49 protein-coding genes and 2 pseudogenes (1 of these 51 running past the window's edge) are annotated in these 57,671 nt (G+C 66.6%); 25 read left to right on the forward strand and 26 right to left on the reverse strand.

The window, feature by feature from the left end:
- From NB3_RS20435 to NB3_RS20445, 3 genes are all read left to right on the forward strand, one after another.
- On the forward strand, nucleotides 1–3,852 hold a 3,852-nt coding region (locus NB3_RS20435), incomplete at its 5' end, for a HAMP domain-containing hybrid sensor histidine kinase/response regulator (RefSeq protein WP_067805792.1).
- A complete protein-coding gene (locus tag NB3_RS20440) occupies nucleotides 3,852–6,188 on the forward strand; it encodes a SpoIIE family protein phosphatase (protein WP_244891998.1) in 2,337 nt (778 codons plus the stop codon). The genes NB3_RS20435 and NB3_RS20440, both read left to right, overlap by 1 nt.
- 571 nt (nucleotides 6,189–6,759) lie before the next feature.
- Entirely contained in the window at nucleotides 6,760–8,037 is a 1,278-nt protein-coding gene (locus tag NB3_RS20445) for a serine hydrolase domain-containing protein (RefSeq protein ID WP_244891999.1), read from the forward strand.
- 244 nt (nucleotides 8,038–8,281) lie between these two features.
- Here NB3_RS20445 and NB3_RS20450 read toward each other — a convergent pair whose 3' ends face one another.
- Entirely contained in the window at nucleotides 8,282–8,716 is a 435-nt protein-coding gene (locus NB3_RS20450) for a DoxX family protein (protein ID WP_067805802.1), read from the reverse strand.
- A gap of 190 nt (nucleotides 8,717–8,906) precedes the next feature.
- Between NB3_RS20450 and NB3_RS20455 the strand changes: the two genes are divergently transcribed.
- Both NB3_RS20455 and NB3_RS20460 read left to right on the forward strand, forming a co-directional pair.
- Nucleotides 8,907–9,341 carry a VOC family protein gene (locus NB3_RS20455; protein WP_067805805.1) on the forward strand — a complete coding sequence of 145 codons (435 nt, stop codon included), beginning with the start codon at nucleotides 8,907–8,909 and terminating at the stop codon, nucleotides 9,339–9,341.
- Nucleotides 9,342–9,599: 258 nt separating this feature from the next.
- Nucleotides 9,600–10,343 carry a DUF2797 domain-containing protein gene (locus NB3_RS20460; protein WP_169810721.1) on the forward strand — a complete coding sequence of 248 codons (744 nt, stop codon included), beginning with the start codon at nucleotides 9,600–9,602 and terminating at the stop codon, nucleotides 10,341–10,343.
- Between the two features lie 42 nt (nucleotides 10,344–10,385).
- Here NB3_RS20460 and NB3_RS20465 read toward each other — a convergent pair whose 3' ends face one another.
- A complete protein-coding gene (locus tag NB3_RS20465) occupies nucleotides 10,386–11,582 on the reverse strand; it encodes a L,D-transpeptidase (protein ID WP_067805811.1) in 1,197 nt (398 codons plus the stop codon).
- A 254-nt stretch (nucleotides 11,583–11,836) separates the two neighbouring features.
- A complete protein-coding gene (locus NB3_RS20470) occupies nucleotides 11,837–12,817 on the reverse strand; it encodes a zinc-dependent alcohol dehydrogenase family protein (RefSeq protein ID WP_067805814.1) in 981 nt (326 codons plus the stop codon).
- A gap of 103 nt (nucleotides 12,818–12,920) precedes the next feature.
- Here NB3_RS20470 and NB3_RS20475 point away from each other — a divergent pair, with 103 nt between their 5' ends.
- Complete coding sequence (locus NB3_RS20475; RefSeq protein ID WP_067805918.1) at nucleotides 12,921–13,499, forward strand: TetR/AcrR family transcriptional regulator; 579 nt, start codon at nucleotides 12,921–12,923, stop codon at nucleotides 13,497–13,499.
- A gap of 280 nt (nucleotides 13,500–13,779) precedes the next feature.
- On the opposite strand, the gene NB3_RS20480 is transcribed toward NB3_RS20475, so the two are convergent.
- Nucleotides 13,780–14,235: a MarR family winged helix-turn-helix transcriptional regulator gene (locus tag NB3_RS20480; protein WP_067805817.1), complete on the reverse strand. Its 456-nt coding sequence runs from the start codon at nucleotides 14,233–14,235 to the stop codon at nucleotides 13,780–13,782.
- A 109-nt stretch (nucleotides 14,236–14,344) separates the two neighbouring features.
- Between NB3_RS20480 and NB3_RS20485 the strand changes: the two genes are divergently transcribed.
- Complete coding sequence (locus tag NB3_RS20485) at nucleotides 14,345–15,472, forward strand: NADH:flavin oxidoreductase (protein WP_067805820.1); 1,128 nt, start codon at nucleotides 14,345–14,347, stop codon at nucleotides 15,470–15,472.
- Nucleotides 15,473–15,598: 126 nt separating this feature from the next.
- On the forward strand, nucleotides 15,599–16,777 hold the full coding sequence (locus NB3_RS20490; RefSeq protein WP_067805823.1) for an MFS transporter: 1,179 nt from the start codon (nucleotides 15,599–15,601) through the stop codon (nucleotides 16,775–16,777).
- 140 nt (nucleotides 16,778–16,917) lie between these two features.
- Here the strand turns inward: NB3_RS20490 and NB3_RS20495 are convergent, their stop codons facing one another.
- The 4 genes from NB3_RS20495 to NB3_RS20510 form a co-directional block, all read right to left on the reverse strand.
- Nucleotides 16,918–17,355, reverse strand: a complete 438-nt coding sequence (locus NB3_RS20495) for a VOC family protein (RefSeq protein WP_067805827.1) — start codon at nucleotides 17,353–17,355, stop codon at nucleotides 16,918–16,920.
- Nucleotides 17,356–17,691: 336 nt separating this feature from the next.
- Nucleotides 17,692–18,090 carry a PPOX class F420-dependent oxidoreductase gene (locus NB3_RS20500; protein WP_067805830.1) on the reverse strand — a complete coding sequence of 133 codons (399 nt, stop codon included), beginning with the start codon at nucleotides 18,088–18,090 and terminating at the stop codon, nucleotides 17,692–17,694.
- 99 nt (nucleotides 18,091–18,189) lie between these two features.
- A complete protein-coding gene (locus tag NB3_RS20505) occupies nucleotides 18,190–18,666 on the reverse strand; it encodes a DUF1772 domain-containing protein (RefSeq protein WP_067805833.1) in 477 nt (158 codons plus the stop codon).
- 640 nt (nucleotides 18,667–19,306) lie between these two features.
- Nucleotides 19,307–19,879, reverse strand: coding sequence for a TetR/AcrR family transcriptional regulator (locus NB3_RS20510; RefSeq protein WP_067805836.1), 573 nt, complete (start codon nucleotides 19,877–19,879; stop codon nucleotides 19,307–19,309).
- Between the two features lie 649 nt (nucleotides 19,880–20,528).
- On the opposite strand from NB3_RS20510, the gene NB3_RS20515 reads away from it, so the two are divergent.
- The 5 genes from NB3_RS20515 (at nucleotide 20,529) to NB3_RS20535 (ending at nucleotide 26,594) form a co-directional block, all read left to right on the forward strand.
- Nucleotides 20,529–21,497: an AraC family transcriptional regulator gene (locus NB3_RS20515; protein WP_067805839.1), complete on the forward strand. Its 969-nt coding sequence runs from the start codon at nucleotides 20,529–20,531 to the stop codon at nucleotides 21,495–21,497.
- A 145-nt stretch (nucleotides 21,498–21,642) separates the two neighbouring features.
- Nucleotides 21,643–22,023, forward strand: a complete 381-nt coding sequence (locus NB3_RS20520; RefSeq protein WP_067805842.1) for a peptidase inhibitor family I36 protein — start codon at nucleotides 21,643–21,645, stop codon at nucleotides 22,021–22,023.
- A gap of 248 nt (nucleotides 22,024–22,271) precedes the next feature.
- A complete protein-coding gene (locus NB3_RS20525; RefSeq protein ID WP_084823520.1) occupies nucleotides 22,272–23,510 on the forward strand; it encodes a lipase family protein in 1,239 nt (412 codons plus the stop codon).
- Between the two features lie 280 nt (nucleotides 23,511–23,790).
- The gene (locus NB3_RS20530) at nucleotides 23,791–26,085 is read left to right on the forward strand and encodes a molybdopterin-dependent oxidoreductase (RefSeq protein WP_067805848.1); all 2,295 of its coding nucleotides are present in this window, start codon (nucleotides 23,791–23,793) and stop codon (nucleotides 26,083–26,085) included.
- Nucleotides 26,082–26,594, forward strand: a complete 513-nt coding sequence (locus NB3_RS20535; RefSeq protein ID WP_067805849.1) for a winged helix-turn-helix transcriptional regulator — start codon at nucleotides 26,082–26,084, stop codon at nucleotides 26,592–26,594. The genes NB3_RS20530 and NB3_RS20535 overlap by 4 nt, the downstream gene beginning before the upstream one ends.
- Nucleotides 26,595–26,786: 192 nt before the next feature.
- Here the strand turns inward: NB3_RS20535 and NB3_RS20540 are convergent, their stop codons facing one another.
- Nucleotides 26,787–27,815: an AraC family transcriptional regulator gene (locus NB3_RS20540; protein ID WP_244892000.1), complete on the reverse strand. Its 1,029-nt coding sequence runs from the start codon at nucleotides 27,813–27,815 to the stop codon at nucleotides 26,787–26,789.
- Between the two features lie 35 nt (nucleotides 27,816–27,850).
- On the opposite strand from NB3_RS20540, the gene NB3_RS20545 reads away from it, so the two are divergent.
- Complete coding sequence (locus NB3_RS20545) at nucleotides 27,851–28,543, forward strand: NAD(P)H oxidoreductase (protein WP_157111912.1); 693 nt, start codon at nucleotides 27,851–27,853, stop codon at nucleotides 28,541–28,543.
- Between the two features lie 238 nt (nucleotides 28,544–28,781).
- Here the strand turns inward: NB3_RS20545 and NB3_RS20550 are convergent, their stop codons facing one another.
- The 5 genes from NB3_RS20550 to NB3_RS20570 all read right to left on the reverse strand — a co-directional run bounded on the left by NB3_RS20550 (nucleotide 28,782) and on the right by NB3_RS20570 (nucleotide 34,455).
- A complete protein-coding gene (locus NB3_RS20550) occupies nucleotides 28,782–30,287 on the reverse strand; it encodes an LCP family protein (protein ID WP_371855924.1) in 1,506 nt (501 codons plus the stop codon).
- Nucleotides 30,288–30,875: 588 nt separating this feature from the next.
- Nucleotides 30,876–31,505 carry a hypothetical protein gene (locus NB3_RS20555; RefSeq protein WP_157111913.1) on the reverse strand — a complete coding sequence of 210 codons (630 nt, stop codon included), beginning with the start codon at nucleotides 31,503–31,505 and terminating at the stop codon, nucleotides 30,876–30,878.
- 469 nt (nucleotides 31,506–31,974) lie between these two features.
- Nucleotides 31,975–32,835 carry a fumarylacetoacetate hydrolase family protein gene (locus NB3_RS20560; RefSeq protein ID WP_067805861.1) on the reverse strand — a complete coding sequence of 287 codons (861 nt, stop codon included), beginning with the start codon at nucleotides 32,833–32,835 and terminating at the stop codon, nucleotides 31,975–31,977.
- Nucleotides 32,836–32,920: 85 nt separating this feature from the next.
- A complete protein-coding gene (locus NB3_RS20565; RefSeq protein WP_067805864.1) occupies nucleotides 32,921–33,607 on the reverse strand; it encodes a VOC family protein in 687 nt (228 codons plus the stop codon).
- 5 nt (nucleotides 33,608–33,612) lie between these two features.
- Nucleotides 33,613–34,455, reverse strand: a complete 843-nt coding sequence (locus NB3_RS20570; protein WP_067805865.1) for an alpha/beta hydrolase — start codon at nucleotides 34,453–34,455, stop codon at nucleotides 33,613–33,615.
- Between the two features lie 93 nt (nucleotides 34,456–34,548).
- Here NB3_RS20570 and NB3_RS20575 point away from each other — a divergent pair, with 93 nt between their 5' ends.
- The 3 genes from NB3_RS20575 (at nucleotide 34,549) to NB3_RS20585 (ending at nucleotide 36,358) form a co-directional block, all read left to right on the forward strand.
- A complete protein-coding gene (locus NB3_RS20575; RefSeq protein ID WP_084823523.1) occupies nucleotides 34,549–35,196 on the forward strand; it encodes a TetR/AcrR family transcriptional regulator in 648 nt (215 codons plus the stop codon).
- A gap of 15 nt (nucleotides 35,197–35,211) precedes the next feature.
- A complete protein-coding gene (locus tag NB3_RS20580) occupies nucleotides 35,212–35,865 on the forward strand; it encodes a polysaccharide deacetylase family protein (protein WP_067805870.1) in 654 nt (217 codons plus the stop codon).
- A 139-nt stretch (nucleotides 35,866–36,004) separates the two neighbouring features.
- Nucleotides 36,005–36,358 (forward strand): DoxX family protein, encoded by a 354-nt coding sequence (locus NB3_RS20585; RefSeq protein ID WP_067805873.1) that lies wholly within the window; start codon nucleotides 36,005–36,007, stop codon nucleotides 36,356–36,358.
- 185 nt (nucleotides 36,359–36,543) lie between these two features.
- On the opposite strand, the gene NB3_RS20590 is transcribed toward NB3_RS20585, so the two are convergent.
- The 3 genes from NB3_RS20590 to NB3_RS20600 are packed head-to-tail and all read right to left on the reverse strand — an operon-like array spanning nucleotide 36,544 to nucleotide 39,247.
- A complete protein-coding gene (locus NB3_RS20590) occupies nucleotides 36,544–37,449 on the reverse strand; it encodes a LysR family transcriptional regulator (protein ID WP_067805875.1) in 906 nt (301 codons plus the stop codon).
- A 50-nt stretch (nucleotides 37,450–37,499) separates the two neighbouring features.
- Nucleotides 37,500–38,435, reverse strand: coding sequence for a dihydrodipicolinate synthase family protein (locus NB3_RS20595; RefSeq protein WP_067805879.1), 936 nt, complete (start codon nucleotides 38,433–38,435; stop codon nucleotides 37,500–37,502).
- 26 nt (nucleotides 38,436–38,461) lie between these two features.
- Nucleotides 38,462–39,247, reverse strand: coding sequence for an SDR family oxidoreductase (locus NB3_RS20600; RefSeq protein ID WP_039798599.1), 786 nt, complete (start codon nucleotides 39,245–39,247; stop codon nucleotides 38,462–38,464).
- 313 nt (nucleotides 39,248–39,560) lie between these two features.
- Between NB3_RS20600 and NB3_RS20605 the strand changes: the two genes are divergently transcribed.
- Nucleotides 39,561–40,574, forward strand: a complete 1,014-nt coding sequence (locus NB3_RS20605) for a zinc-dependent alcohol dehydrogenase (RefSeq protein WP_169810722.1) — start codon at nucleotides 39,561–39,563, stop codon at nucleotides 40,572–40,574.
- A complete protein-coding gene (locus NB3_RS20610) occupies nucleotides 40,561–41,721 on the forward strand; it encodes a DUF3500 domain-containing protein (RefSeq protein ID WP_067805882.1) in 1,161 nt (386 codons plus the stop codon). The genes NB3_RS20605 and NB3_RS20610 overlap by 14 nt, the downstream gene beginning before the upstream one ends.
- Before the next feature lie 94 nt (nucleotides 41,722–41,815).
- On the opposite strand, the gene NB3_RS20615 is transcribed toward NB3_RS20610, so the two are convergent.
- The gene (locus NB3_RS20615) at nucleotides 41,816–42,313 is read right to left on the reverse strand and encodes a TetR/AcrR family transcriptional regulator (protein WP_067805884.1); all 498 of its coding nucleotides are present in this window, start codon (nucleotides 42,311–42,313) and stop codon (nucleotides 41,816–41,818) included.
- 608 nt (nucleotides 42,314–42,921) lie between these two features.
- Here NB3_RS20615 and NB3_RS20620 point away from each other — a divergent pair.
- Nucleotides 42,922–43,959: an MCE family protein gene (locus NB3_RS20620; protein WP_084823528.1), complete on the forward strand. Its 1,038-nt coding sequence runs from the start codon at nucleotides 42,922–42,924 to the stop codon at nucleotides 43,957–43,959.
- Between the two features lie 162 nt (nucleotides 43,960–44,121).
- On the opposite strand, the gene NB3_RS20625 is transcribed toward NB3_RS20620, so the two are convergent.
- The 5 genes from NB3_RS20625 to NB3_RS20645 form a co-directional block, all read right to left on the reverse strand.
- Nucleotides 44,122–44,319, reverse strand: coding sequence for a ferredoxin (locus tag NB3_RS20625; protein ID WP_067805886.1), 198 nt, complete (start codon nucleotides 44,317–44,319; stop codon nucleotides 44,122–44,124).
- A 12-nt stretch (nucleotides 44,320–44,331) separates the two neighbouring features.
- Entirely contained in the window at nucleotides 44,332–45,516 is a 1,185-nt protein-coding gene (locus NB3_RS20630; protein ID WP_067805888.1) for a cytochrome P450, read from the reverse strand.
- Between the two features lie 629 nt (nucleotides 45,517–46,145).
- On the reverse strand, nucleotides 46,146–47,735 hold the full coding sequence (locus NB3_RS20635; RefSeq protein WP_067805891.1) for an FAD-dependent monooxygenase: 1,590 nt from the start codon (nucleotides 47,733–47,735) through the stop codon (nucleotides 46,146–46,148).
- On the reverse strand, nucleotides 47,732–48,628 hold the full coding sequence (locus tag NB3_RS20640) for an alpha/beta fold hydrolase (RefSeq protein WP_067805894.1): 897 nt from the start codon (nucleotides 48,626–48,628) through the stop codon (nucleotides 47,732–47,734). Before NB3_RS20640 ends, NB3_RS20635 begins: the two co-directional genes overlap by 4 nt.
- Nucleotides 48,625–49,545, reverse strand: coding sequence for an alpha/beta fold hydrolase (locus tag NB3_RS20645; RefSeq protein ID WP_244892002.1), 921 nt, complete (start codon nucleotides 49,543–49,545; stop codon nucleotides 48,625–48,627). Before NB3_RS20645 ends, NB3_RS20640 begins: the two co-directional genes overlap by 4 nt.
- Nucleotides 49,546–49,588: 43 nt before the next feature.
- Between NB3_RS20645 and NB3_RS20650 the strand changes: the two genes are divergently transcribed.
- Nucleotides 49,589–50,299 (forward strand): TetR/AcrR family transcriptional regulator, encoded by a 711-nt coding sequence (locus NB3_RS20650; protein WP_067805900.1) that lies wholly within the window; start codon nucleotides 49,589–49,591, stop codon nucleotides 50,297–50,299.
- Between the two features lie 298 nt (nucleotides 50,300–50,597).
- Here NB3_RS20650 and NB3_RS20655 read toward each other — a convergent pair whose 3' ends face one another.
- Both NB3_RS20655 and NB3_RS20660 read right to left on the reverse strand, forming a co-directional pair.
- Nucleotides 50,598–51,893 carry an amidohydrolase family protein gene (locus NB3_RS20655; protein WP_067805903.1) on the reverse strand — a complete coding sequence of 432 codons (1,296 nt, stop codon included), beginning with the start codon at nucleotides 51,891–51,893 and terminating at the stop codon, nucleotides 50,598–50,600.
- A gap of 398 nt (nucleotides 51,894–52,291) precedes the next feature.
- Entirely contained in the window at nucleotides 52,292–52,723 is a 432-nt protein-coding gene (locus NB3_RS20660; protein WP_157111914.1) for a type II toxin-antitoxin system Rv0910 family toxin, read from the reverse strand.
- Nucleotides 52,724–52,970: 247 nt separating this feature from the next.
- Here NB3_RS20660 and NB3_RS20665 point away from each other — a divergent pair, with 247 nt between their 5' ends.
- Nucleotides 52,971–54,806 carry an acyl-CoA dehydrogenase gene (locus tag NB3_RS20665; RefSeq protein ID WP_067805907.1) on the forward strand — a complete coding sequence of 612 codons (1,836 nt, stop codon included), beginning with the start codon at nucleotides 52,971–52,973 and terminating at the stop codon, nucleotides 54,804–54,806.
- A gap of 67 nt (nucleotides 54,807–54,873) precedes the next feature.
- Here the strand turns inward: NB3_RS20665 and NB3_RS20670 are convergent.
- Nucleotides 54,874–55,449 (reverse strand): annotated as a pseudogene (locus NB3_RS20670) (PadR family transcriptional regulator).
- 120 nt (nucleotides 55,450–55,569) lie between these two features.
- Between NB3_RS20670 and NB3_RS20675 the strand changes: the two are divergent.
- The 3 genes and pseudogenes from NB3_RS20675 to NB3_RS20685 all read left to right on the forward strand — a co-directional run.
- Nucleotides 55,570–55,740, forward strand: a pseudogene (locus tag NB3_RS20675) (nuclear transport factor 2 family protein); the annotation flags it as partial.
- Nucleotides 55,741–55,763: 23 nt separating this feature from the next.
- A complete protein-coding gene (locus NB3_RS20680) occupies nucleotides 55,764–57,251 on the forward strand; it encodes a phytoene desaturase family protein (protein ID WP_067805913.1) in 1,488 nt (495 codons plus the stop codon).
- Nucleotides 57,252–57,265: 14 nt separating this feature from the next.
- A protein-coding gene (locus tag NB3_RS20685; protein WP_067805916.1) for a 2Fe-2S iron-sulfur cluster-binding protein crosses the window boundary here: on the forward strand, nucleotides 57,266–57,671 show its 5' end (the start). 731 nt of this gene lie beyond the right edge of the window; the window shows 406 of its 1,137 coding nt (coding positions 1–406); the start codon lies at nucleotides 57,266–57,268; the stop codon falls past the right edge of the window.

Below are 57,671 nucleotides of genomic sequence, written 5' to 3' on the forward strand. Positions count from 1 at the left end.
ACGGTGAGCGCCCGCGGCGAGATCCTGGAGCTGAAGAACACCATCAACACGATGGTCGACCAGCTCTCGTCGTTCGCCGACGAAGTCACCCGGGTCTCCCGCGAGGTCGGCACCGAAGGCATCCTCGGCGGTCAAGCGGACGTCAAGGGCGTCTCCGGCACGTGGCGCGACCTCACCGACTCGGTGAACTTCATGGCGGGCAACCTCACCGCGCAGGTGCGATCGATCGCCCAGGTGGCCACCGCGGTGGCGCAGGGCGATCTGTCGCAGAAGATCAGGGTGGACGCGCGTGGCGAGATCCTGGAGCTGAAGAACACCATCAACACGATGGTCGACCAGCTCTCGTCCTTCGCCGACGAGGTCACCCGGGTGTCCCGCGAGGTCGGCACCGAAGGCAGGCTGGGCGGCCAGGCGGACGTCAAGGGCGTCTCCGGCACCTGGAAGGACCTCACCGAGTCGGTCAACGTCATGGCCGACAACCTCACCGCGCAGGTGCGATCGATCGCCCAGGTGACCACCGCGGTAGCCCGTGGCGATCTGAGCCAGAAGATCAGAGTGGACGCCCGCGGTGAGATCTTGGAGCTCAAGGAGACCATCAACACGATGGTCGATCAGCTCTCGGCGTTCGCCGACGAGGTCACCCGCGTCGCCCGCGAAGTCGGCACCGAAGGCAACCTCGGTGGCCAGGCGACCGTGCGGGGTGTGTCGGGCACCTGGAAGGACCTGACCGACAACGTCAATGTCATGGCCTCCAACCTCACCGGTCAGGTGCGTTCGATCGCTCAGGTCGCCACCGCGGTGGCCCGCGGCGATCTGAGCCAGAAGATCACGGTGGAGGCGAAGGGCGAAGTCGCGGCACTCGCCGGAGTGATCAACACGATGGTCGACACGCTGTCCGCGTTCGCCGACGAGGTCACCCGCGTCGCCCGCGAAGTCGGCACCGAGGGCATGCTCGGCGGTCAGGCCCGCGTCCCGAACGTGGCGGGCACGTGGAAGGACCTGACCGACAACGTCAACTCCATGGCGAACAACCTGACCAACCAGGTCCGCAACATCGCCCAGGTCACCACCGCCGTCGCGCAGGGCGATCTGACCCGCAAGATCGACGTGGACGCCCGCGGCGAGATCCTGGAGCTGAAGACCACCATCAACACGATGGTCGATCAGCTGTCCGCGTTCGCCGCCGAGGTGACCCGCGTCGCCCGCGAGGTGGGGTCGGAGGGCAGGCTCGGCGGCCAGGCCGAGGTCGAGGGCGTCTCCGGCACGTGGAAGCGGCTGACCGAGAACGTCAACGAGCTGGCGGGCAACCTGACCCGCCAGGTCCGCGCGATCGCCGCGGTCACCAGCGCCGTGGCCGAAGGCGACCTGACCCGCTCCATCACCGTGGAGGCCTCCGGCGAGGTCGCGGAGCTGAAAGACAACATCAACGCGATGGTGGAGTCGCTGCGCGAGACCACCATGGCCAACCAGGATCAGGACTGGCTGAAATCCAACCTGGCCCGTATCTCCGGTCTCATGCAGGGTCAGCGCGACTTGCACGTGGTGGCCGGGTTGATCATGGACGAGCTGGCGCCGTTGGTTTCCGCGCAGTTCGGCGCCTTCTACCTGGCCGACGACAGTGAGGAGCAGCCGGAACTGCGGTTGATCAGCTCGTACGGCAGCCCCGACGAGCCGAGCAGCCCCCCGCGGTTCGCCTTCGGCCAATCCCTGGTGGGTCAGGCGGCACGCAGCCGCCGCACGATCGCCGTGGAGGACGTGCCCGCCCACTACGTCACCATCTCCTCCGGGCTGGGCCAGACCGCGCCCGCCCACCTGCTCATGCTGCCGATCGTGGTGGAGGACCAGGTCCTCGGTGTGATCGAACTGGCTACCCTGCACCGCTTCACCCGCATCCACCGGGACTTCCTCGACCAGCTGATGGAGACGGTCGGCGTCAACGTCAACACGATCATCGCCAACGCCCGCACCGACGAGCTGCTGGTCGAATCGCAGCGCCTGACCACCGAGCTGCAAGCCCGCTCGGAGGAGTTGCAGGTGCAGCAGGAAGAGCTGCAGCGCTCCAACGCCGAACTGGAAGACAAAGCGGCTCTGCTGGCCATGCAGAACCGCGACATCGAAGCCAAGAACCTGCAGATCGAACAGGCCAGGCAGGAACTGGAGACGCGCGCCCAGGAACTCGCGCTCGCCTCGAAGTACAAGTCGGAATTCCTGGCCAACATGAGCCACGAGCTGCGCACCCCGCTGAACAGTCTGCTGATTCTCGCGCAGCTGCTGGCCCAGAACCCGAGCCGCAATCTCACCCCCAAGCAGGTCGAGTACGCGGGCATCATCCATTCGGCGGGTTCGGACCTGCTTCAGCTGATCAACGACATCCTCGACCTGTCCAAGGTCGAGGCGGGCAAGATGGACCTCGCCCCGGAGCGCGTGTCGTTGCGTCAGCTGCTGGACTACGTCGAGGCCACCTTCCGGCCGATGACCACCCAGAAGAGTCTGCGCTTCCACGTCACGACCGCGCCCGGCCTGCCGATGGAGCTGATCACCGACGACTCGCGGCTGCGGCAGGTGCTGCGAAACCTGCTGTCCAATGCCGTGAAGTTCACCGAGACCGGATCGGTGCAACTGCGCATCGAACCGGCGGAGGCGAGCCAGCTGCCCGCCGCCGTGCGCCAGCACGGCCCGGCCGTCGCGTTCCGGGTGATCGACACCGGTATCGGCATCGCCGAGCACCAGTTGGAGTCGATCTTCGGCGCCTTCCAGCAGGCCGACGGCACGACCAGCCGCAAGTACGGCGGCACCGGTCTGGGCCTGTCGATCAGCCGGGAGATCGCCTACCTGCTCGGCGGCGCCATCACCGCGGACAGCGCGCCAGGACAAGGCAGCACGTTCACCTTCTATCTCCCGGTCGCCCGGCCGGACTTCCAGGATGCGCCGCCGCGCGAGCGGGAGGACGCGCAGCAGGCCGCCAGCGGAAGCGAGCACACTCCCGCTCCCTCCGCGCCCCAGCAGCACCGCAGGCTGCTGGTCGTCGAGGAACGCCCGCAAGGTCTGCTGTCGCTGGTCGCGCAGAGCGCCGTCGCCGAACTCGCGGACAGCAACGATCCGCGCGGGCCGGTCCAGGTCGTCACCGCGGTCGGGGTGGAAGAAGCCGCGGCGGCGATGGCCGCCGAAGCGTTCCACTGCGTGGTGCTCGAGCTGGACATGCCCGACGGCGCCGCGCTGCGGTTCCTGGAGACGATGAACGGGGACGCCGCGTTGAGCAGCGTCCCGGTCCTGGTCCACAACCGCCGGGTCGACGGCGAGCAAGAACGCCTGCTGCAACAGAGCACCACGCGCCAGCCGCTCGAACTGCTGTCCAGCCTGGACGATCTGCGGGAACGGATCGCGCTGCACGTCACCGCGGAGGCGCCCGGCGACATGCTGCCCCTGGTGAACCGGGAGGACGCCCCGAGCGCGGCGCCACAGCGGCCCGACGGCAAGCTCGCGGGTCGCACCGTGCTGATCATCGACGACGACGCCAGGAACCTCTTCGCGCTGAGCAGCATTCTCGAACTGCACGGCATGAGCGTCCTGCACGCGGAGGACGGGCGCGAGGGCATCGACAAACTCCTCGCCCACCCGGAGACCGACCTGGTCCTGATGGACGTGATGATGCCCGAGATGGACGGCTATACCGCGACGGCGACGATCCGCGAGATGCCGCAGTACGAGAGCCTGCCGATCATCGCCGTCACGGCCAAGGCGATGCTGGGCGACCGCGAGAAGAGCCTCGCTTCGGGCGCCAACGACTATGTCACCAAACCGGTCGACGCGGACGCTCTGATCACATGCATCCAGCACTGGCTGGGTGCCTGATGACCGACCCGGACAGTCCCGCCGTCCACCGCCTCGCGGCCACCGTGGAGCGGCTGCGCGCGCAGATCCAGCAGGCTCAGGCCACCGCCGACGGGCGCGCGCTGATCGAGATGGCCAAGGGCGTGCTGGTGGAACGGCTGCGCTGCGGGCCCGCGCAGGCGGCGCGGCAACTGGAGGCCCTCGCCGAGCAAGCGGGCATCACACCGTTGGAGCTGGCCGCCGAACTGGTCGACCAAGCCGCCCAGGACGAGGTCAGCGCGGTCGTCGGAGAATTCCTGTCGCGCACCGCCACGCCGGAGGAGCCGTCGGCGGCCGTGCGGTTGCGCACCGCCGAGAGCGGGTTGCTCGCGGCCGGCGACACCCACCGTGTGGCGGAATCGGTGCTGGAGCACGCACTGACGCCGCTGGGCGCCACAGCGGTGGCGATCTGGTCCGCGGGCGCCGACGCGTCGCTGACCCTGGCGGGTTCCGCCGGCATCAGCCCGCAGGAGGCCGAGCGCTGGCGGTACGTGCCGCCGGGGGTGGCGACCCCGGCCCGGCAGTCGCTGGTGCAGCGCAACCCGGTGTGGATCGAGGACCTGGGCCGGTCCGGGCTCCCGTCGATCGGCGACCGCGACGGCGGCCGTGCGGCGATCCCGGCGGGTGCGGGAGGCAAGCTGCTCGGCGTTCTCGAGGTGTGCTGGTCGCAGCCGCTCGAGCCGCAGCCGCCCCAGGTGCACCGGCAGCTGGAGGCGCTGGCCGAACTGTGCGCGCACACCCTGGAGTCGGACTCGGCCGCGGTGCGGGCATCGGACCGGCCCGACGTCGCGGACCTGGTGCGGCTCGCGGACGGCCTGTTCGACCCAGCGCTGGTGCTGCTGCCCCACCTCGACGAGGGCGGCGCGCTCGTCGACTTCTGCATCCACCACGTCAACAGTTGCTTCGTCGACCCGGCCGGCAGGCCCCGCGGCCTGGTCAACGGCGCGCTGCTGCTCGAGGCGTACCCGATGGCCGCCAGCGATGGGCAGCTGTTCGAGCGGATCGAGCACGTCTTCGCCACCGGCGAGACCTATCGCGCCGACCGGGTGATGCTGACCGAACTGGTCGACCAGGTGCCGCTGACCGTCTCGGCCGCGCTCAGCATCAGCCGCCATGGAAACACGGTGCTCATGGTGTGGCGGGTCGAGGACGAAACGGCGCGATTGGCGGCGCTGCTGCAACATGCCCAGCGGCTCGGCCGCGTCGGCGGCTTCGAGGAGAACGCGGCCACCGGCGAGATCACGTGGAGCAGCCAGCTCTTCGCCCTCTACGGGCTGGCGCCGAGCGCGGACCCGATTCCGCTGTCGCAGCTGCCCGCGCACGTCCACGACGATGACGCGGATGCGGTGGGGCGATTCCTGCGTACCCTGCTGCGTTTCCGCCGCTCGGCCTCGACGGCCTTCCGCCTGATCCGGCCGGACGGCGTGACCCGGCACATCCGGATCGTCGCCGAACCGGTCCTCGAGGCAGGACATCTGGCCACCATCCGCGGCGCCTATCAAGACATCTCCGCGCAGCACTGGACCGAGGTCGCGTTGTCCGCGACGCGCGACCGGCTGGCCCATACCGAGCAGCACGCCGCCGAACAGAGCCAGCTGGCGCGGCAGCTCCAGCAGGCGATCATGCCGGACGCGCAGCCGTCCATCGAGGCGTTCGGGCTGCGCATCGCGGTGCGGTACCGGCCGGCCGAGCAGGACTACACGGTCGGCGGTGACTGGTACGACGCGCTCGTGTTGCCCACCAAGCAAATACTGGTGTCCGTCGGTGACATCACCGGCCACGGCATCAAGGCGGCCACCGGCATGGTCGTGCTCCGCAACGCCCTGCGCGGCCTCGCGGCAACCGGTGCGGGTCCGGGTCAGATGCTGACCTGGCTGAACCAGGTGGCCCACCACCTGACCGACAACATCTTCGCCACCGCCATCTGCGGGCTCTACGATCCGCACACCCGGGTGCTGCGCTGGGCCCGGGCAGGCCACTTGCCGCCGGTGCTGGTGCGCGCGGGCCGGGCCTCCAGCCTGCCCATGCTCGGAGGCATGCTCCTCGGCGCCGTGGCGGAGGCGACCTTCGAGGAAGCGGAACTGCAACTGGAAACCGACGACACCCTCCTGCTCTACACCGACGGGCTCATCGAGCGCCGTGATCGCCTTCTGGACGAGTGCATAGAGCGGTTGCTCGCGACGTCGGCACAACTCACCGGCAGCCTGGACGACCGTCTGGACGACCTGCTCGACGACAGCGATGCCGACACCGACGACGACACCTGCGTGGTCGGCATTCAAGTCGGACCCGGTCAGGACGCACCGGGACCGCACTGACCACGTCTACCACCGGCATCGCCGGTGCAGACTCCGGCGGGCCCGCGTGGTGATCATTCCCGGCGGGCGGATTCGACGGCTCGGACCGCTTCCTTGTCCGCGTCGTCGAGCTTGCGTGCGCTTGACCACCGCGAGCAGAGAAGGTTTCGACAGGTCGGCCGGGCTGCCGGGCTCGTCGGGGTCCAGATCCGGCCTGGCTCCGGTATCGGTGGGACCGACCGTCGGCTCGCGGTCGTCACGGGTATCCGCGAGGTCGGCTCGCTGATCCTCGTGCCGCTGTCCTGCACCGTGCTCTGTCGTCATGGGCTTGCTCCACTCACACGTCCATCTCGGTTCCACGCCGGGCGCCGGAACTCCGGCGTCGAACGAGTGGTGCCCGAAGCGGCGTTGCCGAAACAGAAACTTCGACGCACGCCGCGCGGGTCCGCCCCCTACAAGTGGGGGCACACGAGGCGGTAACCAGGGATGCGGAGGGGGCGATGAGCCAGGTGGAGTTCGTCGAGAGCGGAGGACCTGCGTGGGTCGAGGTATGAGAAGTCTTGCGGCAGCCGTCATTACGGTCGCCGCATCGATGCTGGGGGTTGGTGCACCGGTAGTGGCGCATGCCGGACCGGAGGGGGTGCGGCATTGCGCGGTCAGCAGTGGACGGGTACCCGAAACGGCGACGCCGGAGGAGGTCGGACTCGATTCGGCGGCGCTGCGCCAGGCGGTGGCGCTCGCGGCGGATTCGACGCGCACGACGCTGCAGATCTTCCGGAACAATTGCCTGATCGCGACCGGCCCGAACAACGCGAGGGCCGCCGGTGTGCCGTGGAATCTCTGGAGCAGCACCAAGAGCGTGGTTTCGATGGTGGCCGGGATCGCGGTGGACGAGCAGCGGCTGCGACTCGATGACCCGATCGGCGCGTATCTGCCGCCCGAACTCGGTGATGCCGGGCATCGCGCGATCACGGTGCGGAATCTGCTGATCGAATCCAGCGGCATGCGGGTGGCGGTGGCCTCCGAAGGGATCACCGGGTTGGCGCAGATCGATCCGAATGTGGTCGCGCAGGCGTTGGCGATGCCGATCGATCAACAGCAGGGCGCCGAGTGGCGCTACAGTCAGCGCGCTGTCGATCTGCTGGCGTATGTGATCCAGCGTGCGGTCGGCGAGGACTTCCAGGCGTACGCTCAACGAAAACTGTTCGATCCGTTGGGCATTCCGCCGACCGACTACTTCTGGGGTCGTGACCGCAGCGGAAACACCTATGGCTACGCGCATCTGCTGCTGCCACCGGACGATTTCGCCAAGCTGGGCCTACTGCTCACCAACCGGGGCCGGTGGGGCGATCGCCAGATCATTTCCGCCGACTATCTCGCCCAGGCGGGACGGCCGGCCCCGACGAACCCGTGCTACGGCTTCCTGTTCGTCGTGAACGGACCGGACTGCGACAACTACTTCCCCGGTCTGCCGCCGGATGCGATGCAGATGTCGGGGATGATGCGCCAGGACAATTACATCGTGCCGAGCCTTGGACTCATGGTCAGTTGGACCGGCGTCACAGTTCCGGGCAGCGCGTTGAGCTTCCCGCACGAATTCCTGCGGGCGGTCGGCGCCGCCTTCCGGGAACCCCGCATACCCGCAGCGGCACCTTACGAACAGCAATCGGATGTCCAACTGGCCGATCCGATGATCTCGAATCCGGACGCGACCCTCGCCGCCCTTGGTATCGGCCCGATGGCCTACCCGGGCTGCAATCCGCTGTCCTGCCTGGGCAAGCCCATGTCCGCGCCGTTCGCGAATTGGCCTCCGGGCTGCTTCGTCCTCGGCTGTGTCGGCCCTGACCCGGCGACCCCTGGCATCCGGTAGCGACAGAACGCGGAGAAACGGTCGGGTTCGTCCCGTTGCGCGCGGTGTGCCCGCCGGACGACGAAAGCGAGCCGCGTTTCGCATGCAGCATGTCCGGCCCCGTTGTCGTGCAGGACGGTCCACCTGGAGTGGGAGAGCGAATGTGTTGCACGGCAAGGGAACCGACCTGAACGCCCTTACCGCGCAACGCCGAAACGATCGGCGGGCCGGAGCCTGCCGATCGTTGTGCGTGCCTGTCGTGTTCTCACCGAGTGAACAGCGAGCGCAGGGCGAGGGTGTCGCGGCGCTCGTAGGCGATCCAGGCGAAGATGCCCGACAGCACCAGCGGGAAGGGCGCGTAGGCAGGCATGTCGGTCAGGAAGAGGTTGGTGGCGGCGGCCAGCAAGGTCAGGATCGACAGGCCGACCGCGGCCGGTCCGCTCAGGCGCCGCACGAGCAGGCCGACACCGCCCGCGATCTCGCAGGCCCCCACGAAGTACATGAACCAGGGCGAACCGATACCGGCCTCACGCATCGCCGCCATGTTCTCCTCGGGAACCATGTCGAGCACCTTCGGCAAGCCCGAGGCGAGGATGAAGAACAGGCCCAGGAAGATCTGCAGTCCCCACAGGACACGGTTGCGGACTTTGCCGGGGCGGGCGGTAGCGGTGGCGGTGGGCGCGGCGGCGATGGTGGTCATTGTTCGTTCCTCCAGGGTCGGTTGCGCTCTTCGGTAGCGCGTTCACCTGACAGGACGGCGGCACTCGCGAGGATTCATCGGTCGCGGCGAGAAATTCTTGCCGCCCCTTACGGGAGCGGTCGGATAGGCGGCCCGTCAACCGATATGCGAGAACGTCGCGGTGACCCGCACGCACCCTTACGGTGGACCGATGGCATCGGTCAAGCAGGTCCAAGTCACTTTCGACTGCGCGGAACCCGAGCGCGTCGCTCGTTTCTGGTGCGAGGTGTTGGGCTACGTCGTACCGCCGCCACCGGCGGGCTTCGCGACGTGGGACGATTTCGACCGCGCACAGCCACCCGAGCGTCAGGGTTCGGCGTTCGCCTGCGTCGATCCGTCGGGTGTGGGTCCGCGACTGTACTTCCAGCGCGTCCCCGAAGGCAAGGTCGTAAAGAACCGGGTGCATCTCGACGTGCGGGTCGGCACCGGCCTCGTAGGCGCAGAGCGCCTCGCCGCACTCGAAGCCGAGTGCGGACGACTGATCACCCTCGGCGCGGTCCGCGTGCGACTGCTGCCCGCCGACGGCCACAACGAGTCGTGCATCGTGATGCAGGACATCGAGGGCAACGAGTTCTGTCTCGACTGACGGACGCGAACCACCCTCGTCTCGCCCACAAGCCAGGACCGAGACCCGCCCCGGCGCGCGCGAGCAACTCGCCTGACCGGACGGTGCAGGACGCTGGTGCGGACAGACGGTTCCCGTGATCAGCGTCCACGGCAGTGCCGCGAGATCGGGTTCGCAGCGGCCGGATGGCGCATATCGGCACGCTCACAACAAGTTCGGGAAAGATCGCTCATCATGGTGGTGACCACGACCGGACATGAAGGTGCGCGGCGGGAGTCGATGACCGAGACGAATACCTTGCTGTACTGCGGCACCCGCTGGGACGAGCGCCGCCACTGGTGGTACGAGCTGCTGCGCGGTGACGGTGAGACCGAGCGGGTGCCAGGTCTCGGCACACGCTTGGCGTTCCGGGTCCGCGACAGCGCGCGCTACTGCCTGGGGTACCGCGGTTTCGGCAGCTTCCCCGGGCGGCGGCCCTGTCCGGATGCCGTGCAAGTCACCAGCGGTCGGCAGTGCTCGCCATGCCGGGTACGGGAAGGGTGGGCGGTGGTGCACACGCACCGCGGCTCGATCTCCGCTCTCCCCGAGCAGATCCGTTCCTACGTGTCGCAGCCGCACCATCTGTACATCGCCTATTTCGGTGACGGCGTGGCGAAAGTCGGCACGGCGTCGGCGGCGCGCCGGAATCGCCGCCTGTATGAACAGGGCGCGCTCGCGGCGCGGTTCATCGCCGACTCGCCGGACGGCTTGCATGTGCGCGAACTGGAACGTGTGGTGTCGGCGCAGGCCGGTTTCCGGCAGGCCGTGGGCAGTGTGGCGAAGACCAGGATCCTGACCAAGCCGCTGGCGCCGTGGGCGGCAGTGGAGGCCGCGGTGGCCGCCGCGGCCTCCGATGCGGTCGCCGTGCTGCCCGCCGAGACGATGCGCACCGACACGGCCTGGTCGGGTGGCAGCGAGTTCTACCGGACCGTGGCCGAGCGGGGTCGCTTCGCGACCGTCGCCGCGCAGACCAGCTTGTTCTGACCCGTCTTCGTCGGAGTCGGCCTTGGCGTCGCCGTCCTCATGTCATGCGGGGGCGCCGCCGCGGAGCCAGTCGGTCCACGGGATGCTCCAATCGCCGTTGTGCCAGATATCGAGCGGTTCGCCGCCGGTGTTGCGGACCTCGACCACGTCGCCGGGGATGACGAAGTCGTAGAACCACGCGGCGTCGGCCGGCGAGAGGTTCAGGCAGCCGTGGGAGACGTTGGTGTTGCCTTGGGCCCACATGCTCGCGGCCAGTTCGTGCACGAAGATGCCGTCGTGGCTGATGCGGACCGCGTGGTTGATGCTCGTGCGGTAGCCGAGCGCGGAGCTGGTGGGCAGGCCGTAGCTGGCGGAGTCCATGATCACCGGGTCGTTGCGGTCCAGCACGGTGTAGACGCCGGGTCGAGTCCAGAACGACATGGCTCTGCCGCCGACGACCGCGGTGCCGCCCATGCCCATCGATGTGGGCATGGTGCGCACCAGGTTTCCGTTGTCGAAGACGTCGATCTGTTTGGTGTCGTCGTCGGCGATCGCCACGTGCGCGGGCCCGATGAGCACTGAGACCCGTTGGTCGCGTAGACCGTAGCGGCCCTCGCCGAGCGCGACGCCGAAGAGTTCGGACTCGATCGTGATCCTGGTTCCCGGTGCGTGATAGTGCTCCGGCCGCCAGTGTGCGTTCTGATCGTCGAGCCAGTACCAGCCGCCGGTGACGGCGGGCTCGGTGGTGACCTTCAGGTTGCGTTCGACGGCGGCCCGGTCGACGGGTTCGTCGAAATGGGCGACCAGCACGAAACCCACTCCGTAGGTGTCGTTTTCGGCCAGCTCGACGAGATTGGCCGAGCGCAGGGAGACATCCACGAGCTGTCGCGGTGCCACCGTGGCGCAGGTTGTCGTCGCGGTGACGTCGCCGGTCTCGCCGTGCGCCACGGCTTTCACGGTGTAGGTGTGTCCGTAGCCCAGTGGTTCGGTGCTCGTCCACGTTCGCTGGTCGGGCGCCGACGCACCTGGCAGCGCTCGGCCCGTTTCATCGATCCACTCGACCGACCGCAGCGTCCCATCGGCGACGGTGATCGTGCCGAGCCCGCGTGCGTCGACATCGCGGGCGCCGGGTGCGGGATCGAATCGGATCGTGGCGGGTTCGGGTGGCGGCGCGAGTTCACGCCCCCACCCCCATCCGGCCAGGGCGAGGCCGCCCGCACCGGCGAAGCCGAGCAGCAGCCGACGACGTCGCAATGCCACCGTCCATCTCCCTTCCCGGGCGCCGAGCCGACCTCCGTCCGACAGCATGCGGCAGCTACCCGCCCCTCGGGACGCCGACGAGCAGCATCTCCACCGATCCGCCGCACAACCGATACCGTTCCTCGATCGCTTCGAAGGCGCGTGCAACCGTCCTCGGTGGTGTGGGGAATCCGCAGGTCACCCAGCCGGGTGGCGTGACGGTCGGCCCAGAACCCGCCTCGGTCACCGCGAGGATCGCCCCGGTCGGGGCGCCGTCAGACGGTGACGACGATTTTGCCGATGTGGTGTCCCTTTTCCAGGTGGTGGTGGGCGGCGACGATGTCGTCGAGGGGGAACACGGTGTCGATGGTGGGGCGCAGTGCGCCGGTGCGGATGCCCGCGGTCAGAAATGCCGCGATGCGGTGCACGACCACCGGGTCGAGGGTGTGTTCGAAGCTCATGTACCGGATCATGGTGATCGGGTTGGACGGGAACGGCGCCGGCCGTGGGTCCAGCCATCCGACACCGACCAGCGTTCCGCTGAATCGCTTGGCCGCGTCGGCCAGGTCGGCCAAGCCGGGGCCCAGGACGGAGTCCAGGACGATGTCGGCGCCCGCGCCGTTGGTGTGCCGGTGCGTGGCCCGGACGACATCGTCGCGGTCGGTGACGATGACGGCGGCGGCGCCGGCTGCCAGCAGGGCGCGCTCTTTCGCGGCGTGCCGGGTGACGGCGAGCGGTATGGCGCCGATCTGAGCGGCGATCTGGATGGCGGCCAGACCGACGGCGCTGGAGGCGGCGGTGATCAGAACATGATGGCCGGGCCGCATCCCGGCCTTTTCTACGAGCGCGCCGTAGGCGGTGGAGTACGCCACCCACAACGCTGCCGCGCCGACGGCGTCCAGTCCGGCGGGCCGGGCGATGATCCGATCGGCGGGCACGACGATGTGTTCGGCGTAGGTGCCGTGGAGGTCCATCTCGGGCACCGCGGTGACGATGACCGCATCGCCGGTGGCCCATCCTTCGACTCCGGAACCGAGCGCCTCGATCGTGCCGGTTGCTTCGATTCCGAGGCGGGCGTGTGGCAAACGGATCGGCCGCGGCGACATACCCGCGCGCATCATCTGGTCGAGCCGGTTCACCCCGACGGCTTCGACCTTGATTCGCACCTCTCCCGCCCCTGGGTCGGCGACCGGTTCGTCGACGATATGCAGGACTTCGGGGGCGCCGGTCTCGTCGAAGACGACGACTCGTGACATGGGAGGCTCCTGACCACTTCGATTCCTTGTACGATCGTTCTATAAAAATTCATAGTACAGTCGTTCTACTAATGTCAATCGCGACGCACATCAGGAGGTGGCGATGGCGGGGCGTCCGGTCGACCATCGGCGCAGGGACGAGTTGCTCGACGCGGTGGTCGACTACACCGTCGAGCACGGCCTGTCCGAGCTGTCGTGGCGGCCGGTCGCCGCGGGCCTCGGAGTCTCGCCGACCACGCTCGTGCACCACTTCGGCACCAAGGAGCAAATGCTCCAAGCCGTCCTCGAGCGGCTACGACGGCGCATGTTCGCCGCTACCAGCGATGCGGCGGGCGCGCACCCCGACCTGGCGGCGGCAGCACGCGCGGTCTGGACCCGAACCTCCGATCCGCGGCGGCAAGCGGAGTTCCGGTTGTTCTTCGCCGTCTACGGACGCGCTCTGCAAGCCCCACAGCAGTTCGCGGACTTCCTCGACCACGTCGTCACCGATTGGATGACCTCACTGCGCCAGACCCAAGCACCCGACACCGATCCCGAGACCGCGACCCGCACAGCCACATTGGTGATCGCGACGATCCGCGGGCTGCTGCTCGACCTGCTCGCCACCGGCGACCACGACCGCGTGCAGGATGCTGCCGAATACTTTTTGAGCACCCTCGAACGCCGACCGCGCCCCTCGTAGCAGCCCGACCCGGCGCGACCGCCGAGACGGGTGGCGAGCAACCGATGTCGGGCAGGTCGATACGAGGCGAGGATGCGTCCGGGCGCCCGGGAAGGCCCCGGCCGGATCGGCCACGCTCGCCCCCTCGCCGGACCGGCTCGTCGCCGCGTGAGCACCGCCGGAGCCCGGCCACGACCGTTACTCGCGCGTCAGTCTCCCGCTGCGCCCGTCACGGTCGCTCGCCATCGGAAACCGCGGTTTGCCCGGCGGCGCGGGCAGTGGAATCGGAGCCCGTTGGCGCCTATCGACCTGCGACCGACGCAGGCGAGTCCGCTCGGGCGACGAAAACCCGTTCCAGCAGTGCGTACAGACAGTCCCGGTCCTGGTCATCGAGCCTGTTCAGACCCTCTCGGGTGGCGCGCATTTTCGCCCGGATCGTGTCGATCACCTGCTCGCCCTCGGGCGTGATGACGAGATTGGTGACGCGGCGGTCGGATGTGCTGGTCTCCCGCCGCACGAAGCCACGCTTCTCCAGCCGGTTGATGATCCCGGTCACGTTGGAGGCGTCGCAGGCCAAGGTCTCGGCGAGAGCGCGCATCGCGACGGGGCCTCGACGGAGCACGGTCAGCGCCTTGCCCTGACTCGCCGTCAGGTTCTCACTCGCCGCCGCGACGGTGAAGTCGCCGTAGTAGACGCCGAGCGACACCGAGAGCAACTCCATCAGCTGGGCCGTGTCGACGCGGGGAGCTTCTGCCATACGCCCAGCCTATCCGCAGAAACTTGACTATCTCAAATATTTACCCCTAGCGTGTGGCCCATTGCTTGAAGTTCTCAACCATCGACGTAGTACCCACGAGGAGTATCCAGTGACCGACACCACGACCGTCGCCTCGCGCACGGCCGCGCTTCTGTCCCGGCCCATCGCGCTGAACGGCCTGACCGTCCCGAACCGCATCGTGATGGCGCCGATGACGCGCATGTTCTCTCCTGGCGGCGTTCCCGGTGACGACGTGCGGTCGTACTACGCCCGCCGCGCGGCCGCCGGCGTGGGCCTGATCGTCACCGAGGGCACCTACGTCGGCCACGAGTCCGCCGGACAGAGTGATCGGGTGCCTCGGTTCCACGGTGCGGAGCAATTGGCGGGGTGGGCGAAGGTCGCCGAGGACGTCCACGCGGCAGGCGGCACGATCGTGCCGCAGCTGTGGCACATCGGCATGGTCCGCAACCAGGGCGACGCGCCCTACCCCGATGCGCCCGCCGTCGGACCCTCCGGCATTCGGGTCGACGGCACCGAGGGGCTCGGCAAGGCGATGACCCAGAGCGATCTGGACGATGTCATCGGCGCCTTCGCCCAGGCCGCGGCGGACGCCGAGCGCATCGGCTTCGACGGTGTCGAACTGCACGGCGCGCACGGCTATCTCCTCGACCAGTTCCTGTGGGAGCGAACGAACCGCCGCACCGATGGCTACGGCGGCGACACCGTGGCCCGCACGAGGTTCGCCGCCGAGGTCGTGGCCGCGGTTCGCGCCGCCGTCTCGCCCGGATTCCCGGTGATCTTCCGTTACTCGCAGTGGAAGCAGGAGGCCTACCACGCGCGGCTCGCCGAGACCCCACAGGAGCTGGAGGCGATCCTGGCTCCGCTCGCCGCGGCAGGCGTGGACGCCTTCCACGCCTCCACCCGTCGTTATTGGCTCCCGGAGTTCGACGGCTCGGACCTGAACTTGGCGGGCTGGACCAAAAAGCTCACCGGCAAGCCCACCATCACCGTCGGCTCGGTCGGGCTCGACGGCGACTTCCTCCGCGCGTTCACGGGCGAGGGCGCCCGGCTCGGCAGCCTCGACAATCTCATCGATCGCCTGGAGCGCGACGAATTCGACCTGGTCGCCGTGGGTCGCGCCCTGCTCCAGGACCCCGAGTGGGCGTCCAAGGTCCTGGCGGGGCGGATCGACGAGCTGAAGCCGTACGACGCGGCGGCCCTGAAGACGCTGAGCTAGGCAATCCCCTTCCGGTTCGACCGGCCCTGTCCGACGAAGACGCCGCACGTCGACCCGCACAGGGGCGCGACGGTCGAGTCCATTTCCCGCCGGAATCGTCGGCGCGGTGTTCATAGCGTCGGTGCCATGGAAACCGATCTCGTTCCGAACGCACCGGTCACCGATGCGTTGCGGACACCCGTCGTGTGGTTCATGTCGCTCGCGGCCGCGCTGGGCACCGCCAGTATCTATCCGTTGCAACCAGCCATCGCGGAAGTGGCTGCGTCGCTGCACACCTCGCTCGCCGCCGTCGGCATGGCTCTGGCGTGCGGTCCGCTCGGCTACCTGGCGGGCCTGGCGCTGCTGGTACCGCTGGTCGACCAGTTCGCCCCGCGCATCGTGGTCGCGACCCAATTCGGCGCGTTGGCCCTCGCATCGGCCGCGAGTGCGGTGGTCGGTTCGCCCTGGATGCTCGGCCTGATTGTCGGCTTGGCCGGGGCAGGGTCGTCGGTCGGGGCCCAATTGAGTTCGATCGCCGGGCGTTTCGCCCACCCGTCACGACAGGCCACGACGCTGGGAATCGTGACCGCGGGCATTTCGGCGGGGATTCTCGCGGGCCGGATCGTCGGAGGGTGGCTGACGGAACTGATCGGCTGGCGCGGAATGCTCGGCGTGGTCGCAGCGGCGTGCGCCGTCATCGCGGCGATGGCCCGCGTCCTGTTACCGGCCGCGCGCGCAAGTGCCGCCGGCGGTTATCTCACGACACTGCGCGGAATTCCCGGGCTGTACCGGGAGTTCTCCGCGCTGCGGTCGGCGGCGGCTCGCGGCGCCCTGTGGTTCTTCGCCTTCTGCGCGATCTGGGCCGGACTGGCGGTCGCACTGTCGCAGCCGCCGTACTCCTACTCGGCCGAGCGGATCGGCATGTACGCCGTCGCCGGGCTGCTCGGCGTGGTCGCCACCCGCATTTCGGGGGCGTGGACCGATCGTGTCGGTGCGCGGCGGGTGATCGCGGTGGGACTCGTCCTGGCCCTCACCGCGACGGCGGCATTGAGCGTCCTCCTGCCCTATCCCGTCTTCGCCCTTGTCTTCCTCGGCCTGTTCGACGCCGGACTGTTCGCGGCCCAAGTAGCCAACCAAAGCACGGTCCTGGCCATCGACCCGGCCGCACCGGCCCGCTTCAACAGCGCCTACATGATGGTCTACTTCGTCGGCGGCACCCTGGGCACCGCCACCGGCGCCGCCGCCGTCGGCTGGTTCGGCTGGCCCGCCACCGCCGCCCTCGCCGCCGCGGCAATCGCTGCCGCCATGGCGTCGCTCTGGCGGTAGCCGCTCGCCGGTTACCGCGGCTCGATCGTCCGGCGAACCGCCGCTGGGCCAGGCCCCTCGATCAACGGGGAATCCGGATTGAACTACCTTTCCGATCAACCGACCGCCGCAGTCGGTCATCGGTGATTCGCAGCGACGATTCAGCGGTCGGCGAAAATCCCTGCGAGCATGCCGGTGGCTTGGCCGATCTCGATCAGGTAGCCGTCCGGATCGCGCAGATAGCAACGGATTTCGGCCTTCCGGTCGAGCGGCTCGGTAAGGAATTCGGCGCCCTTGCCCCGTGCGTCGGCATAGAAAGAGGCGATGTCTGCTACTCGCACATTCAAGAATGCCGACACGGGATCGGTCGGCTGGGGCGGGCGCAACACGATGTCCGGTTTGTCCGGAGTCGGCCCGCCGCCGGGGTTCATGATGATCCAGCTATTGGCGACTTTGACGATGCAGGGGTTCTCCTCCAGCACCACGCGGCCGTTGAAGATGTCGGCGTAAAAGGTTCGAGAGCGGGCCACGTCGGACACGGTCAGGAAGTGGGTCACCAGTAGTCCCTGGTCAGGGGCGGGGAGATCGGTACTGTTCATGAACGCTGCCTCCTTCGCTGGCGGTCGGTACGGTACGACGTGCTGTCGCGATGGAGCCACCGATATCTCCTCGCGCTCGGCCATTCGCAAGTAACCCTATCGGCTACCCCACGCCTTGGACCGTTGAACCCGAATGAGCCCCGAACCGCTTCGCGGCGGTGCGGGGCTCGTTCAAGGGGATATTCATGCCTACCAAGTGACCGGTGGTTCTGCTGAATAAGATCCTCGTCGGCGTAATCGATGGGGGCGCCCAGTCCATTCGCCGACCGGGTCCATTCCGCTCGCCACCGGATGGCCGGTGACAGCCGTCTCGTAGAATCGCCTGCGCTGCCTGAACTATTCGGCGCGGCGACTGGTGAAGTCGAAGGATCCGCCGTCGATGCCCCAAGAGATGATCCGTTCGGGGTGAATCCGGATGACCGCGCGTTCCTGGGGAGGGAACGGCGGCTCCTGGTCGTCGAGCGCCTCGGCCGTGCCGCGCACCTCGATGCCGCGAATCACGTACGGCTCCAAGGAAACTTGCTGGTCTACGACGAACGAGACCCGGCTGCCCGCCTCGACATTGCGGTACTTGCGGCTGGCGCGCATGCGCATGCCGCCGATGTCGATGGTGCCGTCGGCGTTCACCCGATAGCTGGTCGGGTTGTTCTGCACCACGCCGTCGGGCGACACGGTGGCCAGCCGGCCGATCCCGGCCTCCGCGAGGAACTGCCGTTCGTTGCTGGTGAAGGTCATGTCAATTACTCCTCAGAGAATTCGATATATCCGACTGTGTGTTTCGCTGGTGCACCGGCCATCTGCCCACAGGGACACCGCCTATCGCGCGCTTTGAGATCAGAACAGGATCAGCGCGGCGCACAATCCGGCAATGGCGATGAATTGCAGGGTGACCCGGTACTTCAGAATGCCGTCCCACTTGTCCTGCAACGCACGGGCATTGGGCGGAATGATGCCGCTCTGCGCGGCGGCGGTCTGCTGGGTATTGATCGGCTTGGCGATGCGGACGTAGAAGGCGAGCCAGGTGAGCAGTGCCACCACCGTGATCCCCGCCGCCACGGCGGCGCCGATCTGCCCGGCCCACAGCGCGATCAGGAGTGTGAGCACCGCGCTGACCACACCGACCACACCGACCACCGGCATGCGCCTGTCGCCGTAGTAGTGACCCCATCCCGCACTCATGGTCACGGTGGCGTCATCGAGCTTGCGGTACACCGATCGGGTGATCACGGCCACGGAGACGTCGGTGCCATAGACGATGGCGTTGGAGAGAACGGCGACGGCGGCGATGGCCTGGCCGGTGGCGATCAGCATTTCGGTTTTCCCTTCCCGAGTTCTAGCAGCGTTAGGAACTGGAGCAACGGTAACATTCCCTTGCTACCTTGTCTAGCCTTGCTAGATTTCTGGCCGCCACCGCAGGGTTTCGCCCGGATCAGCAAGCCGCACATGCTCGTTCGACCGAGGAGGCTTTGTTACCCGACAAGCCGATAACAGACCAATCCTCGGGCTGCCGAATCCGCGGGTGCCCTGGGCTCATCACCGCCCGATCCTCGTCGTCCGGGTTGCGAGCAGGCCGACGCGTCGAGGTCAGCGAGCGACGGCACCCTCCAGGCCGGTGAGCCCACCGGCTATCCGGGTATGCCTCGGCAGCTCGGACGGCGGCATCACTGCCGCGCACGGAGGCCACCGCAGGAACGCGCTCGCTGCCGCATACCGCGCGATGCAACAGGGCAGGATTGGTCGCTTCCAACCCGATCTGCAGTCGGCGCACCGAACTCGCGAAACCGCAGCCAGCCGAAACCGCACATCGGGTCACAGCCCGTGCACGGAATCTACGAGACGAAAGCAGAGATGCCAGATCACCTGAGGGACAGATGTTTTGGACACAACCCGGTTCGAACACGCGATCCGGGCGGAAATCGCGACCACCGGATCGGTGCGCCGCGACAGAGGTCTATCGGGTCCACTGGTCGATCAACACGGCCAAGCGGGCGTCCCGCTGGGCCGGCCGCAGACGTCCACCGCGGTCCAGGGTCGCCAGGCCGTGCAAGGCGCTCCAGCCGACCTCGGTGAAGGTCTCGGGATCATGCTCGCCCGCGAACGGCGAGAAGGCCGCGAACATGACGGCGAACGCGTCCCGCAGCGGCTGCGAGGCGTTCTCGCCGAACTCGAGGTTCACCTTCATCAGGAACATCGCGTCGTAGAGCGCGGGCCGCGCGGTCGCGAAGTCGAGGTAGGACCGCGCCACCGCCGCCAACGCCGCGCGCGGCTCGCCACCGGCGGACTCCAACGCCGCCCGGCTCCACGCGGCCATCTCCGCGATGCCTTCCTCGGCGACCGCCGTGACGATCTCGTCCTTGCCCGCGAAGTGCGAATACAGCACCGGCTGGCTGTATTCGATCCGTTCCGCCAGTCTGCGCACAGTCACCGCGTCCCAGCCCTGCGACTCGGCCAACTCCCGAGCGGTGTCGATGATCAACCGGTGCCGTTCGGCGCGTTCCCGCTCTCGCCGCGTTCGAGTCCCCATAGGCCGACTGTAGCACTGCTTGACAATCTAGTGTCACTAGATCCACCGCCGATTCGTCGGCCTTGTGGCGAGTGCGGCTGGCGATCCTCTTGGTGGCCTCGGTCGATCTACCCGGGATCTGCCGACTTCCTGGAACGGGATCGCGAACATGTCGTGCAGGACGAACGCCGGGCCCTCGCTCGGAGCGAGCGAATCGAGCACGACGAGGCGCTCACCACCGGAGGGATACCTCGTCGACGAATGGCGGTGCAAAACAACCAGTTCCAGCGATGTGCGGTGGCAGTGCGGGGTCGACCCAGCATCATCGAACTTCCGGCCCGCTGGGCGGACAAAGGCTGCCCACAGTCGAGCCGTCGACGTTTCCCTCGGTCGCACGTTGTCGGCGCGGCGCTCGAAGGTTGTTTCCTCGGCCGGACGTCTGGGCTGGGGTGACCGCCGCACGGGTGTGCGGGGATCCAGGCACCGACGGTTGCGGCGACGGGCCGACCAGTGGAAACGGCTGTAGGTTCCCGATGCCGGTGAAGCGCCCATTGGACGCACGGCGAATGCGAAAGCGTATGCGTAGCAGCAGGTGTCGGCGGACAATACCTTGGTTATCCACTGGTCCAGGCCCGATCGCGCGGTGCCTGCCGCATGGAGGGCAGTCGGGATGTTCATCGAACCGTTGTCGAGGCATCGCTATTTCCGGACCGCTGACCCCGACGTGGCGCGGGCGGCGATGAGTGGCATCCTGCGTGAGCACCGGCTCGACCCGGGCGCCTCCACCATGGAAGCCAGCTGCAATGTCGTCCGGTACGGCGATATCGGCCTGGTCTACAAGCATTACGGGGTGCGGGTTCGGATCCGGACCGAACCCATCGGAACCTTCCGTCTGGTTCAAATCCCGCTGGCCGGGTGGGCCCGGGTGCTCAACGGGACCGCGGATATCGCCTTCGACCCGGCGGTGGCCTCGGTTCCGGACCCGGACGCGTCCCTGGACATGAACTGGCACGAGAGCAGCAGGCAACTGCTCGTCCGATTCGACCGTGCCGCGTTGGACGACCATCTGCGGCGGATGCTGGGCCGGGTGCCGGATCGTCCGTTGCGGATGGCCATGGCCATGCACCTGCGGTCACCGGCCGCCCGGACCTGGCTCGAATCGCTGCGCATGCTGCAGACCGACGCCGAAGGCCCCGGCCTGTTCCTCGATCCGCGGCTGCGACCGCAGGTCGAGCAGCTGATGATGTCCCAATTCCTGCTGGCCCAGCCGAACAGCTACACCGAGTTCCTGCTCGACGTCGCCCCCGGGAAGTCGACGCCGCGTCCCATCCGCCTGGCCGAACAGCTCATCACCGACCATGCGCACGAAATGCTCACCATCACCGACATCGCAGAGGCAGTGGGACTTTCGGTGCGGAGCCTGCAGGAGGGCTTCCGGCGATACCTCGACACCACACCGACGGCGCGATTGCGGGAAGCCCGGCTGGTCGGCGTGCACGCCGCGCTGACCGCCGCGGACCCCACCACGACCACGGTCGCCGCGGTGGCCGCGGACTGGGGGTTCTGGCATCTGGGCCGGTTCGCGGCCCTGTACCGGCGGCGATGGGGCGTGCCGCCGGCGGTGACGTTGCGCGGCTGACGCGACGCGCAGCGCCGAACATTCCGCGCAGCGCGGACAGAACTCGCGCGAGACGGATAGTCGCGGGCGGTCCGGTCCACCCATCATGAGTGCGGCGGATTCTCCGCCACCGATACTCGATCCCGTCGGCTTCGAAGGGTCAATCATGCTCTCACTCACACAGTTTCGCCGTCTCGGCGTCGCGGCCGCCGCCACCCTCGCGGTCGCCGGTTACGGCGTGGCCCTCGCGCCTGCACCGGCCTCGGCGGCCTACGACTGCCCGGGCGGACTGTTCTGCGGCTACGACCACCGCAACGGCACCGGCATGTTCGTGCAGGTCGACAACAACTGCCTGCTGCACGACATCGGCAACGAAGGCAATGGAGATCGTCTGAGCTCGTACTGGAACCGCACCGGAAAGACGGTCGGCGTCTACAACTGGACCGGTCGGGAGTGGCAACTGCTCGTCTCGGTCCCCGACAACAGCAAGGGCAATGTGCCCGCCGACGGCGACAACAAGGCCGACGCCCTGTGGGTCTGCGGCTGAGGGTTGAAATTTGCATTACTCCGTAAACCTCCCGGACCGCAACCGGGAGGTTACCTCCCGTCCGCAGGCGACCACGTAAGCTCGCGAACAAGCAGATTAATCGCCCACAGCTTTGGTGGATCGTCTAGAATCCTATACACGGCTACCGATCCGGGAAGTTCCGTTCCCGATGCGGACGCGCGTGTGAATTCGCGTCACCGCTTTCTCCTCCCTGTTTCAGATGAAACTCATACGGTAAGGAGCGGCACATGACTGCACAATCCACGATCAATCAGCCGACTATGCAAGACAAGATCGCATACCAGCTGTGCGAGTACGCGAATCTGGTCAACACCATCAGCAAAGAAGACGGCGACCTGGAGGCCATGCTCTCTCAGAAGATCCAGCAGTATCTCGACACCAACCAGGAGGTCATCGGCGGGTGGGAGATCGTCTGGGGTCCGGGAGTCGCGCTGTTCGACACCGACTTGTACGCGGTCAACGCCATGTACATGGTACGGAGCACCGAGGACCGCTCCCGGTACGTGATCGCCATGGCAGGCAGCACCGACGCACTGGTGTTCGACTGGCTCGTCGAGGACTCCTTCATTCTCCAGAAGCCGTGGTTCGCCAACAACGCCGCCATGCACACGATCGGCACGGCCATCGGGGTGAAAACCCTCCTCGGCATCAGGCCATCCGGCCCCCGTCCCGGCGCCGGTCACAGCTTGCCCGAGTTCCTGAGCGCGCTCGACGACAAGGCGATCGACCTGACCGTCACCGGCCACAGCCTCGGCGGCGCCCTGTCGATCACACTGGCCCTGTTCCTGCGCGACACCCAATGGCTTTGGGACAATTCCGAGAAAGCCAAGATCAGTGTGCTCTCCACCGCCGGACCGAGTTTCTGCAATCAGGAATTCGTCAACTACACCACCCAACGCCTGCAACAGGTGAAGCGCTTCGCCAACGACCTCGACGTCGTCCCCCACATGTGGAACCCGACCGACATCGATGGCGCCATGGCTCTCTACTCCAACAACAACCGGCCTGCTCCCGATGGCATGGAAGTTGTGTTCAGCGTGCTCAAGGCACAGGCGTCCCTCTCCGGCCAATACGCGCATTTCGACCCCACCAACGGCGTATTCCACGGCACCTTCAACACCGAGATAGAGCAAACGCAAGGCGCGACGCCGGACGATTTGTACTTCCAACAGGTCGGCTACCAGCACATAGACGGCTACCATGACTTCTTCGCAATCAAGGGCGTGCAGTGGCCGCAGGGCGTCGTAGCCCTCCCGCCGGTCGGCACCGACGCAGTGATGAACCGTATCCTGTCCGTGGCCGGTCTACCGATCGGCGACGGCGCCGGAAAGGTCCTGGCGAACCATCGGCCGGTGACCGTCCCGCTCGACGGACAGCCCGTGGCACTGCCCACCGACCACGACAGCCCCGAAGCCGAGCACCTCGCGGATCGCGTCGCCGCGGAGTTCGCCCCCACCTCCGCATGAACTGAGGCCCCGGGCCCCGCACTCGGTGGCACGCGAGTTTCGATCCGGTACAGCGCGAAAGCGCTTGGGGCAGGACGTGGCGGCCGATTCGGCAAGCACGTCGGCGACAACAGATCAGTCGACGCGTTCCAGCGTCGACCTCGACAGTCGGCCGCCACGACCACGTCGTGTCCCCGGCGTCGGTGCACCGCGATGTCATCCCCCGGCGCCGGTAGCAGCTCTCCCGACGTGTCCGCCGGAGTCAGTAGCGCTAGTGAACTCACTCCCTTAGTATGGCGAGATGACGGAGTGGCGGCCTACAGCCTGCATCCTGTGCGAGTGCAACTGCGGCATTCAGGTACTGGTCGGCCCTGATGGCCGGACGTTCGAGAAGATTCGCGGAGACAAGCAGCATCCCGCTTCAGCGGGTTACACGTGCAACAAGGCGCTGCGGCTGGACCACTATCAAAACGGGCGCACGGGTCGGCTGACCGCCCCGCTGCGCCGCCGTCCGGACGGCGGTTTCGACGAAATCGATTGGGACACCGCGATCTCGGAGATCTCGGCCGGATTGCGGGAGATCGGCCGCCGCTACGGCGGCGAATCGATCTTCTACTACGGTGGTGGCGGTCAGGGCAACCACTTGGGCGGCGCGTACGCTCCGGCGACCATGGCCGCCTACGGCATGCGATATCGCTCCAGCGCCTTGGCCCAGGAGAAGACCGGCGACTTCTGGGTGTCGGCGCGGATGTTCGGCCACCCGCTGCGTTCCGATGTCGAGCACGCCGAAGTAGCGCTGTTCATCGGCAAGAACCCCTACCAATCGCACGGCTTCCCCCGCGCGAGATCGGTGCTCAAGGAGATCGCCCGCGACCCGAACCGGGCGATCATCGTCCTGGACCCGGTGCGAACCGAAACCGCCGAGATGGCCGAATTCCACCTGCAGTTGCGGCCCGGCACCGACGTGTACCTGCTGATGGCGATGGCCGCCCTGCTGGTGCGCGACAACCTGATCGACACCGGCTGGCTGGCCGAGCACGCCGAAGGGCTCGACGAGGTGCTGTCCGTGCTGCGCGCGGTGCCGATCGAGAAGTATTGCGCCATAGCCGATGTCGACCTCGAACTGGTCACCGCCGCCACCCGCAGGCTGGCCCGCGCGGAGTCGGTGGCGGCCCTCGAGGACCTCGGCGTCCAGATGAACCGCTATTCCACGGTGGTGAGCTACGTCGAGAAGCTGCTCTGGCTGTTGACCGGCAACCTCGCCAAACCCGGAACGCAGTACGCGTTCACCGGGCTGACCGCGCTCGGTCACGACCGCGGACATCCGGCCGGACAGTGGCCGACGAGCCCGGTGGTCGGCGCACCCATCATCAGCGGCTTGGTGCCATGCAACGTGCTCAGCGAGGAAATCCTCACCGATCACCCGGCACGCTACCGCGCGATGTTCATCGAAAGCAGCAATCCGGTGCACTCGCTGGCCGATTCGGCACGGATGCGCGAGGCGCTCGCAGCGCTGGAACTGGTCGTGGTGATCGACGTGGCGATGACCGAAACCGCACGGCTGGCCGACTATGTGCTGCCCGCTCCCACTCAATTCGAGAAGTACGAAGCGACGTTCTTCAACTTCGACTTCCCCCGCAACATCTTCCACCTGCGCAGGCCGGTGCTGCCCGCGCCGGAGGGCGTGCTGCCGGAACCGGAAATCCACGCCCGCCTGGTCGAGGCGGCGGGCGCCCTCGGCGAACAGGATTACGCACCGCTGCGCGCCGCCTTGGCACAGGGCAGAGACGCGTACGCGCTTGCGATGCTCACCGTGGCGGCCGATCCGGCCAAGGCCAAACTGGCTCCGGTTCTGCTCTACCGCACGCTGGGCCCGACCCTGCCCAACGACGCGGCCGCCGCCGCGCTGTTGTGGGTGGCCGCTCACAACTGCGTCCGCAAATTCCCCGCCAGCGTCGAACAGGCGGGGTACGGAACGGGTTTGCCCGCAGGCGAGCGACTGTTCGAGGCCATCCTGTCCGGTGAACACGGCATCGTCACCACCGAGGACAGCTACGAAGAGACCTGGAACCGCCTCCGCGGCAAGAAGGTCCAGTTGGATATACCGGAGCTGCTGGAAGTGGTGGCGGCACTGCCGGATACGTCCTCCGATTCCGACGACTGGCCGTTCGTGTTGTCCGCCGGGGAACGCCGAGCTTTCACCGCCAACACGATCATGCGCGACTACGACTGGCGCAAGCGCGACGGTGCCGGCGTGCTCCGGATCAGCGCCACCGACGCGCGGCGACTCGGATTGGTCGCCGGCGATCGGGTCCGCGTCACGACTCGTCGCGGCAGCGCGGAGGTGGCGGTCGAGCCCACCGACCGGATGCGAGCCGGGCACCTGGCGCTGCCCAACGGATTCGGACTCGATGTCGCGGAGGCCGACGCCGAGCCGATCAGTATCGGGGTAGCGCCCAACGAGCTGACCCGATTCGACTCCCGCGACGAATGGGTCGGAACACCGTGGCACAAATACGTGGAGGCCCGGCTGGAGCCGTTGCCGAACGACACGTCGACCGACGCCACGACAATCCCGGATACGGTCCAGGCATGAAGCGCACCACCTTCGCCAATTGGCCGTGCACCGTCGCCCGCACCGTGGACCTCATCGGGGACTGGTGGACTCCCCTCGTTCTGCGGGAGGCCTACTACGGTGCGACGCGTTTCGAGGAATTCGAACGCACCCTTGGCCTGAGCCGCAACGTCCTCAGTCAACGGCTGACCCGGCTGGTGGACGAGTCGCTGCTGGAGCGAGTGCCCTACCAGCAACGACCGGTGCGGTACGAATACCGGCTCACCGAGCAGGGCCGTGACTTCTTCCCCGTCGTCGCCGCGATGATGCGCTGGGGCGATCGCTGGCGCGCACCCAGCGAAGGACCCCCGATCACGCTGCGCCACAACAGCTGCGGGCACGACACCTACGCCGAGACGGTGTGTGCGCACTGCCGTGAACCCTTGCGGCACGGCGATGTCAGCGCTCGACTCGGGCCGGGTTTCCCCGAACGATTGAGGGAGACCGCACTGGCGACCGGACGATTCGACGACAACCCGGCGCAGTCTTAGCCTCGACCCCCGAATCGGCTGCCTGATCCGGGTCACCACCGCCGGGGTCGACTTCCGCGCGACGCCGGCGTCTGCCGAGACCGCACAGATCCTCGGCGCTACCACGGCGGCCGTCGCCGAGCGTCCGTCGGGCCGAAATCTGCTCGAGAACTTCGGAAGGCACGTGACGACGACCCCGGTGTCCCTCGCGGCTCACGCTCCGACATCAGAGGCGGCGCGAAACTCACTCGGGCGCATGCCCCGGTGCCGTTTGAAGGCCGCGCTGAAACCGAAAGCGTCCGCGTAGCCGACGGCCTTGGCCACTTGCGCGACGGTGAGGGTGCCGTCGGAGAGCAATTCCTCCGCATCGTCCATCCGGCATTCGGTGAGATACGCCAGGGGCGACCGCCCCATCACCTCGGTGAAACGCCTGGCGAACAGGGCGCGCGAGACACCAGCGCGGGACGCCAGGGACGCCACGGTCCAGCCGGCGGCGGGTTCCCGGTGCATCGCCTCCAGCGCCGGTCCGACGACCGGATCGGCCGGCCCGCGATACCATCCCGGCGCCTCGGCGGCCTCCTTCTCGAACCAGTCACGCAGTGTGCATACCAGCGCCCAGTCGAGCAGACGGTCCATCAGCGCCTGAGCTCCGGCCGGCCGCGCGGCCGCGTCCGCGGCAACGGATTCCATCCAGGCGCATACCTCCACGTCGTCCGACACCACCAGCGCAGGTGGCAGCGCGCGCAGCAGCCGTTCATGGCGCCGACCCGAGGCCCGATAGGCGCCGACGATCAGCGCGGTCTCGCCGGCCGGGCCCGTGCCCCACCGTCCGCCTTCCAGACCGGCCTCGCATTCCGCATCCGCCGCAAAGCAGGCGATCTCGTATTCCTCGTGTGGAAGATCGACCGAATCAGGTCGGTCGGCGAGAAGGAAGGGTTCGGGGCCACGCACGATCGCGGTGTCTCCGGCGGAGACCCGTTGTCGCGCACCGCCGGAAAGCAGTAGCGTGCCACCGCCCCGCAGCACCGTCACCATGGTCAACGGCGCACGGTCGGCGAAGCGGATGGTCCAGGGCGCGTCCAGGACGGCGTGGGTGAGTACGGCTCCTTCGGCGCGGATGCCACCCAGCAATCTACTCAAGGGATCCACCCCCACGAGCGTAGACGAACTCCTATCAAACGTAGATTTTTGCCCATAGATCGTCCATCGAATCAGGCGTGGAATGAAAGGCGACCGCAGCACCGATCGTCCGGAGACCGGACAGCAAGGAGGACCCCGTGCCGAACCACCTGATCGAGGACACCCCCGCCACTCGCACCGCACTGGTCGTTGTCGCCCACCCCCGCCCCGACTCGCTGACCGCCCATATCGCCGGGCTGACCGTCCGCCGGCTCACCGCGGCGGGCTACCGCATCGACCTGCTCGATCTGCACGCCGAGGGATTCGATCCCCGCATGACGGCCGCCGACCTCCCGGACTGGAACAACCGGGACAAGACCTACTCCCCCGAGGTCGAGAACCATATGCGGCGCATTCTCGCCGCCGATGTCATCGTCGCCGTGTTCCCGGTGTACTGGATGCAGACACCCGCGATCCTCAAAGGCTGGATCGATCGCGTATGGAACTACGGATTCGCCTACGGACGCAGCAAGCCCCGGCTCGCGGGCAAGCGGATGCTGTGGCTCGGCCTGGCCGGCGCGGCGGACGACGACGGCATCATCGACATCATGCAGCAGGCACTGAGCGCACAACTCGACGACGGAATCGCCTACTACTGCGGCCTGACCCAGTCGACGGTGGGACTGCTGCCAGGAGCCGAGGAGAAACCGCAGCGCCTGGACGCCGAGGGCAATCTGCTGCTCGACGACGCCCTGACCGGCGCCGCGCGCGACGCCCACTTCGCGGCGTTGGAGGACCGCGCCCTGCGCTTCGTCGACGATTTCCTCACCGGCGACCGGGTACCGGCCTGAACTTCCCCCGGAGACCGCGCTTTCGGCATTCTCCGGTACGCCGGGCGGGTGAAGTCCGATCTGGGACACGAGGATTCGGGCGGCGATCGTGGCGCCGCTGCGATCGCACGCCGCCAGAGCCCCACCGGCGGCGAGAATCGCTCGGGCGCTGTCCCCCGCGACTCCCTACCGGTGCCGCCACCGTCCGGCGGTGGTCGGTGATCGATACGGCGCCCGGGAGCGATCTCGGGCACCGCCTTCAGTTCACGCAGGGGATGGCGGAGCCGATGCTGGTCGTGACGGGTTTGCCGGAGTCGGGTACCCCGTTGGCGGGTGTCGTCGTGGTGGGCGACGCGCTGGTCGTGGTTCCGGTCGATGGTGTGTCGGTAGTCGATGGGTCGGTCAGATCCTCCGGGAGAGTGAAGTCCGCGCCGATGACGACTTTCACGTGGCCGGCCTCGACGTTCGATGAGGCGGCAGTCGGCAGGCCGCCGAGCATGTCGGCGACCTCGACGGCGTCGGTGCTGTCGGTGCGGCTGTTGTAGTAGACGACCGAGCTGGATCCGTCGGTGAAGGCGGCGGCGTTGCCGATCGTGCCCTTGCCGTATCCCCTCTCGCCCAGGGCGGTCGACACTTCGGCGGCCATACCGGTACGGCTGCCCGCGTTGACGACATCGACGATGCTCGCCGGTGTGGTCGCGGGCCGGGGCGGTGGTGTCGCCTGCACCCCGAATGCCGTGCGCACTGTCCTCTTGATCACGGCCGGGTCGACGATGTTGACGTCTTGGCCGTCGACGACGTCGTATGCCTTCACCGGCAGGGTCTGGAATTCGATCGGGACGGATCCGGCCTTACCGAGCGTCTGGGCGAAGTCGAGCAGGTTCCAGCCCCGCGACAGCACGATGTCGTTCTGCGCGGCGTTCACCAGCTGCTGGAGTCTGCCGATATCGGTGAGGGTGCCGGAGCCCTTCAGCTGCGTGGCGACCGAGGTGAGGAACGCTTGCTGCCGGTGGGTGCGGTCGAGGTCGCCGTTGTCGAGTCCGTGGCGCTGACGCACGAAGGCCAGAGCGTTCGCGGCGTCGAGATGCTGTGGCCCGGCCGGGAACACCGCGCCGGAGTAGTACGTGTCGTCGACCGCGTGGTTCAGGCACACATCGACGCCCCCGAGAATGGTCGCGATGTCGTAGAAGCCGACGAGGGATACCTCGGCGAACCGGTTGATCGGCACTCCGGTCAACTGCTTCACGGTTTGCACGATCGATTCACGTCCGGCCTCCCGCCCCTGGCGTTCCAGTTCGACCTTGTCCTTGACGCCTTGATTCATCAGCTTCTGCTCGACGGCGGCCTTCTTCAGCCCATACGCTTCCTTGATCTTCACGTGGTCGTAACCAGGTATCCCGGCTACCGTCACGTAGTCGTCGCGAGGGATGGAAAACGCGGTGATCTTCTTCAGATCCTTCGGAATGTGCAGCAGGATCAGCGAATTGGCGTTGTATCCGCCGTTGTCGCTGTCACCGGCGTGCAGTTGGTCGAGGATGTTGCGGGGCAGGTCGTTGCCGTTCTGATCCTTGCGGGTATCCAGTCCGATCAGCAGGATGTTCAGGTCACCGTCCAGCGCGGCGGCGTCCTCGGCGCTGATCGCCTGCGAACGCGTGAAGCCCGAGTCGATGCTCTGCTCGGTGTAGTAGGCGAACCCGGTTCCCGAAACCACGACCACCGCCGTGGCGGCGGCCAGTATTCGAGCAGCGATACGCAGAGTCCGCAGCCCTTTGCCGGTCGGCGCTCGCTTCGCATGGGCGCCGCGGCCAGGCCGGACCGACTCGTACCGGTCGGTGGGCGTATCCGCAAGCCGCCCGTCAGAAGCGAATCCCCCCACCCCACCCGGCTTTTCCGACCCGGTAGGCCGGGTCCGACCACGATCGATCCGGTCGGATGCGACGACTGTGAGCGGTTCGGTTTCGTCGTCCATCATGTCGATACTGCCTCACATCAGCGCGCCGCGCCGGTTGTCCCCGCCATACTCCGCACCATAGCGACCGGGTCCTGGGACGACGCTGAGAAATCATCGACCGCTGTGTGAACAGTGAGTATCCCCAGCGATGAGTGGCACCTTCCTCGGCCGCCGACCTCCTCCTGCTCGTGACACCGCTGCGCGATGCCCTCGACGCACCCGACCCCGATCCGGCACTCGTCCGCCACGTCTGGATCGGCGGACAGCAGCTCCGATGAGTGTTCTCGCCACCTCGGATGATGAAGTCAGCCTTGTGGTCGGCGATGGTGGGGTAGCCGTCGTCGCCGTGCCGTTGTCGAGCCGCTCACCGTCGGCCGTGTTCGCGGCGAGGTGGCGGACAGATCAGGAGCGCGGTACGTCGAGCACAGATCCGGGCCGGCCCGACTCGGTCCGGTCCGGGGTGTCGATGAACGCCGAACTCCACTGGCCGTCCTCACCGGAGGTGTGGTTGGCCTGTTCGCGCGCCCAGACGAAGTGGTGGCGCGCCGAAGCCAGCAGCAGCGGCCCGGTGAGCAGACCGGCCGCGACGAATTTCAGGTCGGCGCGCCGTGTCTCGGTCAAGACCGCTCCCACGCCGCCGATTCCCCACAGCCACAGCACCGTGTTGTAGGGGGGCAGCAGATTCTCCTCCATGCCCTCGGCCTCATCCAGCCAAGGGAAGACGCCTAGTCGGCGCGACCACGGCCAGTCCACGAAGTGGACCACTACCGATGCGATCGATACGCCGGCGTTGAACGCCGATACCGCTTCGTCTGCTCGCCCGCGCGGACGAGCGCTGCGCAGCAGTAAGGCCGGTGCCACCGCCCACAGGACGTTGGTGGCCCGCCTGCCCAGCCACGGTTCCAAGAAGACCCCGACCCCGGCCCAGCGTTCGAACCAGTTGTGCCCGGTCCCGCCCAGGGTCGCCAGCACACCGAATGGCCGCAGCGCGGATCGCTGTGCACGCGGTCGACGGCTACGTTGCCGTGTCATGGTCCATCCTCCTAAAATTGATGACCATCAACTAACTGAGATCACAGAGTTCGATCGAAAGAAGCCCCCTGACATATCCGACTTCCCCGCTCCGGCGGACTGCTCATCGGTTCTGATCACTGGTCACCGAGACAGAACCGCCGCCGCGGCGGACGGTAACCGCTCGCACGCTCCGGAAATAACGTAGGCCGATAAGAAAGCATCGATGCGAGCCGTCGACGCGTCACAAGTCCCGGTGACGCTGCTGCGCCGCCTCGGCAACCAGTCCCCGGGAAACCGTCTCTGCACGCCGTCCGGGAACTGGGTCGAGTTGTCGGGACACTCACGTTGCCGCGGTTCCCGTCCGCGTCGACGTTGCGGGAGCAGACCATGGCGGTCACCAACCGGGTGGAGGCGCTCCACAGGTTCGCCGCGCGCGTTGCCACCGCATTTGCATCCCGTGTTGGCGGTCTGTCGAGTCTTCGCGTCGCTATGCGACTGTGCAGGGGTTGCGCAGCTCGCCGAGGCCCTCGATCGTCGAGCGCAGCATGTTGCCCGGGGCGAGGAACCGTGCCGGGATGCGGGAATAGCCGACGCCGGCCGGGGTGCCGGTGAAGATCAGATCGCCGGGGAACAACTCGCAGATGCCTGACAGGTGGGAGACCAGCGCGGCGACGTCGAAAATCATCTGCTTGGTGCGGCCCGATTGCACGGTCTCCCCGTCGAGGACGGCTTCGATGGCCAGATCGTTGGGGTCGTCGAGTTCGTCGAGAGTGGTCAGCCACGGGCCGATCGGCGCGAACCGCTCGTAACTTTTGGCGAGGCTGAATTGGGGTGGGGTACCGGCCATTTGTGATCGACGCTCGGAGATGTCCTGACCGATGCAGAAGCCGGCGACGTGGTCGAGGGCCTGTTCGGTAGCGATGTGACGTCCGCCGACACCGATCACGGCGACGAGTTCCACCTCCCAGTCGCAGGTGCCGGTAGGCAACGGGATCATGTCACCGGGGCCGGTGATCGCGGAGGCGAATTTGGTGAACACCAGTGGGTTTTCGGGCAGGGCGAGCCCGGTTTCGTCACTGTGGTCGGCGTAGTTCAGCCCGACGGCGAAGATCTGGCGCGGCGCACGCACCGGCGGACCGAGCCGCGTCAGATCGGTGAGCAACTGTGCGCCGGTCACACGGGCATCGACATGGGGCCGATTGCCGCTGAACCAAGCGCGGATCTGCCGTATGTGCGCGACGGCCTGATCGGGATCGCTGGGCAGGACGCCGTCGGAGGCGTTGGCGAGGTCGATGACGCCGGTATCGGTGACGAGCGTTGCACGGCCGTCGAGATTGGCGAGCTTCATGAGAGGGGCGGATGTCCTTTTCGGTCGGGAGGGCCGTGCGCCGCGGGGACGGTGCGGTGCACGGTCGGCCATGGGGTCGCCGCGATCAGTCGAGGCGGACCGGCGGATCGGTCTGGCTGGCCATCTGCCACACCAGCTCGTCAGGCATGGCGATGATCTGCCGGTAGACCTCGTCGGGATAGGCCATATGGGGTTTGGTCTCGTCGTAGGCCGGCTGGGCCACCGGCTCGGCCGGTCGGGTGAATGGTGCAGGGTGCTTGTAGGTTTCGAGTTCCTCGGCGCTGATGCCGTTGATCGCGACCACTTCCGGGTCGATCCAGGCGCGGTCGTCGATGGCGTCGCCGGTGGTGAGTTCGACCAGCAGACCTTCCGGGCCCGCGAGGTAGAGCGACCGGCAGAACCCGTGGTCGATCGGGCCGAGCACGACGATCCCTCGACTGCGGATGCGGTCGCGCAAACTCAGCAGTTCGTCGAGATCGCGTACATGCAGTGCGACATGCTGCATGGCACCGGGCGCGACCGGTCCGGTCGGTTCGGCGGCGTGGGTGAGCCCGAGCTCGCGAGTGTCGGGGTTGTCGGGGTGGTACACGAACGCGATGTAGGAGGTGGGGTTGAGTTCGACGAACCCGTGCCAGGCGCCTTCGGCTCCGTGCATGCGGTACAGCGCCTTGAGCGGCAGGCCGATGACATCGGTGAAGAACGCGATCTGAGATTTGATGTCGCGGGTGGCGATGGCCAGGTGGTTCACGCCGATGGGTTGGGTGGCGGTCATGATGGTCAGTCCTTTTCGGTGGCGGAGTCGAGCAGCTGCTTGTGGCACCAGGTCCGCACGACATCGGCGTAGTCGGCGGTGTGGAACAACATCAGCTGGTGCACCCCTTCGGCGTGAATGTGCAGTTCGACGGGGCCGGTGGTGGCGTCGACGACGGCCTGGGCCGCGGCGGGAGGGAAGATCGGATCTTTCTCCCCGACGGCGAACAGGATCGGTTTGGTGTTGGCCGACAACGGAACGGCGGGGTCGTAGCGCAGGATCGACGCCCACGAGGCCAGGTCGTAGGTCCAGGTGTTGAGCGGATCCTGATGCTTCTGCTTGCCCGCGCCGCGGAACCCGTAGTCGGTGTCGAAATCGATGTACTGGTCGATATCGAAACGCAGCGCCGGACCGAACAACGCGACCATCTGATCGAAAGCCTGTGTGCGAAAGGCGTTGTCGGTCGGGATCAGCGGTGAGGACGGGATGGCGAATCCCATCAAAATCGCGCCAGCGAAATCCTCGGACGCGGCGTAGGCGCCGTAGGCGGCGGACGCGCCGAGCGAGGAGCCCTTGATGAACACCGGCAGCCCGGTGGCGGCACGAATGTGATCGGTCAGCCGCAGTGCCGCTTCGATCCACTCCCCGATGGTGAACTGGCCGGCGCGCCGGTCCACGCACGAGCGGCCGTGGCCGGGCGCATCCATGCACCAGACCTCGGCGCCCAACCGGGCATAGTGGGCGGCGAAATTGTCGTAGATGCCGCCATGGCCGCCGATTCCGTGCTGAACCAGCAGCACGTGATCCGCGGCCGGATCAGCGAATCGATAGGCGAATGTGTTGCCGACCATCTGCTCTTCTCTGCGCATCGGCCACCTCCCTGTGTCCCGCGTCATAAAAGTTGATGACAATCAATAAACCACACAAGTTGATGATCGTCAACATGCTGCTAAACTGGGCGGATGGCGACGCAGACACGAAAAGGGCGACCACCGGCCGAGCTGTCACCAGCCTCTTTGACCGACATCCTGGCCGCGGCATTGAGAGTGTTCGCCGAATGCGGATTCGACGGCACCTCGGTGGCGGCGCTCAATCGCGAGCTCGGAGTGAGTCACAACCTCGTCCATCAGCGGTTCGGCTCCAAGGAGAGGCTGTGGTACGCCACGGTCGACTGGGCGTTCGGCGAGATCGCCGACCACATGAGCGTGGATGCGGAGTTGGCCGAGCGCGACCTGCTCGAAGCGGTACGCGTGACGATCGTGCAATTCCTTCAACTGCACGCCACCCACCCACAGATCCTGCGGCTGGTCACGGTCGAAGGCGCCACCGAGGGGCCTCGGCTGACGTATCTGTTCGACACGCACGTCGGACCGTTGTATCACCGGATCACCGCGCCACTGAAGGTGCTCGTCGACCGCGGCGTGCTGGCCGAGGAAGACATCCGCACCGTGCATTTCCTGGTTGCGCACGGCGCTACCGCGCCGTTCAGTCTGGTCCCTCTGGCGGCGAGGCTGAACCCACTCGATCCCCTCGACCCCGCGGCGGTTCGCAGGCACGCCGAATTCGTCGCCGGCATGGTCGTGGCCGGACTCCGCGCCCGCGGCGCCTGACCAGCGAGGGCAACCGTGACGAAGGTGACGCTCAGTTTCGACAATGGACCCAGCCCGGCCACCGACACCGTGCTCGATGCACTCGCCGACCACGGCATCCGCACGACCTTCTTCGTCGTCGGTGCCGAGCTCACACGATCGGGCGCGCGGCGAGCAACCGAACGTGCTGCGGCCGACGGACATTGGATCGGCAATCACACCATGACGCACTCGATCCAGTTCGGCGACGACGTGGGCGCCCTCGATCTGCCGATCCGAGAGATCGAGGGCGCGCAGGAGGTCATCGGAACGCTTGCCCACCCCGACAAGCTGTTTCGGCCCTTCGGCGGTGGAGGTGTCCTCGATCGGAGGCTTTTCTCGCCGAACGCGGTGGACTACCTGCGCCGACACGGCTACACATGCGTGCTGTGGAACTGCATTCCCCACGACTGGGACCGCCCCGACGACTGGGTCGAGCGATGCCTGGCCGACATCAGGTCGCGGCCATGGAGTTTGGTCGTCCTGCACGACTTGCCCACCGGCGCCATGCGGCACCTGCCCCGTTTTCTGCAACGGCTCGATGCCCTCGATGTCGAGATCGTCCAGGAATTCCCCGAATCCTGCGTCCCTATCCGGCGGGGCCGCCTGCAGGGATCGCTCGATCACCTGATCACAGCGCCCGACAACTGAGCATCCGGACAGGATTCACGACCGACCTGCGCCAGCGCACTCACCGATGACTACGCCCACCCGATCCCGGTGTGGTCGCGCGCGCCGTCGGTCCTCGGCACGGACGCCTACAACACCTCTGAGAGAAAAGGAGCGATCGATGACGATCGCATCAATTGTTCTGGCCACCTTGCTGGCGCTCGAGATGATCGCCGTGGGAGCGCCGAAGGTGCTCGCCGTCCAGGCCATGCGTGAACGCGCAGCCCACGCCGGGATCCCCGTGTCCGGCTACCGAGTCATCGGAGCCTTGGAAATCGTCGGTGCGGCAGGGCTTTTGATCGGTATCGGCCGGCATCCGATCGGCCTGCTCGCTGGGGTCGCAATCGTGCTGCTGATGGTCGGGGCGCTCATCACCCACGTCCGGACCAAGGACAAGCTCGCCGACATGATCCCGGCCATCGTCACCGCCCTGTTGGCGGTGACCTACCTCGTCGTCGCATCACTCGCCCGCTGAGCGCCGGTCACCGAAGGCGCTCGGGCGTCCTCGCCGACGTCTGAGATGCCACACCACGCGGGATGCCCCCGCGTTCCCGTGCGCCCCACCGCAGCCGTCGTGGCGGGAGGAGGTGCCGCTGTTCGGCGACTCACCTTTTCGTCACAATTCCGGGAACGCGCCGGCCCGGACGATGACCCGGCCTACTAGCAGCGCAAAGCGCCCGCGGGAAGATCCGTGGCCGAGGTGAGTGGCAACTCGAGGGCGATGAGCAGGTCTCGGTACCGCTGCGCGAGTTGCGTCGGCGTGCTGCGGCTGTAGGCGACGATCTCCCGGTAGACCCCGGGACCGATTCTTCTGGCGTGCTGTATCCAGCCGCCCGGCACGGCGTTGTTGGGCACCAGTGCGACTCCCAAGCCCTCCATGGCGAAGAGCAGTGCGGCCGCCACCTGCCCGGTGCGCGCGACGGCCCGCGGAGTGAATCCCAGGGCGGCGGCGGTCCGGTCCACTATCTCGCTCATGCCTTGCTCGGGCTCGTAGAGGATCCAGTCGGCGGTGGCCAGTTCATCGAGTTGCACCGTGGAACCCGTGTCCCGCCCCGCCGGGCCGACCAGAACCATTTCCTCGTAACCGAGTGAGACGGCGGGTCCCTCCCACAGTTCGGGCCGCGGTCCGACCGCGATGTCGCCTTGTCCGCCGCGAACCGCCTCCTCGAGCGCACGACGGTGCGAGAAGTCGTGCACCCGAAGGACGGCCGTCGGGAACAGGGAGTGCCATCGGACGGCGCTCGGTGGCAGGATGCCGGAGGCGATCGACCGGACGGTCAGCACGTGCACGTCACCGCTTCGCCCCTCGACCACTTGGTGCACGGCATCCGCGGCTTCGCCGACAGCCCGCAACACACGCTCTGCGTGCGGCAGGAAGGCCCGTCCCGCGGGCGTGAGGGCCAGGCCATGGCGGCCGCGTTCCAGCAGTTGCGCGCCCAGTTCCTTCTCCAGTAGACGCATCTGCTGCGACAGCGACGGCTGCGAGACATACAGCCGTGCCGCGGCGGCGCTGAACGATCCGCTTTCCCAGACGGCGAGAAAGTACTCCAGCTGGCGCAGTCGCATCGGAGGAGGTTACCGCCGTCGCCGTTGGCCGCAGACGCAGAGCGAGCGCGTCATGCGACCGGATTCGCCCGGCTGTCTCGGCGAGCGAGCCGGGCGAGCAGATGGTCGACTTCCGACCGTGCTCGGCTCGAGAGCACGCCGCGGGGCGTGCGTTGGTAGTCGGAGGCGAGCAGGCCGCGCCGTTGCATGACGTATTTGCGCACGGCCAGGCCCACACCCGGCTGCTGTTCGTATCGCAGCAACGGCAGATGCGCATCGAAGATGTCATGGCTTTCCTCGCAACGGCCCGCCGCGGTATGACCGACCACATCGACCAGCATCTCGGGGAAGCAGTATCCGGTCATGGCGCCGTCAGCGCCCCGCGCGGTCTCGAAATCGAGGAAGAGTCCCCCGTTGCCGCACAGGATCGACAGTCGTGGCATTTCGCCCTCGGCTTCCAGTTGCCGTAAAGCGCTGATCTTCTCCAATCCCGGCCAGTCTTCGTGCTTGAGCATGACGCAGTTCGGTATGGCGCGGGAGATACGCGCGATGACCGCGGCGCTCATGACCACCGAGAACGACAAGGGGTAGTCCTGCACGACGAGGGGCACCGAGTCGCCGAGCACGGCCGCGGCGCCCTCGTAATAGCCGACGATCTGGTCGTCGGTGCGCAAGGTGTTGGGCGGTGCGACCATGACGCCTGCCGCTCCCGCCGACATGACCGCACCGGTCAGTGCGCGCATCGCGGCGTAGCCAGGAGCGGAGACCCCTACGACGACCGGAAGTCGAGTCCTTCGCAGCACGTGCCGCACGATTCGGGTCGCCTCGTCATGAGCCAGTTTGGGCGCCTCCCCCATCTGGCCGAGCAAGGTGATCCCGGTGACGCCGACGGATTCGTAGAAATCGACCAACCGGTGCAGCGAGTCGAAGTCCACCGCTCCTTGCTCGTCGAAGGGGGTGGGCGCGATGGCGAAGACGCCCTTCGCCTCACGGGTGAGCACGGCCATGGTTGAGATCCTTTTGTCTGTGAGTATCAGAGGCTGGGAATGAGACCGCCGTCGACGCGCACCACCGTGCCGGTGATGTACGACGCCGGAACGCTCGCCAGGAACGCCACCGTCGCCGCGTATTCGTCCGGGTCGCCGTAACGGCCGATGGGGATGGTGGCGACGCTGTCGGCTCTGACCTGTTCGACGGTTCGGCCTTCGGCTTCGGCTTTGATCCGGTCGAGATGCTCGACGCGACGGGTGCCGATCCGACCTGGCACGACGATGTTGCATGTGACACCGTCCGCGGCGACTTCCCGCGCCAGCGTCTTGGACCAGCCGAGCAGTGCGGCACGAAGACTGTTCGACAGGCCGAGACCGGGAATCGGAGCGACAATCCCCGAGCTGGTGCTGGTGATGACGCGCCCCCATCCGCGCGCCCGCATACCCGGGACGAGTTCGTCACTGATGGCGATCACCGAAAGCACCATGGAACGGAAATGGTCGAGCCACACGGTAGAGGGCCGGCCCAGGATCGGCGAGGGCGGCGGCCCGCCGGTGTTGTTGACCAAGATGTCGACCGGGCCGAGGGTTCGCTCGATCAGTGCGACGTTGCCTTCGATGACATCGAGGTCGGCGATATCCCACGCCACCGCTATGGCCCGGCCGCCGGCCACGGCAATCTTTTCGCAGCGGGATTCGGCGGCTTCGCGATGGATATCGGCCACGGCCACCTCGGCGCCCTCTGCCGCCAATTTCTCCGCGATGGCGCCACCGAGGCCACCGCCCGCGCCCAGAACCAGTGCGGTTCGACCGGCAATCTCCAGATCCAAAAGTCCACTCCTCGACCGAACGCCGATGATTCCGGCAATTTTCAGATATTCCGCACCGTAACACCACGCCGCCGAATGCTCCCAATACGAATATTCACCGCACCCTATAGGGAAACCTTATACATGCAGCAAGGGGGCATGATCGGCAAGAATTATCCCACGATGACTGCCTCCGCTTCGTTAGACAGGAAATAAATCGCTCACATAGCCTGCCGATGGACCATAAGACGACAACGAAAGCAACATGATGCCCTTTCCGGAAACAATGCTCGCGGCAGTGATCGGTGAGCCGGGAATTATCAGGACCAAAACCATGCCAGTGCCCCGTCCGGGCCCGGACGACGTTCTTGTGCGGGTGCACCGGGCGTCATTGTGCGGCACCGACCTCAAGGTCCGCAGCCGTCGCTTCTTCCACGGAGCCGGCCCGGCGCCGGACACCTTCATCCCCGGCCACGAGTACGCGGGCGTCGTGGTCGCGGTCGGCAGCGCCGTCGACGAGTTCGCTGTCGGCGATCGGGTCGTCACCGAGGCGCATCGGGGCTGCATGCGATGCGTGAACTGCCTGTCCGGCTCCTACACGGACTGTTTGAACTACGGCAACCAGGCCAAAGGCCATCGGACACAGGGGATGACGGTCAACGGCGGCTTCGCCGAATATGTCGTCAACCACGTCTCCACGCTCTACCGGCTTCCCGATCACATCGACTTCGACTCGGCCGTCGTGCTGACCACCGCCGGCACCGTGATGCACGCTTTTGACGTACTCGACTCGCTGCTGGTGAGCGCCGGGGTCGCGGTGATCGGTCCCGGCCCCATCGGATTGATGGCCGTCCAGGTCGCCCGCGAACTCGGAGCCGACCCGGTGATGCTCGTAGGCACCCGCAACAGCCGACTGGAGATCGGGAAGCAATTCGATGCCGACTATCTGATCAACTCCCGCGAGGAGGACGCCGTCGCCGCGGTTCGGGAAATCACCGGCGGACTCGGCCCCGATATCGTCGTGGAGTGCTCCGGGGCTGTCGGCGCCGTCGACGACGCGATCCACATGGTCAAGCGCGGCGGCAGAATCGTGTTGGCGGGATTCTTCGAACAGCCGGTGACCGCCGACCTCAATCACGCTGTCATGAACGGAATCTCGATCAACACCATCCGCGGCGAAGGCGCGAACTCGGTAGCGAGGGCCCTGTCGCTGGCATCGCGCGGACGACTGCACACCAGCCCCCTGGTGACCCACCATTTCCCGCTCGAAGACATCGCCGAAGCTTTCGACACCTACGCCGAACGGCGAGACAACGCGATCAAGGTCATGCTCGATGTCACCGGATGAGGCCACGCTTGCTCCGGTCCGCGAGCTGGTCGCCACCGACATGGCCGCCTGCGCGGCAGCATGGCTGGAGTCGCTCGCCCCGGATCAACTGATCCGAGCGCAGTTCGACTCGCCTCTGGCTCCGGACGCGGAGGCCGAACGGCTTCGCTGGTTCTACACCCCGACCGACCACGGTGGACTCGCCCTGCGCGACCAAACCGCACGTCAGCAGGGCTTGGCGATGCGACTGGTCGCCTCGGGACTGTCCGAGGCCGGATACGCGACCGTCGCCACCGTAATGGGCCTGGAGAACGTCCTCGATCAGGTCGAAGGATGGCAAGTCCGCTGGGGACGGCAACGGGGCCGGGATCCCGGCCTGTACTGGCTGAGGTTGTTCGGCCGACCAGGTGACCGGGTTTGGGCATGGCGCTTCGGCGGCCACCATATCTCGTTGAACAACCTGATCATCGGCGGGCGCATCGTCTCGACGACACCGTGCTTCATCGGAGCCGATCCAGCCGCCACCGCCCTGCTCGGCGGCACGCTACGGCCGCTGGGCGGGCCGGAAGAAACGGCGCGGCACCTGGCCCGGTCACTGGACCCCGACCGATACCACACGGCACTACTGCACACCAACGCCATATCCGACATCGTCTCCGGCAACCGGCCGACCATCGCCCACGGCGACGCGATGATGCACATGCAGGATCTCTGGCGCGGCAGATTCACCGATCCGGCGCTGCGAAAGCTGGTCGACGACATCGACATGCGCGCCGAAAGCGGTAGCGGATACACCGCAGCCGACCATGCGGCCATGGCGATCTCCATTCCCCCCAAAGGTCTGGCCGCGCGCGACCTCGACCCAGAACACCGGCACCTACTACGGCAGCTGATCAGCCTGTACACCGGTCGTGCGCCGAGCGCACTCGCCGAAGTCCACGCCGCGTATTATGCAGCCGACGACGTACTCGACGAGGTCCACTTCGGATGGGCAGGCAGCCTCGAGGCCGGGGAACCGCACTACTACCGAATCCAGGGCCCCGAGCTGCTCATCGAATACGACAACACCCAGCGCCAGGCCAACCATGCCCACTCGGTCTGGCGAGATCTGCGCTCGGATTTCGGGCTGGACAGTCTGGCCGAACATCGCCGGCGCTCCGCGCATTGAGAAGAGCAGCGGGAATGCGGGACAGGAACGGCGGCGGAGACCGGTCGATGGGCTCCGCCTGATTCGTTCAGCGTGACGCCAGTTCGCCGCGCCCTCAACGGTGGCCCAGCGAATTGAGCGCCTGCTGCGCGAGGATATCCATCCATGCCGCTGTCAAGGCGGCCGAATCGCGCTGCGACGTTCGCAGCATCGCCAGGACGACTCCGCCGAGCAGATCGAGAGCGGCGCTCAGATCGTGCACGTGGAAGCGCTCCGCCGACACTCCGGACCGAATGCCCGCGGCCAGACGTGATCTGATGTCCGGGTCTTCGAGGATCCGGTATCTCATCGAAAGGACGATCGCGGCGATATCAGGGTGGCCGATGCCGACCTCGCCGAGCGCATGTAAGTGCGCGAGGACTATGTCGGCAGGGTCATCGATACCCGCGGCAGCGCTGTCGAGGATTCGCGCCACCTCCTCGATCACCTCGGCGATGACTGTATCGAAAAGTTCGTCTTTGCTACTGAAGTGGTTGTAAAAGGATCCGGTCGCGACACCGGCCTCCCGCGCCAGACCGGCGATGCCGATCCTCCCGGCCAGATCGCTGGCCAATGCCCACCGCCCGGAGCGGATCAGTGCCGCACGTGTACGAAGAGCGCTCCGTGCCCGCGCGTCCAAACGACCGGTGATCGGCTGCGGCGATGGCGCGCTAGTGCCCCCTTCGAGGGGCCGGCCCCGGACTGACTCCGGGCCGATCTGCTCACCGACAGCAACGCGTCCTCCCATAATGGTTACAGTGTCGCCGTTATACGGCTGGCCGTCAATGGACGGCCACGCAACACTGCCGCCCGGCTCGGCGAGCGCACGAGATTCGATCGCTTCACCAGCGAGGCCGCGGACGCAACCGGCACGGCGCGACCCGTTGCTTCCATATGCGTCGACGGAGCCTTCGACGGCTTGGCAACACCCCCCAATTCGGATACGGTGTAGCCGAATTAGGTGGACCGTCGAGCGAGAGAACGCTCCCGCCCCGCGTGTCCGAGCACAGGAGAAGGCACCCGGCGGGATTCCGCGAGATCGCTCCCCTACAACCGAGCGATCTTCATCTCCAAAGGGGGTGAAGCATCAGGCAAGACAGTGAGGCGTGCGTGCTGAAGTTCCATTCGGCGATCAAGTTCGGGCCGGTCAAAGCTCTCGCGATCAGCGCAACGGCGATTACGATGGGCAGTTGCTCGCTACTGCCGAACGCGGCCGACGACGCGTGGCGGGATACCACGCACATCACCGCTGATTTCGACAGCATCGCCGGCATCTACGAAGGAAACCCGGTCACCGTCCTCGGACTAGAGGTCGGCAAGGTCGAGAAGGTCACCCCGAAAGGCACGTTCATCGAGGTGCGCTTGTCGATCGAACCTCAGGTGAAGATTCCGGAAGAGGCAGTGGCGGCGATTATCTCGCCATCCATTGTCACCGATCGCCACATCGAGCTCACTCCGGTCTACACCCAGGGCGAAACTCTCTCCGACGGTGCTCACCTGCCGAAGTCGCGGACCAAGACCCCCGTCGAGTTGGACACCATGATCAAGACCATCGATCAGTTCGCGGCGGCACTGAAGCCGCAGGAAGGAGCCGAGGGGCTCGGCCCGATGTCGGGTCGGGTGCTCTACCCCATGCTCGATGGCAACGGCGCAAAGATCCGGGACACCCTCGAAGCGCTATCGGCCGCACTGAAGGTCGGTGTCGACAACAAGGACGCGGTCTCCAACATCGTCCTCAGGCTCAACGAGCTCACCACGATACTCGCCGAGAACGACCAAACGATCCGCGATTTCAGCGACCGGATGACCCAGATGTCCGGTCTGCTCGCCGAGCAATCCCCCGGCTTGCAGGCGACACTAGACCAGCTGACCACCTTCCTGGCCAACACCTCCGGCGCGCTCGGACAGTACCAGGACCAACTCGCGGGCACCTTGACCGGGCTTACGAACGTAACCCGCCAGCTTCGCGACAACGCCTCCGGTCTTACCGAAGTCGCCGACCTCGCACCCATGGTGCTGCAGAACTTCGATAATCTCATCGACCGCGAGAACCGTCGTGCGCGAGTCCATTTCATTATTCCCACCGCGCTCAACGGCGAAATCATCAGCTTGTTCTGCGAGCGTCTACAGATGAAGGCCGACGGCTGCCGTACCGGGAACATGCAGGACTTCGGCCCCGACTACGGCCTGACCGCCGCACTGCTCGGACTGACGAAGTAGCGTCGCGATCGTCGCCCCGGCCGACCCCGGTGCGGTTCGGAACAGACCAGCAGGTCAACCGCGCAGCGCATCGGCCATGGCCCGCGACTGGGGGACCCGGTTCGCGTATGCCACAAGCCACGACGGCCGATCCCGCATCGCCGATATCCCAGCCGAGCGGTTTCACGACTGTTCTCGGAGGGCGGCGACCGGGCAGGAGTCGACGGCCGCTCGGGCAACCGTTACGTACTCGTCGGGGACGTCGGCGCCCTCGAATCGGTAGGTCAGTTGGGCGTCGTCATCGAGGGTGAACACAGCGGGGGCCTGTCCGGCGCACAGGCCATGACCTTCGCAGCGCGGGTAGTCGACGGAGATCTTCATCGCGAGGGCCTTTCAGGCGGGAATCAATCGGAGGGGAAGGTGTTCGAAGCGATGGATGATGTTGTTGATCGCCCATTCGCCTGGACCGGCGATCTCAATGCGTTCGACGCGGTCGATCAGCGCACGGAGCACGGCTTGGGTTTCCAGCCGCGCCAGGCCCTGTCCGGCGCACCCGTGGGTGCCGTGTCCGAAACCGAGTTGACGGGAGGCGTCGCGGCGGATGTCGAACCTGTCCGGATCTTTCCACTCTCGCGGATCTCGGTTGGCGGAGGCGTAGATGACCACCACCCGCGCGCCTCCGGGGATCGTGGTCCCCGACACCGCCGTATCGCGGATCGCCTTGCGCGAGAAAGCTCGCAGTGGTGACTCGTACCGCACCACCTCGTTCACGGCGTTCGAAATCTTGGCCGGGTCCGCCCGCAGCATCTGCCATTGGTAGGGGTGGGTGGCGAAGAGATATAAAGCGCCGGAGATGGCCCCGATCGTGGTGTCCAGCGATGGAGCGAGGTAGTCGATCAGCAACGCCGGGCATTCCGAGCGTTGGACCTGGCCTTCATCGGCAGCCCGCAGGATTTCCTCCCCCGCACTACCGGGCAGAAGGTCTCGATCGCGGGCGAGCCGCCGGGTGAAGCGCATCATCTCCGCACTCGCCGGAGCGGTCCGGATCGATCGGCCGTTGATCGGACCCAACGAGTCGAAGGTCGCACCGGCCCAGCGCAGTAGGTGCTCGCGACCGTGTTGTGGCCAGCCGATCAGATCCGGTACGACCGACATCGGGAGGGCCGTCGCGAGTTCGACACCGTCGATTTCACCGCGTGAGACCGCGGCCTCGACCGCCGCCACTGCCTGCTGGTCTACCGTTGCCCGCAGCGCGCGCAGTGCCCTGGGTGTGAGTCGGTGCGCCAGTAGGGCGCGCCGACGGCTGTGGTCCTCGCCGTCGCTGTTGAGGGTGGTGCCGCGGGAGAGGCGGTTGGCCACCGGATTCAACGCGACGCCCGCGCCGGAGACGAAGGTCTCGTCATCCAAGAGCACGGCTTTGCATTCCGCGTAACGAGGCAACGCGTAAGCACGCTGCTTGGCGAGCCACACCACCGGCCCCAGCTCGCGCAGCCGCGCATAGTGCGGATAAGGGTCGTGTATCGCCGCCCGGGAGTAGAGATCGGGCTCATAAGCCGGGGCCACACTGCGGTTACGCATCGAAACTCCTTCAAAACAGGACAGTCAGCGGACGGTGGCGACCGAGCCCGGCTCCGCGCGACGTCGCAGCCCGCCGGCTGCTGCGCTCGGCGCTGGGACTGCGTCGAGTCACCGGGGTGCCGATGCACGTCGACAACCAGCCCGATGCAGCCGCGGCCGCCAGGTCTGCCAACGAGCAGCGGTCAGCTCAGGCCGACTCCAGCGGCCGCCTCCCGGCCGCCGAATTTCGCGCGAAACCCGGGTGGCGCGCCTGTCGGGCTGCCCGCACAGCCCACGATCCCGTCTGCCATCTCGCGCAGGTATCAGAGACGATGGGTGCTGCGCGCGCGATCCGCTGCGCTCTGTACCGGGTACAGTCTCTGGCACGGCATGCTGGGTAGCTTTCGTCCACCTGCTGGTCGACCGCGGCCGACCGCGCCCAACCGCCTTCGGTGGACTCGCGGGCGAATGCGACGGCAGCCTCACGTGAGGCGACGAAATGTAGTGGTGCACCCAGTCCGAAGTCCACCGCTAGATGCCACAACATGGAGGCTCCGACGTTCGAAGGATCAGCCCCGAAATGATCGCCGTGTCGCTGTCCTCGCACTGCCACCTGGCAAGAGGGCGATTCCAGCGAATGACGTTGCGAGTCATGCCCGCGTCTCCGGGGTATGCGGCGCAGAGGTAGCCGCCAACTCCGGGGTCATCGCGCTGAGGGCCTTCAGCGTCCGTGACGTCCGATCGGTGGTGGCGATGGCGCCGATGTAGCCGTCGGGGCGGATCAGCAGCAGCGTGGAGTCGCTCACGCCGTAGATCCGAGCGAAGGAATCGGTGATGTCGACAAGGGCCACATCGACCGCCGCCTGCTTCCCGCTGTCGATGGCGACTCGTCTCAGTTCCGCACCGGCCGCGGGCCAGGGTAGTGCTGCCAGGTCCGCGGCCGCCGCGGGACCGTAGGCGAGCGCGGTGAAGTGCGGACCGGAGAAAAGGTCGAACAACCGCTGCGATCCCCCCGTCGCATTCAGCAATCTCGCGTCCGGGGCACGGTCACCGACCTGCAGGGTCGCGGTCCGTTCGGCCTCGGCCGTTGTCAACGGTCCACCACGGTAATGCAGGCCGAGTTGGCGTTCGTCGTTGCCGCGTTTGATGGACGACGGGTCGAGTTTGGACAGCCCCTCGTATTTTTTGGTCGACAAACCCAGTACACCGGCCGCGATCGGCTGCCGTTCGGCCTCGTAACTGTCGAGGAGGCTGTCGGGCGCCCCCGCGAGCACTTGAGCGAGTTTCCAGCCGAGGTTGTAGGCGTCCTGCAGGCCGGTATTGAGTCCCTGCGCACCCGCCGGGGTGTGTACATGAGCGGCGTCACCGACGAGCAGTATCCGTCCTGACCGGTACTGCTGGGCCAGACGGATATTGGGGCGGAACACCGTCTTCCAACTGATCCGCGACAGGCGGATACGTGTGTTGCCAGTGTGCACGCGGATGCGGTGGGTCAGGTCGTCGTCGTCGAGGGATGGCTGCTCGTCGGGCGCCAGCCGTATCATCCACTGGAACTGCTCGGAATGCGGCAGCGGGCACGCACCGACGAATCGACCACCAGGCCGGGGCCACACATGCCAGCGGTCCCGGGAAAGACCTTCCACCACGGCGTCGATGATGATCATCCGATCGGACTCGTCCGTCGAGCCCTCGAACGCGATACCCGAGCTCTTGCGGACTGCGCTGGCTCCGCCGTCGGCGCCGACGAGATAGCGGGCGGCGATCTCGTGCACGCCGCCGGGTCCGGTTACGGTCGCCACCACGGCATCCGGACGCTGCTCGAATCCGAGCAGCTCGCATTCTGTTTCGACCGTTCCGCCGAGTCGCCGCAGCCCGGCGCGCAGCGCGTCGTCGGTGCGGAACTGGGGGATCAGCCACGTGTTCGGATGTGGCACATCGGATGTCACCGCATTACGCGACTGCATGTGCCAAGGGATGGTCACGGGACCGGCATGGATGCCCAACGGTGGGTAGGTGGCTCCTCCGGCGAGGATGTCGTCGAGGACGCCGAGGTCCTCGAGCACTTCCAGGCTCCGCGGCTGGATGCCTTTGGCTCGCGAACCCTCGAAGGCGTGCGCGGCCTTGTCGATGATCCGTATCGCCAGCCCGCGACGAGTCAGATCGATCGCCAACGCGGTGCCGGCGGGCCCGGCGCCGACGACGAGAACGTCGACGAGTTCTGTATCAGGCGGGGTCGTCATCGCCGTACCCCATCCTTGGCTCCGTGGACGAAAGCGGTGAACCTCTTACTCATTTCGACCGGCTCCTCGTAGGGGACCATGTGCCCGCACGGCGAGAGAATGTGCGACTCGGTGGGAGCCAGCAGCGCGCACACCTCGTCGTAACTGGTGATGGGTGTGACCTGGTCTTCGTCGCCCCACAGCAACATGCGCGGCACCGGTAGGTGTCCGGTACTCCAGTAGAGGTCGTGGCGGGCGGACAGCGGGAAATCGGCGAGCGTGGCCGCCAAGGCATAGATCGAGCCTTCGAACTGGTAGCACTCCCGCACCATCGCCGTCAGCGCCGCAGATCGTTCCGGGTCGCGAACATTGTGCGAGAGGTGCCGGTCGAGCATTCTGCTGCCCAGCATTCTGGCCAGGACGGTCCCCCACCACTCGTGGCGCAGTAGCCGTGCGGCGGCAGGTTCGGGCTGTAACCCAGCCGGGCCCGCCAAGGTCATTGTCGCCAGTCGGTCGGTGTGCACTGCGGCGAAGGCCATGGCGACCAGCGCCCCCATCGAGGTTCCGACGAGGTGGTAGGGCTCGTGAAGTCCCAGTCGTTCGGTCAGATCGGTCAGTTGCCGCACGAACAGTGACTCGTCGTAGGAGGCTCGCACCCGCTCGGAGTAACCGCGTCCGTATGCGCTGTAGGTGAGGGTGCGAAATCCGCGCCGCAAGAGTTCGGCGGCGAGGTCGTCCCAGTAGAACAGGGGGACGGTCAGCCCACCCACGAAGACGACAGTCTCAGCTCCGATGGGTCCGGTCAGCTCGTAGTGGGTGACTCCGTCGCGGCACTGGAGGAAGTCACCGCGCAGCCCGGAGCGGCTGTTCTGGTCCAAGCGGCGGTTTTCTCCGCGGGCCACGAAGTACTTCATCTCCGGCCTTTCGTCTGCGAGGTCGGCTCGGTGGTCAAGAAGTCGAGGACCGCGCCTGCCACCCATCCCGGGTCTTCGTCGGGAAGCAGGTGCCCGGCGCCAGGGTGCACCCGTTCGCGGGAGCCCGGGATGTCGCGGGTGAAATGCTGACCGTCGATCGACGCGCTGCGCAGTACCAACGTGGGCGCGGTGATGGCCGGGATCTCGGCGGTGCGGTCGATCTGGTCGGTATTGGCGAAGTCGATGAATGCCTGCTGGTTACCCGGCCGGGTCAGCATGGCGTGCACCCGGTCGACCATCGCGTCGTCCACCACCGACCGCGACCCAACCGCCGAGCGCAGGCTGCGTGCGGTGGCGGCGCGAGATGACAAGCGCCGCAACAACACCCGACCGATAGGGTTCCTCGCCAGGCGCAGCGCCAGCGGAAGCGATTTACCCGGATAGCCCGTGGCATTGATCAATACCAGACGATCCACCCCTCCCGGGTAATCCAGAGCGAAGTTCCAGGCGACGTTGCCACCCAGCGAATTGCCCACCACCGATGCCTTCGGCACCCCCAGCGAGTCCAGGAACGCGGCGACAGTTCTGGCGAACGTTCGCACCTTGTAGTCGCGGTCTGCGCGCGGCCCCGTGAGGCCGAACCCGGGCAGATCCAGCCGGATCACGTCGAAGGACGAGGACAACGCCGAGGCCACCTCGTCGAAGCAGTGCAGTGATGAGCCACTGCCATGGAGCAGCAGCACGGAGGGCCCCGCACCAGCCCGCTTGTAGTGGAGCTTGTGGCCCTCGACGAGCGCGAAGCGCGAATCAGGGTCGATGTAGTCATCGACGGCTACTCGTCTACTCATAATGGCAACAGTGTTGCCTATAATTTTCCTCAGGTCAACCCATATCGGCAACAACGTGTCCGATATCATGGTGGTCGGATGCGCCGGTCCGCCGGTACGAGAGAATGAAGTTGTGACCGCCTCCGATTCAGATACCGCCGAGACTCCGGCACGCCGCTCCCCCGGTCGCCCACGGGTGCCGTTCGACCGGATCGTGGCCACCGCGACGCGCATCGTCGACGAGGAAGGGCCCGACGCCTTGTCGATGCGCACCCTGGCCCAACGTCTCGACACCGGCACGGCGGTGCTGTACCGGGCCGTCGCCAATCGCGCCGAGCTCATCGGCCACGTGGTCGACCGGGTGCTCGGCGAGGTGGAGATCGAGGACAACGCACCCGAGGGCGACTGGCAGCGCGCGTGCGCGGCCGCCGCCGAAGCCATGTTCTCGACCCTGCACCGCCATCGCGGTGTCGCACCCCTGCTCATCGAGCAGGTACCGACCGGCCCCAATGCGCTCATGTTGCGTGAGCGGATCTTAACGATGTTGCTTGCCAACGACTTCTCCCCGGAACGCGCGGCTTTGGTGTACGCCACCGTGGCCCGCTATGTCATCGGGTTCGCCGCCCAGCTACAGGGCCACAACACCGAAGCCAACATCGAGCCCGCCGGCCTCACCGCTCTGTATCGCCGGCTCGATCCGACACAGTTCCCCGCCACGGTCGCCGTCGCCGACTGCCTACCCACGCAGACCTTGGAGGACGAGTTCCGCTTCGGTCTGCGATTGCTCGTCGCAGGCCTCGTGGACCTGCGCGCCACAGAAAGGGACTCGACCGGCTCGACCTGACGCGGGTGCTCGTTTCCGCGGTCGAACCTCACGCCCGAGTCGGCAGTGTTCGCCGACAAGTCGGCCCGGCAGCGTTACCGCGACGACCTCCGAAGACGCCGAGAACCGGTGCGATGCCAGAGTCGACGAGGTGCGTCCATGCTGCCCGCCTCGAGATCGCGCGACGGCGGCGCCCCTGTGTCGGATCAGCGAGGCCGACGCGGCTACGGGCTGGTGCCCAGGGCGCATCAGCGTGGCGCGTGTACGCAGTATGCCGAGCGCCCGGCTGTTCGCCCGCCGGTCGTGCGAGCAGCGCAGCCTATCGCTGTCGGCAACCGGTCAGGAGGACATCTGCTGTGCCGGAGCGTCGCACGATACCGGCCGCCGATCGATGGAGATGCTCGAGCACGTCCTCCACATCCACACCGACCAGTCGGCCACCCCGTTTGACCACCCATCCGTCGACGATGACCGTGTCGACGTTGCTTGTGTCCATCAATTGGACGATGGCGCCGGGCGCGTGATTGACCGGGCCCGCGTTGAGCGTGCGTGCGTTCAAGACGATGATGTCGGCTCGTTTGCCCGGGGTGAGCGAGCCGACGAGATGGTCGAGATGAGCAGCCTGGGCTCCGCCGAGCGTCGCCATCCGAAGGATGTCGCGGGTCGACAACGGCGACACCGTTTCCGACGCTTCATCCACCAGTGGCGGGATTCCGCTTCGCTGCAGCACGTAGGCCGCGCGCATCTGCGAGAAGAAGTCCACGGGCGCGATGCTGACGGCATCCGTGCCGAAGCTCACCGGGATCCGGTGATCGAGTGCGGCTTGCAATGCGGGCCGTCCCATGGCGAGGGACTGTTCGGCGACGGACGAGACCGATACTTTGCCACCGGTACGCTCGATCACCCGCCAGGCCGGATCCTCCAGGCCGAGGCAATGGATGTAGGTGATCCATGGCCCGAGGAGCCCTTGCGTCTCGAACTCTTCGAGTGCACGCCCCCAGTTGACATCGTTGACATGCGCGAAGACGGGCAGCTGTAGTTCCTTGGCGAGTTGGAACAGGTCTTCATCGACGTGATAGCCCAACGCCATGCGAACAAGGTCTCCATCCCTTGTAGCGGCGGTCTGTTGCAGGCGATGAATGTCTTCCGGATGGGCGTACGACGGCGCGGGTTCATGGTCACCGAAACACGGCGAGAAACTGAAAACGCAACGGATGCCGGAGCGGCGGATGCCATCCAGTGCCGCGTCGGTGTGTTCGGGAGTGTAGGAGCATTGCGAGGTATCGACGACGGTCGTGGTGCCCGCTGCCAGATTCTCCAAAGCCCCGCCGAACTCACCCCAGTACACGTCCTCAGGCGTGTACTGATGGAACAGCCCGTCGGTGCCGAAGCGCGACTGCAGGAAATAGTCGGAGTCCAGCGCATCGGACCAGTACGACCGTAAGGCGGTCTGAAACATGTGATGGTGTGAGTTCACGAACCCGGGAAGGACAATCTTTCCTTCGCACTCGATCACCATGACGCCATCGGTGCCCAGATCCGCCCCGACACTGGCGATTCTGCCGTCTTCGATGAGCACGTCGGCGCGTTCGTAATCGCCGAGATCGGCATCCATGGTGAGAACGATCCCACCACGCAAGAGCAGTCGATTCCCGGTTGTCATCGCTTGTCCACCCCCCTCGCCAGATCCCAACCGCTCTTGGTAGCACCCGAAGCCCAACGCCGACGACCAGTCGTGCCGTACGGCAAGCGGTGTAGCGATAGCGTGCGGCCGTCCAAAAGTTCTCCTTCAGTTCGCATCACAGCAGGCCAGTTGCGTGAGGCTCCACGGTCTCTCTGTCGAACCGTGCGCGTCGACACAGCACCTTGGTCTCCGGTCATCCCGAGAGCGCAGGCCAACTATATCGGCAACAGTGTTACCGATACAAGAGCCCGCGTCGAGAGAGACCGTCGCATTGGTTCGCGCACGAGGAGCCGACCACGACCGTCGCTCTCGATCGCCAGGTCGCCCGCTCAAGCCAGCAGGGCCTCGGCCTTTTTCAACGACTTGTCGAGCGCGCCGACCAGCGACCGCTTGAACATGCCCCCCATCGGCCCGTCGATCATTCCACCCTCGATATTCGCCGCCATGGCGACAGTCGTACCTCCCGACTCGGCCCGCAGATCAACAGCGAGGGCCAGCTTGACACCGGCTCTGGTGGTTCCGCCCATGACGAGCGAGTGCGGCTCCGCTACATCTTCGACCGTCCAATCTATGGAGATCGGCATGTTCATGACCACCGCAGCCGCCGTCACCACAACACCCCTGGTGACCGGATTCGGCACGTCACTCTTCCATGCCTTGTGAATCGCCAACCATTCACTCCAACGGGGCAGATCGCAGAGGATCGCCCAGACCTCCTCCGGTCGCGCCCCATATCTGGCGTTCACTTCGACAGTACGCATGTCGGCCACCCTCTCCTCGAGCCCAGACTATCGGCAACACCGTTGCCGATATGACGGTATGGTTGAGAGAGTAACCGACACATCACCGTCGGCGCGATGCGACCGCGCCGAGCCTGCACGCCGACGAGACTCCACCCGCTGCTTGCGGAGGGCAATATAGGTCACTAGTTTCATAGTCAGATTTTTGACTAACTATGGATACGTCTTGGGTCGGCCGGAGTCGCCCGTGCGCCACGAAAGGTTCCCTATGGGTCACTACAAGAGCAACGTCCGCGACCTCGAGTTCAACATGTTCGAGGTCATGGATCTCGATGCGATCCTTCGGTCCGGCAGCTTCGCGGGATTGGATTCGGATACAGTCCGCTCCATGCTCGCCGAGGCCACGCGGCAAGCCGAGGGTCCGGTCGCCGCTTCGTTCGCCGACGCCGACCGCAATCCGCCGATCTTCGATCCGGACACGCATTCGGTCGCGCTGCCGGACGACTTCAAGAAGTCGGTGCGGACCTGGCAGGACGCGGAGTGGTTCCTCCTGGGACTGCCCGCCGAACTCGGGGGAACTCCGGCGCCGTGGATGGTGACCTGGGCGATCAACGAGCTGCTACTCGGCGCCAATCCCGCTGTCTTCTTCTACATGCTGGGGCCCGTGATGGCCGACGTGCTGTTCCGGGTCGGCAATGACGAGCAGCGACGGTGGGCGAAGATCGCGATCGATCGACGGTGGGGCGGGACGATGGTGCTCACCGAGCCGGACGCAGGCTCCGACGTCGGGGCCGGCCGCACGAAGGCGGTGAAACAAGACGACGGCAGCTGGCACATCGAAGGCGTGAAGCGGTTCATCACCGGAGCCGAATCGGACGACCTGGCGGAGAACATCTTCCACCTCGTCCTCGCACGGCCGCAGGGAGCTGGACCGGGCACGAAGGGCCTGAGCTTGTTCTTCGTGCCGAAATTCCATTTCGACTCGTACACAGGCGAACCGGGAGCCCGCAACGGAGTGTTCGTCACCAACGTCGAGCACAAGATGGGTTTGAAGGCTTCCGCCACCTGTGAGCTCACCTTCGGCGGCCACGGCGTTCCGGCCAAGGGCTGGCTGGTCGGCGACGTACACGACGGAATCGCCCAGATGTTCAAGGTGATCGAGAACGCGCGAATGTCGGTGGGTACGAAAGCGATCGCAACACTGTCCACCGGCTACCTCAACGCGCTCGAGTACGCGAAGACCCGAGTGCAAGGCCCTGACTTGACCCAGATGGCCGACAAGACCGCGCCGCGGGTGGTGATTCTCCGCCATCCCGACGTACGCCGCAGCTTGCTGATGCAGAAGGCGTACGCCGAGGGGTTACGCGCTGTTTACCTCTATGCCGCCGCGCACCAAGACGCCGCCAGTGCCGAGCAGGTGTCCGGCGCCGACGCCACCCTTGCTCGCCGGGTCAACGACCTGCTGCTGCCGATCGTCAAGGGCGTCGGCTCCGAACGTGCCTACCAGCACCTGACCGACTCACTGCAGACCTTCGGCGGTTCCGGCTTCCTGCAGGACTACCCGATCGAGCAGTACATCCGCGACGCCAAGATCGACTCGCTGTACGAGGGCACCACCGCTATCCAGTCCCTGGACTTCTTCTTCCGCAAGATCGTTCGCGACCAGGGCGTCGCCATGACCCATCTGCTGGGCCGGATCTCCGACTTCCTCGAACATGACAACGGTGACGCGCGCCTCAGCGATCTGCGCATCGTCCTGGCAACAGCACTCGGCGATGTACAGGCCATGACCCAGGCCCTCGTCGGCTACCTGATGGCAGCTCAGGAAGAGCCGAGCGAGCTGTACAAGATCGGGCTGGCCTCGGTGCGGTTCTTGATGGCCTTCGGTGACCTCATGATCGGATGGCGACTGCTGGAGCAAGCCGAAGTCGCGCTCGCCGCCCTCTCCGGCGAACCATCCTCCAAGGATCGCGACTTCTACGAGGGCAAAGTGGCGGTTGGCGACTTCTTCGCCAGAACTGTCCTGCCGGATCTGACCTCCGCGAGGCGATTCGTGGCATCTGTGACGGCAGCAGTGATGGACCTGTCCGACGGCGCCTTCTGAGGCCGGGCGGCGGCGAGCTTCGGTCGGTCGAACGTGATACGGGTCGATTCGTTCGGCCAACTCCGAATCACCGCACGCCGCGACGGGTCTCAACCCCCCGGCGATCGATTACCGACAGCGCGAACTCGACCCAGCGATATTCTCTTGCTCGAACGAGATACCCCGCATGAGCGTGAGGTAGGGGCCGACTCGTTCGAACTCGGCAAGGTAGTCCTGCTCGCTCCGCCCGTCGAGCAGGCGGGTCCGTAGGCGCTCGTACCGGGCGAGCTTGGCCGCCGACCACTCGAGCCGCTCGGTGAGCGCGGCTCGCACGGCCGCGGCGTCCTCGGCCTCCATGCCCTGCACTTTCACCATCATCTCGTCACGGATCGCTGCCGGCTTCGACGGCGTCTCGATGAATTCTCGCAATGCGGTATGTCCGGCCTCGGTGACGACATGCAGACGCTTGTTCGGCCGGCGTTCCTGCTGCACGACCCGAGTCTCGATGAGCCTGTGGGCCGCCATCCGCTCCAGTTCCTTGTACAGCTGTTGCGGCGTGGCCATCCAGAAGTTGGCGACCGAGGCGTCGAAGCCCTTGGCGAGGTCGTATCCGGAGGTCTCTCCGTCCAAGCAGGCCGGCAAGGACCGCATTGCGTAATGCCATCACCACCGGTTATAACCCATGACTATTCAAATTTTTGTCCATATTGGCCCTGGACAGCGAGCATCGTCCGTTCTAGTCTTCTATTTGGCTAAGCAATAAATTGACTATGAGGAGACCGGCATGCATCCTTCCCGAGCAGCCGTCGAAGCCCGCGACCTCGACGCCGTAGCGGCCATGCTGGCCGACGACGTCGTCTTCACCAACCCCGTGGCCTTCCAGCCGTACCCGGGCAAGGCCATACTCCCGGCGGTCATCCGGGTGTTCGAGGACTTCCGCTATGTCCGCGAGATCGGCCAGCGTCAGGCGGTCGGCGCGTGAGCGACTACGACGCGATCGTCGTCGGCGCGGGCAATGCCGGGCTGACCGCCGCGGCGACCCTGCAACGGGCCGGCGTCCGAACCTTGCTGCTGGAACGACACAACGTGCCCGGGGGATGCGGAACCTCGTTCCGTCGTGGTCGTTTCGAATTCGAGGTGGCGCTGCACCAGCTATCCGGCGTGGGGGCCGACGGACAGCCGATGTCGCTGCGGGAGGGCCTGTTCACCCAGCTCGGCATCGCGGACAAGCTCGAGTTCGTCCAAGAGCACGACATCTACCGGGCCGTGGTTCCGGGGCAGCTCGACGTGACGCTGCCCGCCGACTGGGACGCCGCCATCGACGCGATCGACGCGGAGTTCCCCGGCAACCGAGACCGCGCGGCGAAGTTCTTCGACCTCGTCAAGCAGATCACGTTCTGGCAGATCGCGGCCATGCGCGGCATGCCGGCCGACCAGGTCGATCCGGTGCTGTTCCGCTACGGCCTACGCCCGCTCGCGGACGTTCTCCGGGAATTCTTCGACGACGCCCGGATCTCGGTCGCCCTGGGGATGTACTGGACCTATCTGGGTCAGCCGCCGTCGAAGTTGCTGTTCCAAGATCTCGCGCTGACCCTGTTCGCCTACTTCGAGTTCAAGCCCTGGCATGTGCGCGGCGGTTCGCAGGCTATGTCGACCGCGATCCTCGACAGCTTCCTGCAGGCGGGCGGCGAGGTCCGCTTCAACGCCGGGGTCGAGGCGATCCTCACCGGCGCCGGCCGCGTCCTGGGTGTGCGCCTCGATGACGGCACCGAGATCACCGCCGCCGATGTGGTTTCCAACGCTTCGCTGCCCACCACCTACGGGATGCTGCGCGGGATCGACATCCCCGGCGCCGTACGCGCCGATCTGGCCACCAGGCAGATCGGCGTATCCGGTTTCGTACTGCATATGGGCTTGGACGCGACACCGGCCGAACTGGGTTTCACCACCAGCACCACGTTCGTCAACCTCGACATCGACGCCGACCGCACCTACCGGAGCTGGCAGACTCTCGAGCCGGCGCGCGGCATCTGTGTCAGCTCCTACGACGTCGCACCGATCGGGTTCGCCCCAGCCGGCGCCACGCACGTCAGCTTGATGACACTGCAATACGCCGACCTGTGGCGCGACGTGGCACCCGCCGACTACGCGCGCACCAAATTCGCCTACGCCCAGACCCTGCTCGACCTGTGCGAAACGATCACGCCCGGCATCCGCGACGCCATCGAAGAGGTCGATGTGGCCACGCCACTGACCATGATGCGCTACCTGCGCCACCCCGGCGGCGCCATCTACGGCTACGACCAGGACGCGACCGAGGGCTGGCTCTTCCGCAACAGCGAGCGCGAAACGCATATTCCCGGACTGCATCTGGCCGGGTCGTGGGCCGGTATCGGCGGCTTCCAACCCACCCTCGAGGCCGGCGCCCGCGTCGCCCGCCGACTCCTGCGCCGCAAGGCCGCCTGAACGGAAAGACAGCAATGAGACATCCTCTCGCCGAACGCTTCGACGGCGCCGCGCAGATCCTCGCCCTCATCCAGGCCCGCGAACCCGACACCCGAGACCACGCCGCCGAGACTCGCACCACCATCGACACCTATCACCCCGATCGCCTGCACCTCGTCGTCACCGACGTGATCACAGAGACCGCCACCAGCGCGACCTTCCGGCTCGCGCGACCGGACGGAGCACCGCTGCCACCGTTCCTGGCGGGGCAGTACGTCAACGTCTTCCTCGCTGGCACCAGTCGTCCGTACGCGATCTCCTCGAGCCCGACGCGGCTGGATCATTACGACCTCACCGTGCGGCGGGTCCCCCGCGGCAGGATCAGCAACCTGCTCCTCGACACCGTCACGGCCGGGCAGACGCTGACCACCACCGCACCGA

Source organism: Nocardia beijingensis NBRC 16342, assembly GCF_001612785.1.
GTDB lineage: Bacteria > Actinomycetota > Actinomycetes > Mycobacteriales > Mycobacteriaceae > Nocardia > Nocardia beijingensis.

Bases quoted from the DNA above. Each gene is read 5' to 3' on its own strand.
- NB3_RS20470 (WP_067805814.1), bottom strand. From the start codon at position 12,817: ATGTCACGAGTCGTCGTCTTCGACGAGACCGGCGCCCCCGAAGTCCTG.
- NB3_RS20515 (WP_067805839.1), top strand. From the start codon at position 20,529: ATGTTCATCGAACCGTTGTCGAGGCATCGCTATTTCCGGACCGCTGAC.
- NB3_RS20520 (WP_067805842.1), top strand. From the start codon at position 21,643: ATGCTCTCACTCACACAGTTTCGCCGTCTCGGCGTCGCGGCCGCCGCC.
- NB3_RS20605 (WP_169810722.1), top strand. From the start codon at position 39,561: ATGCCAGTGCCCCGTCCGGGCCCGGACGACGTTCTTGTGCGGGTGCAC.
- NB3_RS20450 (WP_067805802.1), bottom strand. From the start codon at position 8,716: ATGACCACCATCGCCGCCGCGCCCACCGCCACCGCTACCGCCCGCCCC.
- NB3_RS20665 (WP_067805907.1), top strand. From the start codon at position 52,971: ATGGGTCACTACAAGAGCAACGTCCGCGACCTCGAGTTCAACATGTTC.
- NB3_RS20590 (WP_067805875.1), bottom strand. From the start codon at position 37,449: ATGCGACTGCGCCAGCTGGAGTACTTTCTCGCCGTCTGGGAAAGCGGA.
- NB3_RS20555 (WP_157111913.1), bottom strand. From the start codon at position 31,505: ATGACACGGCAACGTAGCCGTCGACCGCGTGCACAGCGATCCGCGCTG.
- NB3_RS20625 (WP_067805886.1), bottom strand. From the start codon at position 44,319: ATGAAGATCTCCGTCGACTACCCGCGCTGCGAAGGTCATGGCCTGTGC.
- NB3_RS20460 (WP_169810721.1), top strand. From the start codon at position 9,600: ATGACCGAGACGAATACCTTGCTGTACTGCGGCACCCGCTGGGACGAG.
- NB3_RS20440 (WP_244891998.1), top strand. From the start codon at position 3,852: ATGACCGACCCGGACAGTCCCGCCGTCCACCGCCTCGCGGCCACCGTG.
- NB3_RS20630 (WP_067805888.1), bottom strand. From the start codon at position 45,516: ATGCGTAACCGCAGTGTGGCCCCGGCTTATGAGCCCGATCTCTACTCC.
- NB3_RS20610 (WP_067805882.1), top strand. From the start codon at position 40,561: ATGTCACCGGATGAGGCCACGCTTGCTCCGGTCCGCGAGCTGGTCGCC.
- NB3_RS20570 (WP_067805865.1), bottom strand. From the start codon at position 34,455: ATGCGCAGAGAAGAGCAGATGGTCGGCAACACATTCGCCTATCGATTC.
- NB3_RS20495 (WP_067805827.1), bottom strand. From the start codon at position 17,355: ATGAACAGTACCGATCTCCCCGCCCCTGACCAGGGACTACTGGTGACC.
- NB3_RS20640 (WP_067805894.1), bottom strand. From the start codon at position 48,628: ATGAAGTACTTCGTGGCCCGCGGAGAAAACCGCCGCTTGGACCAGAAC.
- NB3_RS20595 (WP_067805879.1), bottom strand. From the start codon at position 38,435: ATGGCCGTGCTCACCCGTGAGGCGAAGGGCGTCTTCGCCATCGCGCCC.
- NB3_RS20505 (WP_067805833.1), bottom strand. From the start codon at position 18,666: ATGCTGATCGCCACCGGCCAGGCCATCGCCGCCGTCGCCGTTCTCTCC.
- NB3_RS20455 (WP_067805805.1), top strand. From the start codon at position 8,907: ATGGCATCGGTCAAGCAGGTCCAAGTCACTTTCGACTGCGCGGAACCC.
- NB3_RS20530 (WP_067805848.1), top strand. From the start codon at position 23,791: ATGACGGAGTGGCGGCCTACAGCCTGCATCCTGTGCGAGTGCAACTGC.
- NB3_RS20560 (WP_067805861.1), bottom strand. From the start codon at position 32,835: ATGAAGCTCGCCAATCTCGACGGCCGTGCAACGCTCGTCACCGATACC.
- NB3_RS20660 (WP_157111914.1), bottom strand. From the start codon at position 52,723: ATGCGTACTGTCGAAGTGAACGCCAGATATGGGGCGCGACCGGAGGAG.
- NB3_RS20475 (WP_067805918.1), top strand. From the start codon at position 12,921: ATGGCGGGGCGTCCGGTCGACCATCGGCGCAGGGACGAGTTGCTCGAC.
- NB3_RS20565 (WP_067805864.1), bottom strand. From the start codon at position 33,607: ATGACCGCCACCCAACCCATCGGCGTGAACCACCTGGCCATCGCCACC.
- NB3_RS20575 (WP_084823523.1), top strand. From the start codon at position 34,549: ATGGCGACGCAGACACGAAAAGGGCGACCACCGGCCGAGCTGTCACCA.
- NB3_RS20500 (WP_067805830.1), bottom strand. From the start codon at position 18,090: ATGACCTTCACCAGCAACGAACGGCAGTTCCTCGCGGAGGCCGGGATC.
- NB3_RS20655 (WP_067805903.1), bottom strand. From the start codon at position 51,893: ATGGATGCCGATCTCGGCGATTACGAACGCGCCGACGTGCTCATCGAA.
- NB3_RS20480 (WP_067805817.1), bottom strand. From the start codon at position 14,235: ATGGCAGAAGCTCCCCGCGTCGACACGGCCCAGCTGATGGAGTTGCTC.
- NB3_RS20645 (WP_244892002.1), bottom strand. From the start codon at position 49,545: ATGATATCGGACACGTTGTTGCCGATATGGGTTGACCTGAGGAAAATT.
- NB3_RS20585 (WP_067805873.1), top strand. From the start codon at position 36,005: ATGACGATCGCATCAATTGTTCTGGCCACCTTGCTGGCGCTCGAGATG.
- NB3_RS20620 (WP_084823528.1), top strand. From the start codon at position 42,922: ATGGGCAGTTGCTCGCTACTGCCGAACGCGGCCGACGACGCGTGGCGG.
- NB3_RS20510 (WP_067805836.1), bottom strand. From the start codon at position 19,879: ATGGGGACTCGAACGCGGCGAGAGCGGGAACGCGCCGAACGGCACCGG.
- NB3_RS20490 (WP_067805823.1), top strand. From the start codon at position 15,599: ATGGAAACCGATCTCGTTCCGAACGCACCGGTCACCGATGCGTTGCGG.
- NB3_RS20535 (WP_067805849.1), top strand. From the start codon at position 26,082: ATGAAGCGCACCACCTTCGCCAATTGGCCGTGCACCGTCGCCCGCACC.
- NB3_RS20525 (WP_084823520.1), top strand. From the start codon at position 22,272: ATGACTGCACAATCCACGATCAATCAGCCGACTATGCAAGACAAGATC.
- NB3_RS20445 (WP_244891999.1), top strand. From the start codon at position 6,760: ATGCTGGGGGTTGGTGCACCGGTAGTGGCGCATGCCGGACCGGAGGGG.
- NB3_RS20635 (WP_067805891.1), bottom strand. From the start codon at position 47,735: ATGACGACCCCGCCTGATACAGAACTCGTCGACGTTCTCGTCGTCGGC.